The organism is Microcoleus sp. B3-A4, from assembly GCF_036705385.1.
Lineage (GTDB): Bacteria > Cyanobacteriota > Cyanobacteriia > Cyanobacteriales > Microcoleaceae > Microcoleus.
Genome location: NZ_JAUBUI010000031.1, coordinates 1 through 57,671, shown reverse-complemented (window position 1 = coordinate 57,671; position 57,671 = coordinate 1). Strand labels below are relative to the sequence as shown.

At 46.7% G+C, this 57,671-nt stretch carries 48 protein-coding genes and 1 pseudogene (1 of these 49 running past the window's edge); 28 read left to right on the top strand and 21 right to left on the bottom strand.

The features are described from left to right. Positions 1 to 1,169, bottom strand: partial view of a transposase gene (locus QUB33_RS14625; protein ID WP_333351339.1) — the 5' portion only. It extends 49 nt beyond the left edge of the window; 1,169 of the gene's 1,218 nt are visible here — the first part of the coding sequence; its start codon is at positions 1,167 to 1,169; the stop codon falls past the left edge of the window. A gap of 147 nt (positions 1,170 to 1,316) precedes the next feature. Between QUB33_RS14625 and QUB33_RS14620 the strand changes: the two genes are divergently transcribed. Beyond that, a complete protein-coding gene (locus tag QUB33_RS14620; RefSeq protein WP_190661051.1) occupies positions 1,317 to 1,781 on the top strand; it encodes an SRPBCC family protein in 465 nt (154 codons plus the stop codon). 147 nt (positions 1,782 to 1,928) lie between these two features. Here the strand turns inward: QUB33_RS14620 and QUB33_RS14615 are convergent, their stop codons facing one another. From QUB33_RS14615 to QUB33_RS14585, 7 genes are all read right to left on the bottom strand, one after another. Next, on the bottom strand, positions 1,929 to 2,615 hold the full coding sequence (locus QUB33_RS14615; RefSeq protein WP_333351338.1) for an alpha/beta hydrolase: 687 nt from the start codon (positions 2,613 to 2,615) through the stop codon (positions 1,929 to 1,931). Between the two features lie 308 nt (positions 2,616 to 2,923). Next, on the bottom strand, positions 2,924 to 3,748 hold the full coding sequence (locus QUB33_RS14610; RefSeq protein WP_333351337.1) for a transglutaminase family protein: 825 nt from the start codon (positions 3,746 to 3,748) through the stop codon (positions 2,924 to 2,926). Between the two features lie 325 nt (positions 3,749 to 4,073). Continuing rightward, the gene (gene mutL, locus QUB33_RS14605) at positions 4,074 to 5,951 is read right to left on the bottom strand and encodes a DNA mismatch repair endonuclease MutL (RefSeq protein WP_333351336.1); all 1,878 of its coding nucleotides are present in this window, start codon (positions 5,949 to 5,951) and stop codon (positions 4,074 to 4,076) included. A gap of 184 nt (positions 5,952 to 6,135) precedes the next feature. Then, a complete protein-coding gene (locus QUB33_RS14600; RefSeq protein ID WP_333351335.1) occupies positions 6,136 to 7,245 on the bottom strand; it encodes an ATP-binding protein in 1,110 nt (369 codons plus the stop codon). Positions 7,246 to 7,580: 335 nt separating this feature from the next. After that, entirely contained in the window at positions 7,581 to 8,837 is a 1,257-nt protein-coding gene (locus tag QUB33_RS14595) for a beta-ketoacyl synthase N-terminal-like domain-containing protein (RefSeq protein ID WP_333351334.1), read from the bottom strand. Positions 8,838 to 9,055: 218 nt separating this feature from the next. Beyond that, positions 9,056 to 9,841 carry a peptidylprolyl isomerase gene (locus QUB33_RS14590; protein ID WP_333351333.1) on the bottom strand — a complete coding sequence of 262 codons (786 nt, stop codon included), beginning with the start codon at positions 9,839 to 9,841 and terminating at the stop codon, positions 9,056 to 9,058. A 316-nt stretch (positions 9,842 to 10,157) separates the two neighbouring features. After that, positions 10,158 to 10,724 (bottom strand): photosystem I assembly protein Ycf4, encoded by a 567-nt coding sequence (locus QUB33_RS14585; protein ID WP_333351332.1) that lies wholly within the window; start codon positions 10,722 to 10,724, stop codon positions 10,158 to 10,160. A gap of 205 nt (positions 10,725 to 10,929) precedes the next feature. Here QUB33_RS14585 and psbD point away from each other — a divergent pair, with 205 nt between their 5' ends. The 3 genes from psbD (at position 10,930) to QUB33_RS14570 (ending at position 17,936) form a co-directional block, all read left to right on the top strand. Further along, the gene (gene psbD, locus QUB33_RS14580) at positions 10,930 to 11,988 is read left to right on the top strand and encodes a photosystem II D2 protein (photosystem q(a) protein) (protein ID WP_006635450.1); all 1,059 of its coding nucleotides are present in this window, start codon (positions 10,930 to 10,932) and stop codon (positions 11,986 to 11,988) included. A 157-nt stretch (positions 11,989 to 12,145) separates the two neighbouring features. After that, positions 12,146 to 13,525 carry a photosystem II reaction center protein CP43 gene (gene psbC, locus QUB33_RS14575; RefSeq protein WP_190663611.1) on the top strand — a complete coding sequence of 460 codons (1,380 nt, stop codon included), beginning with the start codon at positions 12,146 to 12,148 and terminating at the stop codon, positions 13,523 to 13,525. A gap of 553 nt (positions 13,526 to 14,078) precedes the next feature. Beyond that, on the top strand, positions 14,079 to 17,936 hold the full coding sequence (locus QUB33_RS14570) for a GAF domain-containing protein (protein WP_333351331.1): 3,858 nt from the start codon (positions 14,079 to 14,081) through the stop codon (positions 17,934 to 17,936). A 318-nt stretch (positions 17,937 to 18,254) separates the two neighbouring features. Here the strand turns inward: QUB33_RS14570 and QUB33_RS14565 are convergent, their stop codons facing one another. From QUB33_RS14565 to QUB33_RS14555, 3 genes and pseudogenes are all read right to left on the bottom strand, one after another. Further along, positions 18,255 to 24,269 (bottom strand): response regulator, encoded by a 6,015-nt coding sequence (locus tag QUB33_RS14565; protein WP_333351330.1) that lies wholly within the window; start codon positions 24,267 to 24,269, stop codon positions 18,255 to 18,257. Positions 24,270 to 24,521: 252 nt separating this feature from the next. Then, positions 24,522 to 25,526, bottom strand: a complete 1,005-nt coding sequence (locus tag QUB33_RS14560) for a PleD family two-component system response regulator (RefSeq protein WP_333351329.1) — start codon at positions 25,524 to 25,526, stop codon at positions 24,522 to 24,524. Positions 25,527 to 26,063: 537 nt separating this feature from the next. Then, a pseudogene (locus QUB33_RS14555) lies at positions 26,064 to 26,242 on the bottom strand (IS701 family transposase); the annotation flags it as partial. A gap of 334 nt (positions 26,243 to 26,576) precedes the next feature. Here QUB33_RS14555 and QUB33_RS14550 point away from each other — a divergent pair. The 6 genes from QUB33_RS14550 to folP all read left to right on the top strand — a co-directional run bounded on the left by QUB33_RS14550 (position 26,577) and on the right by folP (position 30,547). Further along, entirely contained in the window at positions 26,577 to 27,353 is a 777-nt protein-coding gene (locus QUB33_RS14550) for a hypothetical protein (RefSeq protein WP_333351328.1), read from the top strand. A gap of 100 nt (positions 27,354 to 27,453) precedes the next feature. Continuing rightward, a complete protein-coding gene (locus QUB33_RS14545) occupies positions 27,454 to 27,639 on the top strand; it encodes a PCP reductase family protein (protein ID WP_006633749.1) in 186 nt (61 codons plus the stop codon). 75 nt (positions 27,640 to 27,714) lie between these two features. Beyond that, positions 27,715 to 28,440 (top strand): triose-phosphate isomerase, encoded by a 726-nt coding sequence (gene tpiA, locus QUB33_RS14540; RefSeq protein WP_039887298.1) that lies wholly within the window; start codon positions 27,715 to 27,717, stop codon positions 28,438 to 28,440. Between the two features lie 28 nt (positions 28,441 to 28,468). After that, on the top strand, positions 28,469 to 28,597 hold the full coding sequence (locus QUB33_RS14535; RefSeq protein ID WP_333351327.1) for a hypothetical protein: 129 nt from the start codon (positions 28,469 to 28,471) through the stop codon (positions 28,595 to 28,597). 33 nt (positions 28,598 to 28,630) lie between these two features. Beyond that, positions 28,631 to 29,569 carry a formylglycine-generating enzyme family protein gene (locus QUB33_RS14530; protein ID WP_333351326.1) on the top strand — a complete coding sequence of 313 codons (939 nt, stop codon included), beginning with the start codon at positions 28,631 to 28,633 and terminating at the stop codon, positions 29,567 to 29,569. A 108-nt stretch (positions 29,570 to 29,677) separates the two neighbouring features. Next, the gene (gene folP, locus QUB33_RS14525) at positions 29,678 to 30,547 is read left to right on the top strand and encodes a dihydropteroate synthase (RefSeq protein WP_333351325.1); all 870 of its coding nucleotides are present in this window, start codon (positions 29,678 to 29,680) and stop codon (positions 30,545 to 30,547) included. Here folP and QUB33_RS14520 read toward each other — a convergent pair. Next, a complete protein-coding gene (locus tag QUB33_RS14520) occupies positions 30,538 to 31,380 on the bottom strand; it encodes a stomatin-like protein (RefSeq protein ID WP_333351324.1) in 843 nt (280 codons plus the stop codon). The genes folP and QUB33_RS14520 overlap by 10 nt on opposite strands. 192 nt (positions 31,381 to 31,572) lie before the next feature. Here QUB33_RS14520 and QUB33_RS14515 point away from each other — a divergent pair, with 192 nt between their 5' ends. After that, on the top strand, positions 31,573 to 32,343 hold the full coding sequence (locus QUB33_RS14515; RefSeq protein WP_333351323.1) for a tetratricopeptide repeat protein: 771 nt from the start codon (positions 31,573 to 31,575) through the stop codon (positions 32,341 to 32,343). 97 nt (positions 32,344 to 32,440) lie between these two features. Here the strand turns inward: QUB33_RS14515 and aroB are convergent, their stop codons facing one another. Then, on the bottom strand, positions 32,441 to 33,535 hold the full coding sequence (gene aroB / locus QUB33_RS14510) for a 3-dehydroquinate synthase (RefSeq protein ID WP_333351322.1): 1,095 nt from the start codon (positions 33,533 to 33,535) through the stop codon (positions 32,441 to 32,443). A gap of 77 nt (positions 33,536 to 33,612) precedes the next feature. Between aroB and petL the strand changes: the two genes are divergently transcribed. Further along, the gene (gene petL / locus QUB33_RS14505; RefSeq protein WP_006633742.1) at positions 33,613 to 33,714 is read left to right on the top strand and encodes a cytochrome b6-f complex subunit PetL; all 102 of its coding nucleotides are present in this window, start codon (positions 33,613 to 33,615) and stop codon (positions 33,712 to 33,714) included. 361 nt (positions 33,715 to 34,075) lie between these two features. On the opposite strand, the gene QUB33_RS14500 is transcribed toward petL, so the two are convergent. Next, positions 34,076 to 34,273: a KTSC domain-containing protein gene (locus tag QUB33_RS14500; protein WP_333351321.1), complete on the bottom strand. Its 198-nt coding sequence runs from the start codon at positions 34,271 to 34,273 to the stop codon at positions 34,076 to 34,078. Between the two features lie 188 nt (positions 34,274 to 34,461). On the opposite strand from QUB33_RS14500, the gene QUB33_RS14495 reads away from it, so the two are divergent. From QUB33_RS14495 to QUB33_RS14450, 10 genes are all read left to right on the top strand, one after another. Continuing rightward, positions 34,462 to 35,052 (top strand): chromophore lyase CpcT/CpeT, encoded by a 591-nt coding sequence (locus tag QUB33_RS14495; protein ID WP_333351320.1) that lies wholly within the window; start codon positions 34,462 to 34,464, stop codon positions 35,050 to 35,052. 110 nt (positions 35,053 to 35,162) lie between these two features. Continuing rightward, on the top strand, positions 35,163 to 36,311 hold the full coding sequence (locus QUB33_RS14490) for an NAD-dependent epimerase/dehydratase family protein (protein ID WP_333351319.1): 1,149 nt from the start codon (positions 35,163 to 35,165) through the stop codon (positions 36,309 to 36,311). Between the two features lie 216 nt (positions 36,312 to 36,527). Then, a complete protein-coding gene (locus tag QUB33_RS14485) occupies positions 36,528 to 36,794 on the top strand; it encodes a hypothetical protein (protein ID WP_333351318.1) in 267 nt (88 codons plus the stop codon). Further along, the gene (locus tag QUB33_RS14480) at positions 36,795 to 36,977 is read left to right on the top strand and encodes a hypothetical protein (RefSeq protein WP_333351317.1); all 183 of its coding nucleotides are present in this window, start codon (positions 36,795 to 36,797) and stop codon (positions 36,975 to 36,977) included. A 28-nt stretch (positions 36,978 to 37,005) separates the two neighbouring features. Next, positions 37,006 to 38,139, top strand: coding sequence for a glycosyltransferase family 1 protein (locus tag QUB33_RS14475; protein ID WP_333351316.1), 1,134 nt, complete (start codon positions 37,006 to 37,008; stop codon positions 38,137 to 38,139). 577 nt (positions 38,140 to 38,716) lie between these two features. After that, positions 38,717 to 41,365, top strand: a complete 2,649-nt coding sequence (locus tag QUB33_RS14470; RefSeq protein ID WP_333351315.1) for a GAF domain-containing protein — start codon at positions 38,717 to 38,719, stop codon at positions 41,363 to 41,365. Positions 41,366 to 41,516: 151 nt separating this feature from the next. Beyond that, positions 41,517 to 42,659, top strand: a complete 1,143-nt coding sequence (locus tag QUB33_RS14465; RefSeq protein ID WP_333351314.1) for a hybrid sensor histidine kinase/response regulator — start codon at positions 41,517 to 41,519, stop codon at positions 42,657 to 42,659. 151 nt (positions 42,660 to 42,810) lie between these two features. Further along, positions 42,811 to 43,641 (top strand): GUN4 domain-containing protein, encoded by an 831-nt coding sequence (locus tag QUB33_RS14460; protein ID WP_333351313.1) that lies wholly within the window; start codon positions 42,811 to 42,813, stop codon positions 43,639 to 43,641. Between the two features lie 711 nt (positions 43,642 to 44,352). After that, positions 44,353 to 44,943: a YdcF family protein gene (locus tag QUB33_RS14455; protein WP_333351312.1), complete on the top strand. Its 591-nt coding sequence runs from the start codon at positions 44,353 to 44,355 to the stop codon at positions 44,941 to 44,943. 165 nt (positions 44,944 to 45,108) lie between these two features. Continuing rightward, positions 45,109 to 45,654, top strand: coding sequence for a GAF domain-containing protein (locus QUB33_RS14450; protein ID WP_333351311.1), 546 nt, complete (start codon positions 45,109 to 45,111; stop codon positions 45,652 to 45,654). Between the two features lie 266 nt (positions 45,655 to 45,920). Here the strand turns inward: QUB33_RS14450 and QUB33_RS14445 are convergent, their stop codons facing one another. The 7 genes from QUB33_RS14445 to plsX all read right to left on the bottom strand — a co-directional run bounded on the left by QUB33_RS14445 (position 45,921) and on the right by plsX (position 52,900). Then, a complete protein-coding gene (locus QUB33_RS14445) occupies positions 45,921 to 46,454 on the bottom strand; it encodes a hypothetical protein (protein ID WP_333351310.1) in 534 nt (177 codons plus the stop codon). A gap of 154 nt (positions 46,455 to 46,608) precedes the next feature. Beyond that, the gene (locus tag QUB33_RS14440) at positions 46,609 to 47,247 is read right to left on the bottom strand and encodes a lysophospholipid acyltransferase family protein (protein WP_333351309.1); all 639 of its coding nucleotides are present in this window, start codon (positions 47,245 to 47,247) and stop codon (positions 46,609 to 46,611) included. A 242-nt stretch (positions 47,248 to 47,489) separates the two neighbouring features. After that, the gene (locus QUB33_RS14435) at positions 47,490 to 48,434 is read right to left on the bottom strand and encodes a phosphate ABC transporter substrate-binding protein (RefSeq protein ID WP_333351308.1); all 945 of its coding nucleotides are present in this window, start codon (positions 48,432 to 48,434) and stop codon (positions 47,490 to 47,492) included. Between the two features lie 10 nt (positions 48,435 to 48,444). Beyond that, positions 48,445 to 49,158: a PspA/IM30 family protein gene (locus tag QUB33_RS14430; RefSeq protein ID WP_333351307.1), complete on the bottom strand. Its 714-nt coding sequence runs from the start codon at positions 49,156 to 49,158 to the stop codon at positions 48,445 to 48,447. Positions 49,159 to 49,401: 243 nt separating this feature from the next. Continuing rightward, positions 49,402 to 50,283, bottom strand: a complete 882-nt coding sequence (fabD, locus tag QUB33_RS14425) for an ACP S-malonyltransferase (RefSeq protein WP_190733372.1) — start codon at positions 50,281 to 50,283, stop codon at positions 49,402 to 49,404. Positions 50,284 to 50,685: 402 nt separating this feature from the next. After that, positions 50,686 to 51,687, bottom strand: a complete 1,002-nt coding sequence (locus QUB33_RS14420) for a beta-ketoacyl-ACP synthase III (RefSeq protein WP_333351306.1) — start codon at positions 51,685 to 51,687, stop codon at positions 50,686 to 50,688. 163 nt (positions 51,688 to 51,850) lie between these two features. After that, positions 51,851 to 52,900, bottom strand: a complete 1,050-nt coding sequence (gene plsX / locus QUB33_RS14415; RefSeq protein WP_333064876.1) for a phosphate acyltransferase PlsX — start codon at positions 52,898 to 52,900, stop codon at positions 51,851 to 51,853. Positions 52,901 to 53,114: 214 nt separating this feature from the next. On the opposite strand from plsX, the gene QUB33_RS14410 reads away from it, so the two are divergent. The 6 genes from QUB33_RS14410 to QUB33_RS14385 all read left to right on the top strand — a co-directional run bounded on the left by QUB33_RS14410 (position 53,115) and on the right by QUB33_RS14385 (position 57,613). Further along, the gene (locus QUB33_RS14410; RefSeq protein WP_333351305.1) at positions 53,115 to 54,449 is read left to right on the top strand and encodes a D-alanyl-D-alanine carboxypeptidase; all 1,335 of its coding nucleotides are present in this window, start codon (positions 53,115 to 53,117) and stop codon (positions 54,447 to 54,449) included. Positions 54,450 to 54,530: 81 nt separating this feature from the next. Next, the gene (gene rpsP / locus QUB33_RS14405) at positions 54,531 to 54,815 is read left to right on the top strand and encodes a 30S ribosomal protein S16 (RefSeq protein WP_015175207.1); all 285 of its coding nucleotides are present in this window, start codon (positions 54,531 to 54,533) and stop codon (positions 54,813 to 54,815) included. Further along, positions 54,754 to 55,305, top strand: coding sequence for a KH domain-containing protein (locus QUB33_RS14400; RefSeq protein WP_333351304.1), 552 nt, complete (start codon positions 54,754 to 54,756; stop codon positions 55,303 to 55,305). Before rpsP ends, QUB33_RS14400 begins: the two co-directional genes overlap by 62 nt. Before the next feature lie 374 nt (positions 55,306 to 55,679). Beyond that, positions 55,680 to 56,633 (top strand): PhoH family protein, encoded by a 954-nt coding sequence (locus tag QUB33_RS14395; RefSeq protein ID WP_006633722.1) that lies wholly within the window; start codon positions 55,680 to 55,682, stop codon positions 56,631 to 56,633. 180 nt (positions 56,634 to 56,813) lie between these two features. After that, the gene (locus QUB33_RS14390) at positions 56,814 to 57,221 is read left to right on the top strand and encodes a ChuX/HutX family heme-like substrate-binding protein (RefSeq protein WP_333351303.1); all 408 of its coding nucleotides are present in this window, start codon (positions 56,814 to 56,816) and stop codon (positions 57,219 to 57,221) included. Positions 57,222 to 57,475: 254 nt separating this feature from the next. Beyond that, positions 57,476 to 57,613, top strand: a complete 138-nt coding sequence (locus QUB33_RS14385; RefSeq protein WP_333351302.1) for a hypothetical protein — start codon at positions 57,476 to 57,478, stop codon at positions 57,611 to 57,613. Positions 57,614 to 57,671 lie beyond the last annotated feature (58 nt).

The following is a 57,671-nucleotide window of genomic DNA, read 5'->3' as shown; positions in this document are numbered from 1 at the left end:
ATCGAATTAGGGATAAACCCATCTCCGACTGCTTTTCGGCCAATATTCAAAGAACCGTTTACATCGGCATTTATGAAGCGTCCAGTTTTGGTTCTGAACAATCCTCTTTTTACCCTACTGCCAATGTAGTCGGAATGTTGTTGAATTGGTTCCCTATCCAACGCTGAACATTTGGATGTGTAATTCTCCTCTACTAACACAACTTTAATTCCCGCAATCTGTCCTTTATACTGCAACATTTGCACGAATCGGCGATGGGGAATACAGGCAAAATTTTGATTATTAACCTTGCCAGTCTTAATCCCATCTTTGAAATCCTGGTTCCAGCCTATAACCAGCAATCCAATTTGATGATTGACGAGTTCTTTAATAATTGCGGAGCTCGTCGTGTGGAGGTAGTAATCCACTTTACAGTTACGCTTGTGCCACAATTTGGCGAGTTTTTTACTGTTTTTTTGCGCTGCGGGCAGCAATGATTTCAAGGCCGATGAAACTTGATTGCAGTATTGGTTGGTTGACTTAACAGCCCGTCCGTCGAAAATTGTCGGTACTAACCCAGGAACATTGTAGGTTAATGTTGCCAGATTGTTTAATCCTAAATCTATGGCAGCTACTCTCTGATTAACTTGTAAAGGCTGTTCTAACTTTTCATAGAGCACCTCGACAACATAACAACCTACTTTGGGAACAATCCGGATTTCCAGAATCGAGGTGACTTTTGAGGGCAACCAAATATTAGTCCCAGAGGGACGAGCATATCCTTTTTTTAACGCTCTTTTGCTGACAGCTTGACAATTAAATACAACTACATAGCGCCCGTCTTCTCTTTTTAGCGCTCTTGAACCTTTATAATGAGGGATTTTCGGGGCGGCTTTAAATTTAGTTGGGTCTTCCTGATAGTTCCGCACCGCCAGATAATAGCTAGTCCATGCTTTGAGGACTAAGCCGAGCGTGCTTTGTGCTACCTTTGCGGGCACTGCTTTGTAATCAGGACTTGTTTTGAGCGTGTGATAAACAGCCAGAGCGTTTGTTTGTTGGCTGGCGAAAAAGTTTTGACGGTAGATGTAGTTAGCGCTATTGTAAAGATTTTTGCACAACCAAGACAGTCGATCGGCTTCTCGATAAAACCTATGATTTGGTTTAATGACGTGCCTTTCGACTAACTGCATAATCGGTATATATACTTTAATTCAAGATGATACACTGTCTTTATGAGTGTGTCAATCTTTTAATTTCTGGAAAAATTGACGGTACAAGTAAAGAAAGGACTATAAAGTAAGCAAAGTTTTGTAATACCCTCGTTGTTGCAGGTTCTCATGTCAATTCGTCAAGTTTTCGAGCAATCCATTGAAATTCAGGCGGCTGCTACTCTGGTGGAGCGCTGTATAGTCGATCGAACTTTGATGCACAAGTGGCTTAATCCCCTGCTACGCTGCGAACCCGAGGGCGAATGGGATACTGCTGTAGGAAGTCGCAGCTTATTTATCATAAAAATTCCCGTTTTGCAACCCACTTTAGAGAGTGTTGTGTTGGAGCGACAACCCGGTTTAATTGTGTGGGGGTTTGACGGATTTTTCAAAGGATGCGATCGCTGGGAATGCCAGCCCCAAATCCAAGGAACTCTCTTGATTAACCGCTTTGAATTTCAAATTCCCAATCGTTTAATTAGATTTGGTTTCAATCGCTTTGCAGCCCCTTGGACGCAGAAAGATATGAAAGACCAACTCCGCCGACTCAAGCGGGTAGCCGAGCAACTATCTCAAAAAATGGGAAAAGGGTAATGGAGAAGGGGTAATTGGGAACTTGTTCGCTCGCGTAGCCGAAGTATTGGTAATTGGTAATAGCGGAAAACTAAGATCTCATAGGAAAAAAAGCACCAATTCCCAATCCCCAATTCCCAATTTCCAATTACCTGAAATTTCAGTTATTTACTTCGTACTTCCTGATGGACTGGGCTGACAAATCATTTGTCTGGCCGAATTCACCGCTTGACCGGCGGTATTTTGCAAAGCCGGGGAATTCTGATACAAAGCTTGCAAATCTTGCACGTCTTTAATCACTCGCTCGTAGATAGCTATAGCTTGATTGCCGTCAACTTCTAAAGCCGCAGGGCTATAATTTTGCATCACTTCAATCAGCGATATTTTGCCATCTTTGGAAGCTGCGACTAAAGCATCGCGCAGTGCGGGCACGCTTTGAAGCCGAGCAGTCGGCGCATAAGCAACCTCGCCCAATTGTTTGAAAACAATTTCCCCAAAATAAGTAGTTGCCAGCCGCGCTACTAATTGGGAATCTAAAGGCACTTCTCGCGTTAATATTTCGCGCACCGACTCGGGAGTTTGTTTCGCAAGACTCAGAACGCTTTGCAGTTGAGATGATGCTTTGCCAGTTTGTGCAAAGCTTTGCAAGTCGCTCATCGGTAATGTTACGTCAACAGCACCGTATTTTACGGTAACATTATCTAATGCAAAGGCTTTGCCACTGGTTAGGAATACTGCACTTGTTCCCAGCAAAAGCGCGAAACCTAATGATAAAGACTTTGACATTCTTTTGGTTAAATGGGCTGACAGCGGTTGCATTCGGTTGAGATAACCTTGTTGAAACTGAAAGTTCATGAGTTTGTGCCTCTTTACGTCAAAATACTTTTTCGATCGCTCGTCTGTGCGGGTATCTGTGCGGGTATCTGTTGAGAAAGTGGAATCGGAAGTTCCGTAAATGACCTATGATTTTACAGTCATGTCAAGCAAATTCAACCTATCAAAAGATAGGTGTTACTTGACAATTAATATGTTATACTTAATTATTTGCAAATTTTTAGATACCTTTGCAAAAATGATAAAAGCGAAATTTGGTCGTCGGGCAGCAGTTTATTGAGTGTCACTTGAATATGTCTTATAGTGTACGAGCGATACCAAATTGCAGTTCACATATCCCGATCGAGCCGCTCGACCAATTGGCGAATTCTACCAGCATCAGGAGCATTCGGAGCATTTCTCAGGTATAGTTCCAAATCGTGGCGCGCTTCCACCAAGCGTCCCAGTTGATAATAGAGAATTCCGCGATCGCGCCGTTCCCCCAGCGCATCGGGAAACAGCAGCAAAATCCGTTCGATCGCCAAGAGTACCCTCAAAGCATCTCCCTGTTGCAAGTAAATCGCCTTCAGATTTCCCAGCATTCGCCCCAAAAAATGTCGGCGACTTACCGGGGCGAGAAAACTCGGCTGCAACTCCATAGGTTGACCGTAAATTTGAGAAAGTCTAGCTTGACAATCTTCAGGAAACAATATCTCGCCCCCGTTAAACGCATCAACAAAAATACCAGCATCTTCAAAATCCGGTCTAATTAAAAAATGTCCTGGCATCCCAATTCCCACCATCGGAAAATCAATGCGCTGAGCAACCTCCAAATAAACCAACGATAAAGATATCGGAATGCCAGTACGCCGATCGATCACTTCATTCAAAAAGCTATTACGGGGGTCGTAATAATCAACATCATTGCCCGCAAACTGCAACTCCCCGTATAAATAGCCGTTAATAGTTTGAATAATCCGCAGCGGATAATTCTGTGTCGGCAGGCGTGACCGCACTTCATCTGCGATCGTGTCGAGAGCGTTGAGATACTCCTCTGGCTCTAAACTTGGGTATTCTTCCAAAGCCATGTAAAGGGCAGCTTTCGCCAGGTCGATCGAGCCATCTGGCTGATTTATTTCTCGATAAAATAGTTGTCGGGCGATCGGAAAATCCATATTTATTTTTAATTTATTTTTAATTTACTTTTTGTACCAACATCATGAACAGGCAAGAGGCCTGTTCCACAAGAAAGATTATTCTGTTAAACAGGCATTTTTTGTAGTATAATCAACCTTTTTATGGTAAAACAGAGAACTTTTTTTGTGAAACAGCCATCTGGTCTGTTGCCCAAAAGATATTAAAAAGAGTGAAGTATTTAAATTTTAATATATTCTAAGTTTTTTACTTTAAATCAGCCACTATTTTTAATAAAGCTTCACGATATATTTTTTTTGCATCGAGCCAGATTGAGGTGAACGCCCTCGGATGTCAAATGAACTTTCAAATCCCGTGACTTTTACCAATCACCCAACTGCGGCGAAAAATCCGAGCCAGAGTCGATTCTTCCAAAGCAAAATAGATAGGGCGGCCGTGAGGACAAGTGCGCGGATTGCGAGTTTGCTGCCATTCATCCAACAAATTTTGCATTTGGGAAAGATTCAAAGGAGTACCGTTACGCATAGCGCTGCGGCAAGCAGTCGCAACTTGAGCCGCTTGTAAATCTGCGACTTTACTGAGTTCAAAAAGCGCATCTGCACAGTCATCTCGATCGGCTAACAATTCAGGAACTTCGCGGGCAGCCCATAGCTGTTCCCCAAATGTTTCTACTTCCAAACCCAAGCGGGATAAATTCTCAATTTGCAGTGCAGATAATTGACTGAGAATTATTGGTTTTTCCAGACATTTTAGCTGCCAAACCGCACACAATTGCTCGTACAAAACTCGCTCGTGAGCTATGTGCTGTTCCACCAACCACATTCCGCTGGAATGTTCGGCAACAATGTAAGTATTGTGAACTTGAGCGATCGCCCTCAATTCCATCAATCCTATTTTATTAGCTTTTTCCTGTTCGCCGCCTTCCTCATTCTGCCTAGCCGAAATCCCGACACTGTAAGCACTTTTTTGTTCCGATGCCTTCAGCAATTTTCCCACTCGATCGGGAATTGGGACAGGCGGCAAAACTTCATCGTTCAAATGCAAAGCACGAGCAATTGCTGCGCTAACTTGGGCTTGCCAAAAACTTGGCTCGTGCAGATAAATTTCAACCTTAGCGGGGTGGCGGTTCCAGTCGATTTCCGAAGGGGAGATTTGCAGGTGGACAAAACATACGGGATAGCGATCGCGCGGACAAGTGCGGGCAAAGGCGCTGAGAATAGTTTGCTCTAATTCGGGCGATCGCACAACTCGCCGATTTACCCCAACTTTGACCCAATCCGGCCGCCGGCGGTGACACCGATCGGGCAAACCAATTACTAATTCCAAACGCTGGGAATTGGGGATTTGGAAATGGGAACTGGCAACTGGTAATTGGTAATTAGGCTTAACTGTAGCTCCAACAAGTTGAGTTTCTATCAATAAATTTGCTGCTTTCTGATTTTGAGGACTCGCCGGCAAATCTAACTTTAAATACTGCAAATCGCTCGCTCGCACACCGCGCACGAATTGAGGTAAAAGTTGTTCCGCTGTGCTACCTGGAGTTACGTGCAAACAAGGCGTATTTCCTTGACGCAACTGCCAATTAACGTGCGGGTGACAAATAGCAATTTGCTGAAGCGTTAATTGGATTGATCGCATTTGCTGTGCCGGCGACAAAAAACTGCGGCGCACAGGCCAATTGCCAAACAAATTATCAACAGTCACCACCGTACCAGGAGCGATCGCCGCTGTTTCCACCTCCACAGCAACGCCCGCGTTATTGTAAACTACCCGCCAGCCCGATCGAGCATTTTCACCTCCCCCCTTGTTAAAGGAAGATTTGGCGGGGATTTGCGCCGACTCTCGATTTTCCGAAAAATCCCCCAATCCCAAATCATTCGATCGGCTCAAAACCTCCAAACACCCCAACTGAGCTAAACTGTGCAAAGCTTCCCCACGAAATCCCAAAGTATCAATTTTGTAAAGGTCTGCTTCAGTGGTAATTTTGCTCGTACTGTGAGGCGAAGCCGCCTGCTGCAAATTTTCCAGATCCATTCCCGTACCATTATCTGCAACTTGCACCCGCCACTGTTCCGGCCAGACAGAAACAACGATGCGAGTTGCGCCAGCATCCAGAGAATTTTCAACTAATTCTCGTACCGCTGCGGCGATCGAGTCAATCACTTCGCCGGCGGCAATTAAATTGATAACTTCTGTGGGTAAGGTTTGAATAGTAACTGGCATCAGATTTTTAGCAGTTCGTTAATTCAATTCTAGTTGATTCTGCAAGTCGCTACACAGTATTAGGAATTACGCTCTTCAACCCGGTTTATTAGGGGGAAATATTGTTTTATCACAAGATATCTACTCAGGAACCAAATCTCTGGGGCTTAGTGATAAAGTTTTAAATATATATCTTCCTACCTACTTAAATTTGATCTGCTAAAGCCATTATTATTGGCAAGCGGATGTAAAAAGTTGTGCCTTTTCCGTCCTCGGACTCATAAGTAATTTTCCCTTTGTGAGCCTCAACTATCGACTTAACAATCGCCGTTCCCAACCCAGTACCAGTCCGCTTGCCATAAGTCACAAACGGTTCAAATAACTTTTCCTTAATTGTCGATGGAATGCCTGGGCCGTTATCGTAAATGCTAATTTCGGCCCACTCCTCACTTTGTTTCACCGCAATCTCCACCCGACCCCCTCTTCCACCAAAAGCCTCAACAGCATTCCCAACTAAATTTTGTAAAACGCGCAAAATCTTATTTTCATCCGCTTCCACTATTACTTCTGTCACCCGTATTGCTAAATCTACTTTTGCTGCTTCACAATAAACTCTGTTCAACTTTTCAAACTGCTGCAACGTTTGAATTAGATTAACTGGTTTTTTATGTAATACAGAATTACCGCGCGAAAATTCTAATACTTCTTCAGCCATCCCCAACATTCGATGAACCTGCAATTGAATAAGTTCGCACCACTCCTGAGTTTCCTCATCTTCGTGCATTTCTTTGAGCATTTCTGTGGAGAGTTTAATTCCAGTAAAAGGACTTTTGAAATCGTGAATAATTGTACTCACCATTTCTCCTACTAATACCATTTTTTGTTTGTGTACCAACTGGCTAACATATTGATCCGTGGTATCCCGTAAATTTTTAGTAATGAAACTAAACATTTGCAGTACCGAACTGCCTTTAGCAAACTGGAGAGTTGTTATGAGCTCTTCACGGCCTATTTTTGCCAAAGTCGAGCCTGCAACTGCCACAGCTCTAGCACTGCGCGGCTGTCCGTCTAAAACTCCGAGTTCGCCAAAATAATCGTTTGGCTTAGCGACAGCAACAGTTTGATATTTAGGATTTTCAAGCCGCTTGCTAAACTCGACTTTACCTTCTAAAACTAGATATAAAAAATCCGCTGTTTCTCCTTCTTCAAAAACCAGCGTTTCCTCAGCAAAACTCTCCAAAACAGCTATTTGGCAAAGGTGAGCAGCTTGCTCTGGTTCAAAATAAGACATAAATCGATGAGATGCCAGATCCATGTGAAAATACCTAAGGCTTAATTTAAACAGTTGCTTTTTTCTATTTTCGCCGATCGCCATCGGTGGCTAATCAAATACAATACTGCTTTAATCTGCCTCTCTTTTCTAGCCTCCTAGGCTTTGACGCAAGGATCGGCGTCGAGATGCAGAGCCAGACTAGGACAGCAGCACCAGCAATCTCACCAAAATTCTCAGTTAATTGACTAAAATACATAAATATTGTACTATTTTTGAGATTTAAATTGGATGTACGAGGGGTTCTCCGGCCACCTCAGAAGATTTTAACTGTAGAGAGATCGTGTAATTTAAATGTCGATCGACCGAGTTTACAAAAATTAACGCTCGCCCGATAAAACGATCGCAGCATTCTGCCCGCCAAAGCCAAAACTTAAACAAACCGCATTTCTGACAATAGCCGATCGCGCACAGCGAACAAAATCTAATTCAAACCCCGGTTTTGTCATTCCAACGCAAGGTGGCAACATCTGATATTTAATGCTCATCAAACAAAAAGCCGCGCCCAAAGCTCCCGAAGCTCCCAAAGTATGACCCGTAGCCCCCTTAGTCGAACTAACAGCAACTCCTCGGTGAAATAACTTCTCAATTAACAGTGCTTCGTGTCGGTCATTTAACTCAGTTGCAGTACCGTGAGCGTGAATAAAATCTATATCAATCGCCGTCAAATTGCTGCGTTTCAAGCATTGATTTACCGCCGCGATCGCACTTTCCCCCCCCAGCTTCGGCGCATTAGCATGGCAAGCATCATTTGTCAAGCCAAAACCGGAAATTTGACCGTAAATTTTAGCACCACGACGCCTTGCCAACTCGGCAGATTCTAATACAAATAAAGCCCCGCCTTCACCGAGAACAAAGCCTTCCCGATTTTCATCAAAGGGATAGCATCCATTGTTTGCCAAAGCACCCATCCGGCTAAATCCAGCCAGAGTCAGGGGTGTGATAGGCGCTTCGACAGCACCTGCGATCGCCCGCTGACACTCACCGGTGCGGATTAAATCAACAGCGCGGGCGATCGACCAAATACCCGTCGCACAAGCAGCCATCGGCGCCAGTACCGGCCCCGTCGAACCAATTGCCCTCGCCGCTGCGATCGCCCCCATGTGAGGCAAAAAATTCACAAATTGAGAATTGGGCATTGGGCATTGGGCATTGGGCATTGGGCATTGCGAATCGGTAATTGAGAATTCTCTATCCTCTTCCTTCTTCCCTCTTCCCTCTTCCCTCTTCCCTCTTCCTTCTTCCCTCTTCCTTCTTCCCTCTTCCTTCTTCCCTCTTCCTTCGCTTGCCAACAGTTCCAAATTTGCCTGGAAGCCTCGGCTAGAACCGATCGCAATCCCGCAATCGGGCAAAGGCAAAGTCAAATTAGCATCTTGCACAGCATCTATTAAAACCTGCCGAATTAAAGTTATTAAATCGACAGGTTTTGTGCCAATTAAAGCCAAAGGTCGCCGTTCAAGTTCTATAAAAGGTTGATGTTGCCGAATTCCTGATTCCCCAGACAACAATCTTTTCCAGCTACAATCCAAAGTGCCTAAAGCAGAAACCAGGCCAATTCCCGTAACAACAACATCCACATCTACCCTCAGATTCCCAAATTTTTAGTCATTAGTCATTAGTTATTAGTCATTAGTTATTTATGATTGGAACTAATTATTAACTACTAACCAACGACCACCGACTGATATCGTTTCCGGTTGCATCGGAATAATAAAATCGAGTCAACAGTCAACAGTCAACAATCATTTCGATCGTGCAACCGGAATTGATATGACGAGTGACGACTGACGACTGATTACTGAACAGGCTTAAAATTTTCCAAACCCTGAGTAACAGTAGCCTTCTCAATGCGATCGCCCGCTTCAATCTTATCAATCACATCCATGCCTTGTTTCACGTACCCAAAAACCGCATAGCTGCCGTCCAAAAACGGTACATCGGTCAAAGTAAAGTAAAACTGAGAAGAAGCCGAATCAGGACTCTGCGATCGAGCCATAGCAACAGCCCCGCGACTGTGCACCAATACGGGTTTCTCCTTAACCCCAGCTTCTTCTAGCGTTTGGCTGTAAGTCGGATTGGCAGCACCTTTAGGTTTAATTTCCAGAGGAATCCTGCGTTCGGTAGTAGTTTTCGGGTCAATAAAACCGCCCGTTCCCAGTCGCGCTGTAGGGAATTTAGGGTCTTTACCCTGAGGGTCGCCGCCCTGAACTACAAAAGGCTGAGGTTCCCGAACTACTCGGTGAAATACCAGCCCGTCGTAGACTCCTTTCTGAACCAAATCGACAAAATTGCCCGCAGTAATTGGCGCATTTGTGCCGTCGAGTTCGATCGTAATTGGAGCACCTTTCACCGTCATCACCACCGTTGCTTTTCCTTCCAATCGTGGCAAATTGCTAAATTGCGAACTCGCCGCTACAGCAGCAGGAGAAGGAGACGGAGACAAAGAAATATTTTCACCCGACGCCGGATTCGATGTCGCAGTCGAGTCTGCCACAGGGGAACTACCGCATCCTCCGACAAACAACGCGCCAATTATTAAAAGTGAGAACAACCACCGCTGAATTTTGATTTGCATTTGCATTTGTATTTTCACTTTGAGTCAATTACGGACTTTGCAACTAAAGATTTTAATTCAATAGTCCGAACTGTTTTTAGTTCCTAGTCTGAAACCCGCGATTTTGCTTTGGTAGCGAACTTGCCTTGGAGCCTTGAAACCCTTATTCTACGGTTGGCAATCCAAAACTATCCGAAGTATTGTTAATTGATAGATTCAAAAATTGGTAACGGGCTTACTCGCAGATCGATCTTTTTCACTTACCAGGTAGGTAAGGTGCGAGACCGGGCGCACCCTACGAGACATTACCAATCTAAAATCTAAAATCGCAAATCGAAAATCCCTAAAGTCCTTCTAGGGGAACTTGCAAAAATCGAGCCAATTCGGCCGCTTGATTTTCCACTTCCGACAAAGCAATCGGCTGTCCGACTCTAGTCAGGGGAAACTGACGGCGGTCTTTGAGCTTAAGATAAATACTGCGGCGGGGACTGAGACCTTCTTTAATGTCTACCCGCACAGATTGCACGTCCGATGTCTTGCAAGTAAAATCAAGCTTGCGGTTTTTGCCGGGAAAACCCCAGCGAAAGATCCGAATGTTACCAGTTTGTCGATCGAACTCGCTGTAACCGCCACCGACATCCCAGAGAATAGTCAGCCACAGGTAGAGCGCCAACAGCACGCCACAGACACCGTAGAAACCCATCGCAATGCCTTGGGGGATGAAAACAAGGTGAGTCGGGTCAGCAAAAGGCAGGAGGTTAACGTGCAAGTAGCTGGAAATGCCCGACAGCAGGAAACCAGTCCCTCCAATGCTGACCACCGTCGCCCACCAGTAATTGCTGAAGCGGCGGGAGCCCAAAACCGGGTAGCGCAGGACAGAATCGATCGAGGTCATTGTTTTTGCAGTCATAAAATTAAACAGCCTTTAAGCCAAATCTTAATTCAATTAGCCCACCGAGCGTCACGCTTCGCTGACGCGATCGCGTCAGCGACCGATCGGGATTGTGTATCAACACCTGCTAATTATGTTGAAAAATTCTGAACTTCTAATATATAGTTATGTTAACTTTAATTAGAAACCTTGGTCTTTTAACAAGCAAAAGGATTTTACCGCAATGACAATCGCAGTCGGACGCGCCCAGACCGAAAGAGGCATCTTTGATGTCCTCGACGACTGGCTCAAACGCGATCGCTTCGTCTTCGTAGGCTGGTCTGGCATCCTGCTATTCCCCTGCGCCTACCTAGCCATCGGTGGCTGGTTAACAGGCACCACCTTCGTCACATCCTGGTACACCCACGGTTTGGCAAGTTCCTACCTCGAAGGAGCCAACTTCCTCACCGTAGCAGTCTCCACCCCAGCCAACAGCCTCGGACACTCCCTGCTGTTCCTGTGGGGCCCCGAAGCACAGTGGGACTTCACCCGCTGGTTCCAACTCGGCGGGCTGTGGACATTCGTAGCCCTCCACGGCGCTTTCGCACTGATCGGCTTTTGCCTGCGTCAGATTGAAATCGCCCGTTTGGTAGGCATCCGTCCCTACAACGCCCTAGCATTCACCGGCCCCATCGCCGTGTTTGTTTCGGTGTTCCTGCTTTACCCCTTGGGTCAATCAGGCTGGTTCTTCGCCCCCAGTTTCGGCGTCGCAGCAATTTTCCGCTTTTTGTTATTCCTGCAAGGCTTCCACAACTGGACGCTCAACCCCTTCCACATGATGGGCGTTGCAGGCATCTTGGGCGGCGCGCTGTTGTGCGCCATCCACGGTGCAACCGTAGAAAACACCTTGTTTGAAGACGGCGAAGGCTCAAACACCTTCCGCGCCTTCAACCCAACTCAGTCAGAAGAAACCTACTCGATGGTTACAGCTAACCGCTTTTGGTCGCAAATCTTCGGAATTGCCTTCTCCAACAAGCGCTGGTTGCACTTCTTCATGCTGTTCGTACCTGTCACAGGCTTGTGGATGAGCTCCATTGGCATCGTCGGTTTAGCATTAAACCTGCGCGCCTATGACTTCGTATCACAAGAATTGCGCGCTGCTGAAGATCCTGAGTTTGAAACGTTCTACACTAAGAACATTCTGCTTAACGAAGGCATTCGTGCTTGGATGGCTCCGACCGACCAACCTCACGAAAACTACATCTTCCCTGAAGAAGTTCTGCCTCGCGGTAACGCACTTTAAAAAAATCAGGATTTGGATTTCAGATTAATTTAAGTTTTTTAAACTAATATGAAATCCACATCCCTATTCCCTGGGGCAGGTGCGGTACTCCCGTGCCCTACTAGGGAAACAAAAAAACCCAAAATCCAAAATCTAAAATCGTTGGAGGTTCTACCGCGTGGTAACGCTCTCTAATTCCTACGCAAGCGGTCGCGACCAAGAATCCTCCGGGTTCGCTTGGTGGTCTGGCAACGCTCGTTTAATCAATCTGTCTGGCAAACTGCTGGGCGCACACGTCGCTCACTCTGGTTTGATCGTTTTCTGGGCCGGAGCAATGACTTTGTTTGAAGTCGCTCACTTTATCCCAGAAAAGCCCATGTACGAACAGGGCTTAATTTTGATGCCCCACATCGCTACTTTGGGTTGGGGCGTCGGCCCCGGCGGTGAAGTTACGGATATCTTCCCGTTCTTCGTCGTTGGCGTTCTTCACTTGATTTCATCTGCTGTTCTCGGTTTGGGCGGCATTTATCACGCCGTTCGCGGTCCGGAAATTCTCGAAGAATACTCTTCGTTCTTCGGCTACGACTGGAAAGACAAGAATCAGATGACCAATATCATCGGCTACCACCTGATTCTGTTGGGATGCGGCGCTCTGCTGCTCGTAGCTAAAGCCATGTTCTTCGGCGGTGTCTATGATACTTGGGCTCCAGGCGGCGGCGACGTGCGGGTCATTACTAACCCCACTCTGAATCCGGCTGTGATTTTTGGCTACTTGACTCGCTCTCCTTTTGGTGGCGAAGGCTGGATTGTCAGCGTCAACAACATGGAAGATATCATCGGCGGTCACATCTGGGTTGGCCTGATTTGTATCGCTGGCGGTGTTTGGCACATTTTGACCAAGCCTTTCGGCTGGGCTCGCCGCGCCTTAATCTGGTCTGGCGAAGCTTACCTGTCTTACAGCTTGGGCGCTTTGTCCCTGATGGGCTTCATCGCTTGCTGCTTTGTCTGGTTCAACAACACTGCTTACCCCAGCGAATTCTACGGCCCGACGGGCCCGGAAGCTTCTCAAGCGCAAGCTTTGACCTTCCTGATCCGCGACCAACGCTTGGGTGCTAACGTCGGTTCTGCACAAGGCCCCACCGGTCTGGGTAAATACCTGATGCGCTCTCCTACTGGCGAAATCATTTTCGGCGGTGAAACGATGCGTTTCTGGGATTTCCAAGGCCCTTGGTTGGAACCCTTGCGCGGTACTAACGGTTTGGACTTGAACAAAATCAAGAATGACATTCAGCCTTGGCAAGCTCGCCGCGCGGCTGAATACATGACTCACGCTCCTCTGGGTTCTTTGAACTCTGTGGGCGGTGTGGCGACTGAAGTTAACTCGTTTAACTTCACTTCTCCTCGTTCTTGGCTGTCCTGTTTCCACTTTGTGATGGGTTTCTTCTTCTTGGTCGGCCACTTGTGGCACGCTGGTCGCGCTCGCGCGGCTGTCGCTGGCTTTGAGAAGGGTATCGATCGCGAAAATGAACCAGTGCTGTCTATGCCTAATTTGGACTAATCGATCGAATTTATTTCTGATTTGATTGTCTAATCGAAAAAAGCTCCTGCTTAACGGCGGGAGCTTTTTTTTGCTCCCATATCTGGAAAAAGCTGCAGATTGTCGATCGACCATTCTCCGATCCCGCTAGCAGCAGATCCAATCCTAGACGTAGAAACCCGGTTTCTGAGTTAACCTTTTGAATTCCATGCTGTTTCTTTACGTCAGCTCGTTCCTCAGCGAGCTTTTGCATCCAGGACTGAGATATTTCGGTGCGAACTTCATCGGTGGCGGTAAATGACTCTGCAAGTCTTGAAACTTGACAAGTTTAATCCGTTGGGGTAAAGAGCTTGCAAGGCAGGCTCTACAAAGTTTATATTTAAAGTACAAAAGTTTTAATTCCACACAATGGAAAGTTGCAATTTTAAGGCCGATCGCTACAGGTGAAAAACTAATCGACGATCGCCATCAGGATATTTATATTTTATTAAATGGCTGTGCTTGCCGAATTTTTTAACAGGCACAAAACTTTTGGGCGGCTTACTGTTATTGCTAGGAAAGCAAAAGATTAATAATGGACTCATTAAAGATCGAAAATCTCCAGGTGAGGTTCGATCGAGCAAATTTGCTCGAACGCATCGCCAACCGCATTCGCCGCTCTCTAGAACTACCCGAAATTCTGAGCGCAACAGCAGCAGAAGTTCAATCCTTCTTGGGAACAGACAGAGTAAAAATCTACAAATTTCATAGCGACGGCAGCGGTGAAGTGATTGCCGAATCAATTAACGGCAACCGCTTGCCATCCCTATTGGGACTGCATTTTCCAGCCGACGATATTCCCCCTCACGCCCGCGAACTGTTCGCGCAAGTACACGTGCGATCGATCGTCGATATAGATTCCGGGCAGCTAGGTCAAAGTCCGCGCCGCGAGGCGGTTTCCGGCGAACTGCTGCCCGACGAAATGCGCTTTCGTGCGGTTGACCCCTGCCACGCTGAATACTTGACTGCACTCGGCGTCAAGGCTTGCTTGGTAGTACCAATTTTTCACGGCGAAGAATTCTGGGGGTTGTTGGTATCTCACCACTCCGAGTCCCGGAGTCTGGCAGAAAACGAACTCCAAGGCGTTCAGATGGTGGCAGATCAGCTCGGCGTCGCCATAGCCCAATCAACCCTCCTCGCCCAAACAAGGGCGAAAGCTCAGCGGGAAGCTGCCGTCAACCGCGTCGCCACAGCCCTTAACTCCCAGCCGGCGATTGAACTCCAAACAGCTTTGACAGAATCAGTAGCAGCACTAGACGCAGCCGGCGGCAGGCTGTGTATTTTCGCCACGCCATTCATTTCCGACAGCAGCAAGGTTACGAATCTAGTTCCTTATTTGGATAACTCCACTGGCGAACTCACAGTCTACACTTGCGGCTCAGGGCCGAAGATGGGAATTTTGGCAAAATACCCGCAGGTGGAGCAATACAGCGTTTGGTACGAATATTTTAAATCCGGCGAGCAACAGCTTTGGGCAATTCCCGACTTGTACCAAATTAGCAGTTTGAGAAGCCTGCAACCTGCATTTCGATCGACAAAAATTCGCAGCATTTTAATCGTACCGCTCAGAACCCGCCAGCAAATATTCGGTTACTTGACCATTTTTCGAGAAGAATTTGACACCGAAACTCTCTGGGCGAGACAGTTTGATAGCGACGAGCGGCTCGCCCAATCTCGGATATCTTTTGAAGCGTGGAAAGAGTCAAAAACAGCCCAAATTCGCGAATGGAAAACTGAAGAAATTGAATTGCTCCAAATTCTTGGCACCCACTTTTCTAATGCTATTAACCACTACCAACTCGATCAACAAATAGAAGAACTTAACACAAATTTAGAAAATCAAGTTCAAAAGCGCACTGCTCAACTACAGCAGTTAACCCAACAGCAGCGAGTGCTGTTTGAAGTGGTGGCAAAAATGCGAAAATCCCTCGACTTGAACACGATTTTTAGCACGATGTGCCAGGAAGTGCGGCGGGCTTTAAATGCCGATCGAGTTGCGGTTTACCGCTTCGATCCCGCGTCGGAATTTAACGACGGTGAATTCGTTGCCGAAGATGTTTTGCCAGATTTTGTGTCAGCAATGGCAGTCAAAGTGCACGATCGCTGTTTTGGAGAAAACTACGCCAATCTCTACTCTCAGGGGCGAGTTCACTCAATCTCCGACATCAGACAGGCCGGACTGCAAGATTGTTATGAGCAAGTATTGGAGCAATTTCAGGTCAAAGCTACTTTAGTTGCACCGATTATGAAAGGCAACGACCTTTGGGGGTTGCTGTGCGTACACCAATGTTCGGCCCCCCGCAACTGGGAATCTTCCGAAATTAAGTTTGCTACCCAAATTTCCGCTCAGCTAAGCATCGCCTTAGAACAAGCAGATTTGCTCGCTCAAACTCAGCAGCAAGCAGTTGAGCTGCAGCGGGCAGCAGAGCAGGAGCGAATACTGTTTGAGGTAGTTGCTAAGATTCGGCAATCTCTCGACTTAGATACAATTTTTAGCACGACAACTACAGAATTGCGGCGGATTTTAAAAGCAGATAGAGTTGGCATTTATCGCTTCGATACAAGTTCAAAGTTTAATGAAGGCGAATTTATTACCGAAGATGTTTTGCCAGATTTTCCTTCAGCAATGGATGTAAAAATTCGCGATCGTTGTTTTGGAGAGAACTATGCAAATAAATACAGCCAGGGACGCATTCAAGTGCTGCCAGATATCGAAAGTGCGGGACTCTCCGACTGCCACGCTGCTATTTTAGCTCAATTTCAAATTAGATCTCAGGTGATTATGCCGCTGATGAAAGGCAGCGAACTTTGGGGCTTGCTGTGCGTGCACCAGTGCGGCAGTTCCCGCAATTGGAACAGTTCGGAAATCAAGTTTTCTACGCAAGTAGGATCTCAGTTGAGCGTAGCATTAGAACAAGCAGATTTGCTTGCTAAAACGCGCCAGCAAACGATCGATTTGCAGGGGGCAGCCGAGCAACAACGGATACTGTTTGATGTGGTGGCTAAGATTCGAGAATCTCTCGATATCAACGCAATTTTTAAAACTGCAACCCAAGAAGTTTGTCAGTTTATGCAAGTTGATAGAATTGCTGTGTATAAATTTAATCCTGATTGGAGTGGCTATTATGTGGCCGAGTTTGTGAAAGATGGCTGGATAAAATTGGTAGGGGAAGGTATCAGTACGGTTTGGCAAGATACTTATTTGCAGGAAAACCGAGGCGGCAGATATGTCAATAATGAAACTCTAGCCGTTGACGATATCTATCAAGTTGGTCACTCGCAGTGTGTTGTCGGTATTTTAGAGCAATTTCAGGTGAAGGCTTATGCAATCGCGCCGATTTTTGTAGGACAAGAACTTTGGGGTTTGCTCACAGCCTATCAACATTCTGGACCCCGCTGTTGGGAAAGTTCAGAAGTTAACTTTTTAGCTCAGATTGGCAATCAGTTAGGCGTAGCTATCCAACAAGCCGATTTGCTAGCTCAAACTAGACGCCAAGCAGAACAAATCGCTCAAAGTTTAAAAGATTTGCAGCACACTCAAGCTCAATTGATTCAAACTGAAAAAATGTCTGGTTTGGGGCAACTGGTAGCCGGGATTGCTCACGAAATTAACAATCCGGTTAATTTTATTTACGGCAATCTCAATCACGCTAGTGAATATACTGCTAGCTTAGTGAGTTTGCTGGAAGTTTACCAGCAGCAATATCCCGATTCTAGTCCTGAAATAGACAAATTGAGTGAAGATATTGACGTGGAGTTTCTGCTAGAAGATTTGCCAAAATTGCTATCGTCAATGAAGGTGGGAGCAGATCGCATCCGTCAAATAGTTCTGTCTTTAAGGAATTTCTCTCGTCTTGACGAAAGTCAAATGAAGGCGGTTGATATTCACGAAGGGATTGACAGCACGCTGTTAATTTTACAGCACAGGCTGAAATCTAATGCGGACTGTGCAAACATTGTGCTAGTGAAAGAATACGGCACTTTGCCTTTGGTTGAGTGTTATGTTGGACAGTTGAATCAGGTGTTTATGAATGTAATTGGGAATGCGATCGATGCTTTAGATTCGCACAAGTTGCTCGCTGACCAATCGGTGGCTCCTCAAATTAAAATCTCTACTTCTGTCGGGAAACTTAATGACACTATTCCTAGCGCGGTGATTCGGATTTCTGACAACGGCACGGGAATTTCGGAATCAATGAGAAAACGCATATTTGACCCTTTTTTCACCACTAAGTCTGTGGGGAAAGGTACAGGATTGGGACTGTCAATTAGTTACCAAATTGTGGTAGAAAAACACGGTGGCGTTTTAAAATGCAATTCGGAATTGGGGAAAGGTACTGAGTTTGCAATCGAGATTCCGCTTCGACAGCAGCCACCAGTCATTACTGATTAGTCATTATTGTAAAATCCAGCCAAGAGTCAACAGTCAACAATCACGGACGCTGCAACCAGAATTGATATAATTAATCTGCGTTAATCTGTATTAGTCTGCCCTTATCTGCGGTAAAAAAAAGAGAATGTATTAACCGCAGATGACAAGGGATTGACGCTGATTCACGCAGATGAAAAGAAGAGAAATATGAAAAATTTCGATGCTAACAGATTTGGAATCAGGCTCGATCGTGCGTATGCGATCGCACAGCCGTCTTGCGGCATCGCGTGTGACAGTTGCCTAAGTCCTGATGCCAAAAGATGCCTATTGAATTGACTTTCATAGATTAGTTTCGCTCTTTTGTAGTTCTTGTTGGAGAGTATTCTTGACACGATCGTACTCAACCTCGATTTGATCCAAAAGGGTTGAGGCTCGATCGAGTTCACCCGAGGTACTCATAACTTCTAGCGCGGCACAAAGCTGGGCCAGAGGAGCCGCGCTTAGGTTCGCACTGCTGCCTTTGAGGGTATGAGCGGCTCGGTTTAGGCTTTGAGTATCCGCTTGGGCGAGCGCTAATTTCATAGCTTGTAGCAACTTGAGAGATTCCTCCAAGTAGCAGTTCGCCAGCAAGCTCAAAATCTGGGTTGAATCTTCATCGATGCTGCTACAGAAGGCTTGCAGTTCTGTGAGGTTAACCGCTGGCACATCAATTTCTGGCTTGCTGCTATCTGATTCCTGCTTTTGGGCTTGCTGCGGTTCCTGGTTGGGTGGACACTGACTCAGCGCTTGGATGAGAGCCTCTACTCGAATCGGTTTACTGATATAGTCATTCATGCCAGCATCAAGACAAACCTGGCGATCGCCCTGCATAGCATTTGCCGTCATTGCAATAATCCAGGGACGAGCATGAGCGGGCCACTCCTCACAAATACGACGGCTGGCTTCTAGTCCATCCATCTCTGGCATTTGTACATCCATCAGCACTACATCATAAGGCTGGCGGTGCAGGGCTTCCAAGACTTCTAATCCATTGGCAGCAATATCAGCCCGGTATCCGATACGCTCTAACAGCAGCAGTGCCACCTTCTGATTCACCAGATGATCCTCTGCTAACAGAATTCGCAGTGGGAGTCTCTGGGCCAGTTTCATATCATCCTGAACCGATCTAGGGAGCTGCTGTTGAACTTTTGTCGGTTGAGCTTGTAGCACATGGATCAGTATTTGATAGAGGTGGGATTGTTTGATGGGTTTGCTTAAAAAAGCCGCAAAGTGAGTGGAGAGCGCTGAAGAACTCGCTTCTGGTATGCCCATTGAAGTCAGCAACACTAGGGGTAAACGGCGGCACTTAGGATGCTGGTGGATGGCTGAGGCGAGTGTGAGGCCGTCCATCTGTGGCATTTGCATATCTAAAATAGCGACATCAAAGGTTTCTCCACTCTGAAGCCAGTTGAGCGCTTCCACAGCCGATTGGGCAGCGCGACTCTGCATCCCCCAAGTCTCTGATTGCAACGTCAGAATTTGTCGGTTAGTGGGCTGGTCGTCCACGATTAATAAACGCTTGCCAGATAGTTCTGGTAGCATTTCCATCGGTTCCGCTAACTCAGTAGCAATAGAGGATGCCACTATCGTGAAGTAGAAGGTAGAACCCATTGTGACTCGATTAAGCTTAGCGGCTTGCCATTTTGGTGAAGGGGTTCCTCCGAGGTGGCCTCGGCTTTCAACCCAAATCGTGCCGTTCATCGTTTCAGTAAGTCGCTTACTAATCACCAGACCTAAACCAGTCCCTCCATACTGCCGAGTCGTCGAAGCATCTACTTGACTAAAAGACTTGAACAGTCGATCGAGCCGGTTGGCTGGAATACCAATGCCTGTGTCTTGAATGGAAAACTGAATTTCATACAAGCTTTCTGACAAGTTCCCTGGCTCAGAAATCGTTTTGTCAGAATCAACTAGAGAGGCCTCCACGGAAATGGTAACTTCCCCAGTTTCAGTAAACTTAATCGCATTGTTGAGCAAGTTAACTAGAATCTGACGCAGACGGGTGACATCACCCAAAATGAAATTAGGAGTCTGAGGCTGGATCAGGTAGCCCAAGTCAATCTTCTTCTCATCTGCTTTAACTGCAAGTTGGTCGATCGCACCTTCTATGCAATCTCTCAAGCTCAAGGGATGCTTTTCTAGCTCCAGTTTGCCCGACTCAATTTTGGAGAAGTCCAGGATGTCGTTGATGATGCTCAGGAGCGTATCCCCACTATTGCGAATCGTCTCGATAAAGTCTCGCTGTTGAGCCTTGAGTTCTGTATCGAGCAGCAGTCCCGTCATGCCAATAACCGCATTCATGGGAGTGCGAATTTCATGACTCATCATCGCCAGAAACTCACTTTTCGCTCGGTTCGCAGCTTCTGCTTCTCGTCTAGTTTGCTCCAGGGCAAAGTTTTTCAGAGTTAATTCTTCTCGTTGTCGAGTTTCTTGCTCTAGTAATTTGGCTTGAGCAAGGGCAATTCCTACTTGAGTCGCGACGGATTCTAGCAACTCCACTCGATCGGTGGTCCAATGACGGTCGCGATCGCACTGGTGTAAACAAATGGCACCATTCGGTTCTCCTTGGTAAGAGGTCCGCACTGCTAATGTCGATCTCAATTTGAGACTGGTACAAATAGAATGAGCACAGGTGAGCAATGATTCGCAATAGACATCCGGGGAGGCGATCGCTTCATCCCCAGCCATCAACTGTTTTGTATAAGCAGGACTCGCGGCCAGGATGTCATGCTCCCCGCTGGGGGCAGAGCCTGGTGCTAGATACTCTGCAACGACAGGAAACTGAGGCTGTGGATTGTCCAGGTATGTGCGAATTAAGCAGCGACTGACCCCAAAAGCTTGCCCAATCTGAATAGCAGCAGTTTCAAATATCTGCTGAGCATTGAGGCTTTGACGAATTTCTTGGGTAATTTGCTTCAGCAGTAGGGCTTTTTGCAACTGTCGCTGTAGTGCTTCTTCTGCCTGCTTGCGATCGCTAATATCCTTCATGAAGCAGTGATGCCCCACAAAGACATTTTGCTCGTCATAAGCAGAGACCATCACCACTTGTTTATAGAACATAGAGCCATTTTTTCGCATCCCCCTGGCTTCCACTTCGAGTCTGCCATCTCTCAACATCTGTTGATAAGCAGCCACCATCCTGCCAACATCTTCAGGATGAACGGTTCTTTGCCATTCCATCCCTAGCATTTCCTCTGGCTGATATCCGCAGATGGTGGCATAAGTTTCGTTAACGAAGATATAGCATCCTTGAGGGTCGAGCCGAGAAATGCCTGCTACGGCATTTTCTAGCGCTCCACTCATTTGTTGCAGTTCCGCTTCAGCGCGTTTGCGACCGCTAATTTCAATTAGAATGCAACCCACTGCTATAGGCTGCTCTGCATTTTTGAAAATGGGAAAGTGAGAAACGAGCCAGTAGCGCTTGGCACCATTTTGGCTGGATATTTCTGAGCTTATTTCCAAGCTGATGGAAGGTTGTCCTGTCGTTAAAACCTGTTGTAACAGTGCATTTATACCAGGAGCAAATTCTCCCAACATCTCATCAGTTGTCTTACCTAAGTTAGCCTCTACAGAGTGGCCATTAATTTCAGCTAGTGCCTCATTGATTTGTAAAAATCGAAACTGCCGATCGTGGATACATAGCCCCACTCCTGCCAGAGAAGCTCCTTTAAAGAAAGCATTCAATAATTGCTCTCTGGCTTGAATTTCCTGCTCTAACTTTTTGCGCTCGGTAATATCGCTGTGAGAACCAGTCATACGGACAACTCTGCCCGCTTCATCCGAAAGCGCTTGCCCTCGAGTCAGAATCCACTTGTAGCTCCCATCCTTACAAAGAACTCGATGTTCTGTAATATAAAAGGAAGTTTTGCCCTCAAAGTGATCTTGAATTACTTGCATCACCCAACCGAGATCGTCGGGATGCACTCGCTTGCTCCATTCATCCAGGCAATTGGGAATTTCATGGTCTTCGTAGCCCAACATTTCTTTCCAGCGAGCCGAGAAGAATACTTCATTGGTGTTGACGTTCCAATCCCATACCCCATCATTACTACCGCGTAGGGCGAGTTCCCACCGCTCTTCACTCGCTTGCAGAGCGACTTCTGCCTCATGCCGTTCAATTTCACTACCAATCCATTGAGCCATCAGCTTCAGTAATTCGACATGGGCAGATTTAAAGCTGCCTGCACGGGGAAATTTGCTAGAAAAGCTGAGGGTACTGTAGACTTTGCCTGCAACTAAAACTCGTGTTCCAATATAAGCTTCTATGCCAAAGGCAAGATAGGCAGGATGGTAACGCCATTTTGAGGTGCCTGTATGTTGGATGGTTAGGGGTTCATTTGTGTCTAAAGCTTCACAGCACAAAGTTTGCCTAATATCAAGGGCATCACCTGGTTTCAGGACTCGATCGGGCGATCGCGCCACCATCACCTCATAACGATTATCTTGCACGCGAGCCAAGATGCCACATTCAAGCCCAAAATTCTGACATCCCATGTCAATCAACGCTTGGATGCGCTGCTCAAAGTTGAGATTTTGGCTAGCAGTGACTTGATATAAAGCTCGTATTGCGGCCTCTCTTGTTCTTAGTTCAGCTTCGGCTTGTTTACGTCTCTTAATTTCAGCTTTCAGAGATCGATTGATTTTGGATAGTCTTTGCGTTCGTTCTTGAACCCGCTGTTCTAATGTAGCGTTGACGTGTTTAATTTCGCTAAATTTTTGATTTAGCGCGATCGCCATCCATTGAAAATTGCTAGCAAGCTCATTGATTTCAGTAACAGAGCTATCTTTCCATTCAAATGTTTCTTCTGAAAGCTTGTTGGGTAAGTCAGTGGTCGCACGAGCTAAATAGGATAACGGCTCGATCAGTCGTTCGCTAATCACCGTTGCAAACAAAAATGCCAACATTGTGATGACGAGTAGAATAATCAGGTCGGTCTTGTAGCGATTTTGTAAATTTTCTACATAGGGAGCTGCTGGAATTTCTAAGCGTAATCTCCATTTCAAGTCTGGGTCAATCGTAAATTCCTGTATATATAAAGAGTTTTTCCAACGGATCATCGGATAGTTGACATTACTAGGTACCCACTGCTGCAAGGTTCCCTCTAAGGTGCGAGTGATGCCATCTTTTGACTCCTGAACACTGGTCAAAAGCTTTTGGTCGGATTGATTACTCCCAATGACTAGGTTGTTTTGATCGAGCAATGTAACCCGTAGTTGCTGATTGTTTTGCTGAAAAATGTATAGAGCTTGGATCTGGCTCAATGCTAATGAACCGTGGATCAGCCCAAGGAAATGACCTTGAACTTGCAGGGGAACATTCAATCCTACATGAGGTTCGTCAATTAATAAGTCGTTGTGGATAGGAGTCATCCAAGGTCTCAACCGCTCTTGAGCCTGGGTAATTAGAGATTTATGTTCGGTGCTTTGTTCAATCAACCGCCGACGTGTTTGATTTAAAGGAAGAGAAGCTGCTAAAACTGTGCCAGATGAATCGGCTACATAAATGTTGTCGAAATCTGGAAACCACTGCTCGATCGTGCTAATGTCTTGTTGCAGTTGATCGGATGATTGAATTGCTTGATTAACAGCAGTGGCAGCTTCAGGGATAAGCGATTTTTCCGCTAATGTATTCAATGCTAAGAGATGTCGCTGATGCCATCTAGATAGATCGCTCCTGAGATTTTTCCCGTTTGTCTGTAACTCAGTTTGCACAGTCGTCTGAATTTGAGCGACCAAGTATCTACCATCAATAACTAATAGGAGCACTCCTGGAATAAAGACAACAGCAACCAACAGATGAAAAATAGTTTGTTTTAATGAGAGGGCATGGATCTTCTTTGAACGACCAACCTGTATATCAACGGGTGCATAAACAATGATAAAGCTGGCAACTAAGGCATTAAAAATGCCATTTACTGCTTGTTTGCACATAACTAGCAGGACTTGATCGGCCTCCATGTGGATCATTTGACGGTAGAAAAGCCAAACAAGAGGCATTCCAATTAAAAACCAGTAAAGCCCATCAAATAAAAGGAGATTCCGATGTTTACGCTTGCAAAAAAAACCTACAAACAGAGCCTCAATGACCAAAATAATGGTGGCGTATGGATGATGCCAAAGTAGATAAGTATAGCTGCCTGCTATTAGACTGGCAAAACCTCCCCAGCCCCAGCCGAAATAGTAAGTAATAATCAGTATTGCAATACTGCCAAAGAGGAAATCAACCCCAAAGAAAAGAGACAAACTGAAATAGTTGCCTAGAAAACCCGCACCAGTGAGAAGGGCGATCGCACCTAACCATCTTTTATCACGCACTTAGCTAGGCCCTCCCATAAACTTTGATAATCGCTAGTTGCTAAATATGACCTGATTCCGATAAAAAAAGCGCTATAGAGCGGATCTGTTATTTACCTGACAGTTTCCCTGAAGATCGCACCCCCGATTATTTAAGCTTTAATACTAAAACCCAGGCTTACTGATGCAGGACTTGATATTTCGCTCAACTTTTAAGAAAAAATTATTCCCAATTACGGGAGGCATAGTTTTTACTCTTATGATTTAATGAGTTCACTCATTAACTGTATGAGTCTTGGTACAAAAAGTATTACGACCTTGGTCTTTGGCTAGATAAAGTGCTGCATCGGCAGCAGTAATTAAAGTTTCTGGCAGGCTCTCTTGGGTGGGAATCACAGTGGTAACACCGAAGCTGAGCGTAATGCAATGATTCGGAGAACTCTTATGGACTATTGCTAAATCTTGGATGCAAGCCTGCATTTTTTTAACAATGTGTACGGCTCCCTCAAGCTCTGTGTCTGGCAAAATCACTACAAATTCTTCACCTCCATAACGTGCGACTAAATCTCCAGCTCGATTGATACTGCGATTGAGAGCTGCGGCAACTTGCTGTAGACATACATCCCCTGCTTGGTGTCCATAAGTATCGTTGTAAGGCTTGAAGAAATCGATATCACACAAAATTAGTGACAAAGGAGTTTGCTGCCTCGTCATGCGTCGCCACTCGTGATCTAGGTGTTCGTCAAACTGACGGCGATTGGCAATCTGAGTCAAACCGTCTATTGAGGCTAGGTATTTTAATTGTCGATTGGCGGCCTCTAGCTGCTTGTAAATTAGGGTTTGTTGCTGTTGTAAGTGGAATTGCTGAATCAACCGCCGCACTCTCTGTCCCAGAACAGCCCAGTGAATCGGCTTAGTGATATAGTCAGCCGCTCCTGCTGCAAACGCTCGATCGACAGATTCTTTGTCTTCCAAGCTAGTAATCATCAAAATAGGTGGGCGATCGCTCTCAGGCACTTCAGATATTTTTTGACAACAAGCAAAACCATCCATAGTAGGCATCACTGCATCTAGCAGGATCAGGTCTGGATCTACTTCCTTATAAGCTGCTAGCCCTGTCAACCCATCACTAGCTTCCACCACTCGGTATTTTTCCTTCTGTAAATACAGTCGAAGTTGCAAACGAATCAAGGCATCGTCATCCACTATGAGAATTAGAGAGGACGGTTCCGTAGATGGGCTAGTCGAAATGGCTGACTCTTCTAATGATTGATACATACGTCATGGTGTATCTTAAGCTGTGGAAACATTCTAGCCTAGCATATTTTGATCTTGGGAGGGAAAGTTAAATTGTGGCAAATATATCAGAAATAATACACCAGCTAAGCTTCCGCAACAACATCCTAGGCAGCGTCGGGTTTGTTAAACCAACAGCCACAGTCTACTTAAAATTTCTCGCTTTTTTTCGGAGATATAAAGCCTGGTAAGCCGCGCTAATTTATGTAGGTATGTAATTATTTTTGGGGGCGTTAAACAGTTTTTACAACGCCGAGCGAGCTTTAACGGACGATCGCCCGTTATTCCTCGAACAATCGCCCGTTCTCCCGCGATCGCCGATCGGATAATATGCTATATTTCTCAACTTAATTCCGGCTTTTTCAGGTGCATCAAATTCCTACCTCATCTTTGAGCGATCGCCCGCTTTATTTTTGGGGAATACATCTGATGGTCACACGAGCGCGTATAGCTTCGCCCTTGGTTGAGCGTTTGTTCGCACTAGGAAGCTCTGACTGCAAAATGGCGTAAGCTTTGTTAAGAAATATCTACAGCGTTCTGCGCGAGCTGGGATAGGTTTTTTCTCTCCTTTTTCCCAATAATCCCCCCAGATAGTGTCTAAACTCCTGTCTTTGGGCTTGAGTGGGGAACACATCGTCAAAGCGTTGGCACCATCTTTCAAAGTATGGGAGCATGGATGTCCAAACTGTTTCTCTCATCAAATTCCCTCAGCCAAGAGATTAGCCTAAAAACCTTACCCTATATATTTTAGCTCTATTTATCGCTCAATTTTTGGCTAAAATCCCGCTATTAAAAACAGAAGCTATACTATAATCACTTGGAAACAGTAAGTTAAGTTAATGGAGGTCACTTACTATGGAAGTAGCACTGTCTGATGTTTCTCAAAGCTTTCAAAAAACGAAAGAATTTTTTACAGAAAAAGTCGTAAAAGCAGTTAATTCGGTTTCACAAGCAACCGCACAAGCTAAATCTTCTCTCTCCGAATCTGCGAATCAGGCAAAAGAAGCTCTCACTCAAACTACGAATTCTGCCGTGAATGCTGTTAATCAAGCTACGAATAATGCTTTAGGTACTGTAGCGGATCAAACCGAAAAAGCGAGGATTTCTATATCTGAAGTCGCGAATCAAGCCGTTAGTCGCGTCAGTGAAACTACCAACAAAGCTGTTGATGCAGTTTCTCACTCGGCGGCAACTGCTAAAGAAACTATTAATCAAACTACTAACTCGGCCGTCAATACTCTGAATCAAAGCACTAGCCAAGCTGTAGAGAGTGTAACTCAAGCTCCAGAAAAGGCTAAGGCTTCATTAGAAGATAGCGTTCAAAAGGCAGGAATTATGGGCGATGCCACTTCCAATGCCCTTCAAAGTGGTATCGATGGTATGTTTAAAACTTGGATGGATTCGCACCCTGTAGTCTTCTGGTTGGTGAGTCACCCGTGGATATCTTTAGTAATGGTGGTGCTATTTCTATTGATTATCAGGAGTTTATTACAGGCTTTAGGTAACTTTTTTGCAAAAGGATTGTTATTTGTTCTGCAAATCCCATTAAAATTTATGCAAGGGGTTTTGAGTCTCAGCTCTAAATCTGTAAGTAATCTGGGTGGAGTGGTTGTAAACTCATTGGTTTCAAAGAATCCCAAAGACAAAAATAATTCAGCTTTACAATTGAGGGGAGTTGAATCAAACAGTTTAGAGTCTCAGGAACGAATTGCTAATATTTTGATAAGGTTGGAGGCAATTCGACAAGAGCAGAATCAGCTTTTACAAGAAGCCTCGGCTATTTTAAGCAACAAAATTAAGGCAGAGTGAGAAGGTGTGGCCCGATCGCAATTCATGGTAAATTTAATACATCCAGGCTTTCCATCAAAGCCAGATCCATGAAGGCTTGTAGTCGATCGCTCAATACGCCATGCCCGATTCCGAATTTTCCGACGATTTAAAATGGACGCCAGAAGCCAAGGCGAAGCTGAAAAATATTCCCTATTTTGTCCGGGGACAAGCTCGCGTCCGCATCGAGCAGTTGGCCCGCGAAGCCGAAACCGAAGTCGTCACCGTTGACTTAGTTGAGCAAGCTCGCATTGAGTTTGGGCAATAAGGGCTCGAAATGTACGCTAAAGCTTTAAACTATAAGTTGCCTGATTTTGATGTTCACAGAGCTACTGAGTCACCCGTGCGGAAAATAGTTATTGCTGGCAACTGGAAAATGTACAAAACTAGGGCTGAATCCCTAGAGTTTCTTCAAGGATTTATGTCCTGCCTGACCGAAACCCCAGAGGAACGGGAAGTCGTGCTTTGCGTTCCCTTTACCTCCTTGGCTGTCCTCTCGAAAAATTTGCACGGCAGCCGGATCAGACTCGGTGCTCAAAACGTCCACTGGCAAGAGTCAGGAGCTTTTACTGGGGAAATTTCCGGGCCAATGCTCAGTGAACTTGGTGTGCGTTATGTCATCATCGGCCACAGTGAGCGGCGCCAATATTTTGGGGAAACTGACGAAACGGTGAATTTGCGGCTGAAAGCTGCTCAGAAATACGATTTAATTCCGATTCTGTGCGTTGGGGAAACCAAGCAGCAGCGAGATGCAGGCGAAACAGAAGCTCACATTTTTTCTCAATTGGAAAAAGATTTGGTTGGTGTTGACCAAAATAAGTTGGTAATTGCTTACGAGCCGATTTGGGCGATCGGCACTGGCGATACTTGCGAAACAAAGGAAGCTAACCGAGTTATTGGTTTGATTCGCAGTAAATTGACTAATCCTGACGTGCCAATTCAGTACGGCGGCTCCGTCAAACCGGAGAATATTGATGAAGTCATGGCTCAGCCGGAGATTGACGGGGTTTTGGTTGGCGGTGCTAGTTTGGAAGCTGCGAGTTTTGCTCGAATTGTCAATTATCAGTAATAGGTAATTGCTAATAGGTAATTGCTAAGTGGTGGTTGTACCGGGACTTTTGATGTTGAGAAATGACAATCTCTACCAGTTAGCCGAAAATCTTCCTGTACCAGTTGATGATGGGGCAACTAACCACCTTTTGGGATTGCAACTTCCTTCAATTTAGTTAGAAAGTTTGCTTCCTCCTCACCCAACGGCCATGAAAGAGCTTCATAATGCAGCGCAATGGGCTACGGCAAGCAAGGCTCGACAAGACGAGATTGTCAATGCCCTTGTTTGGCAACTCAATGGCTTTGAAGTGGCTGAGGCGAAAACCTATGCTTCAGAGCAGCCCATCCGTATCTTCTCTATACGCGAAAAAGCAACAGGTATTGTGTTTCTCCTGATACCTGGTGGCACCTTCATGATGGGATTTGATGAGACCCAGAAGCAGGCACTGGTCGAGCTTCGCAGACAACTAATAGAAGACGATGAACAAGATGTAGTAGATATTATTAATGACAGCTTCATCAACAGTAACTTTTGGCATCCTGTTCATCCAGTACACCTTGCTCCCTTTCTCTTGGCGCGTTTTCCCTTGCGCTGGAGCGAAGCCAATAAGTTGATTTCCGTTGACGAGAGCAACTTCTTATACAGAGATTATTTGAACGGGTCGCCCATGCCTAATGCAGAGGTAGCATATCTATCTATCGAGGAAGTAGAAGCTTTGTTACAAGCCTCTGGACACGTTCTTCCCTCTGAATCGCAGTGGGAATATGCTTGCCGTGCAGGAAGTACAACACTGTTTTTCTGGGGGAACGATTTGTCAAACCTTTACTTAGTAGAAAATTTCAACAATAAAGTTGCCAACGATGCCGCCAGCAACCGCTTTGGCTTGGTGAACATGGGATTTCACGGCGACATCTGTGCAGACATTTGGCACGACAACTATGAAGGCGCTCCCTCAGATGGCTCACCTTGGCTTAGTGGGAATAGTAGTAATGGCGAGCGCGTTGTGCGGGGTGGTGCAGCAGTTATCTATCCTTGGCAGGGATGCTATGAATGGCTGAGTATGCTTTCTGCCGTTCGCTCTGGCTCCGGTGCTTGCGAAGAACTTGGTGTCAATGTGCGTCTGGCACATCTGCTGCCCATGCTCTAACTGATCGGAATAATAATTTGGATGATGTCAGTGCGAGCTTAAGAGCTCGCTACCCAAATCGCGAGGGGGAAGCTCGCACTACATAATTCCAATGCCAACGGGTTTGATATGAAAAATAACATCAAAAAAATTACAATTAGAAATAAAGTTTTCGAGTGGGGAAAACGCACTTATTTAATGGGCGTTTTGAATGTTACCCCTGACAGTTTTAGCGACGGTGGAGATTTCGATACCATAGAATCGGCTTTAGCGCAAGCGGAAAATATGGTAAAATCGGGGGTAGATATTATTGATATTGGCGGTCAATCTACTCGGCCTGGTGCAGTGGAAATATCCTCTTTAGAGGAGATCGATCGCGTTATACCTCTCGTACAAATACTGCGACAAAAAGCCGATATTTTTGGCTCAGTTCCTATTTCGGTCGATACTACCAGAGCGCAGGTTGCCCAAGCTGCGGTTGAGGCGGGAGCTGATATAATTAACGATATTTCGGGAGCTACTTTTGACTCAGAAATGCTGTCAACCGTGGCTAAGTTAAAAGTGCCAATAATTTTAATGCACCTTCGGGGAACTCCCCAGACGATGCAAAAACTCACAGATTATCGGGATTTAATTGGGGAAATTAGGGAATTTTTAGAGAGTCGAATTGCGGCGGCAGTTGCTGCGGGGATTGACAAATCTCACATAATTCTCGACCCTGGTATTGGCTTTGCCAAGACTTACAGTCAAAACTTAGAAATCCTGCGAGATCTGCGAAAGTTCAGTCTTTTAAACTGTCCCATTCTAGTCGGAGTATCGCGAAAAAGCTTCATCGGTCACATTTTGAATCAGCCAGAAGCGAAACAAAGAATTTGGGGGACAGCGGCGGCTTGTACAGGTGCGATCGCAAATTCGGCAGATATCTTGCGCGTTCACGATGTAAGAGAAATGCGCGATGTCTCTCAGGTAGCCGACGCCATCTTCCGATATCAGTCTTGAGAAGTTGGAGTATCCATAAGTTTCATTTCCCCGCCGCCGCCAGCTTCCGAAGGGACATCAGGGATAGACTCCATCAAATTGTTGAGGGCCTCTGACATATTTCTCGGGTCCATAAACAGAATTTTGGCATTGTCGCTTTCGCCCAATTTTTGTTGAGCCTCTAAGTATTTTTCGGTTACTAAGTAATTCAAAACTTGCGTGCTATTCGGATGGGAGTCTAAAGCCTCAACTAAGAGCCTCATGTACTCCTTAGTGCCGATCGCCTTATTGACCATTGCTTGCCACTCGCTCTTGGTAGCGCGCTCCAATTCCATAGCTTCTTGCACCCTTTTAGGAGGTGTAATGCTTTGAATTTCTACCCGAATTACTTTGACGCCCCACGTTTCAGTAGCTTCGTCCAACTTCTTGAGTAACTTTTTATTCATGTCATCTCGGGAAGCCAAGATGTCTTGCATTGGCAATCGACCAATTTCAGCGCGAAACGTCGTTAAAACTAAGTTGGCGATCGCATTTTCAATTTGATCGATTCCATAATAAGCTTTCTGTAAATTCACAACCCGCCAATACACAACGGCATCGACTTCGAGAGCCACATTATCTCCCGTGATTGCTGACTGAGGTTTAATGTCTAAAACTCTTTCACGGCTTGTGTCCACGCAGACGACTTTTTCAACCAGGGGACTGATAAAGTGGAATCCTGGCTTTAGGGTGCGCTTGTATTGACCCAAACGTTCCACTAAAGCTTCGTCGCCACCGCTGACTATTTTGACGCTTGAGTTAACAGCGTAGCCGAGGATGAGCGCAAAGAGCATGGTAAGAATAGACTGCCCCATTTCTATTTTCCTGCTAAGGTTGACTGAGAATCGATCGGAATTCTACTCTAATTTAACTCAAACTCGGCCACACAGTGTTAAAATATCTCGACTGTTAATAACTAACTATTTCATCGGGTGGGCCCCGATCTGCTCCGACTCTCACGGCGCTAGTGAAACCCAGGATATCAACAACACGTTTCCACAAAAGACATGAAAAACGATCGAGAGTTTCGCTTGTTCAAACCTTTGAGGTGGATTGCCCCAAGCATTTTGGTGGGTGCAGGAATCTGGAATGCCGCAGCAGCCCAACCGGCCTGGGCCGATCCAATCGCCCTGCAACTTTCGCAAAACTTGCAGTCGCAGAACTTGCAGCCACCGCGCCGAGGCCCTGCTGTTCGGGAAGTTATGTCCTACGAGATGAAGGGAGACGAACTCAGGATTTGCAAGCAGGAAGGCAACTCTGAGAAAAAGTGCCAAGTTGTAGGTAAAGGCTACACGGTGGGCTTGAGAACTGCCAACGACCTTTACGGTCAAGGGAATCTTGTCAATGCCGAAGCTTTGTACCGGCAACTAATCGCTCGCTATCCCAAACAAGCGGATGCTTATTACAAGTTGGGAACTATGCTGTCGGGGCAAGGTAAAATGAGCGACGCGATCGTTCAATTCCAAAAAGCAATTGAAGTCAACCCACAGCACGCCAAAGCTCACAACGATTTAGGCGTGGCAATGGCAAGTCAGGGGCAGTTGCCAGAGGCAATTGTTCAGTGGAGACAAGCCGTTAAAATTAACGATCGATATCCCGATGCTTTAAACAATTTAGGAGTCGGTTTGTACCAACAAGGAGGCCAGGAAAACCAAGCCGAGGCCGTAGCCAGCCTCACAAAAGCTAAGGAGTTATTTATCAAGCAAGGCAGAACTCAAGCGGCTAACAGAGTCGATAAAATTTTGGAGGAAATTAATTCGCGGTCGAGCGGTTCCTAAACTCAACCGCCGATCGCCGATTGAAAGAAAAAACATCTTTGGCGAGCGGCGTTAATCAGCGTTCAGCAGCGGTTAAACAACCCCGAAAAACGAGCATTTAAAGCATTTCCTTCAAAACTTGTAAAATCAAATCCCCATCCACCCGATCGCTCACAGCCGCCTCACCCAATCGCACCGGCAGCACAAACCGCACCTTGCCATCCTGCACCTTTTTATCGAGTTGCAATGTATGCAAAATTTCCTCAATATCCACACCCGCCGGCAATTTGGCAGGTAAACCCGCTTTTTCAATCAAAGCAGACTGGCGGCGATCGCACTCAGCGTCCCACATTCCCAACTCCACAGCCAATCGGCTTGACGCAGCCATGCCGATTGCCACTCCTTCCCCGTGATTGATCGCCTTGTAATTGGTCAAACTTTCCACAGCATGACCGATTGTGTGTCCGTAATTTAAAATCGCCCGCAAACCCGATTCCTTCTCGTCTTTGCTTACCACCTCAGCCTTAGCTTGGCAAGACCTGCTCAAAATTTCTGCCAACAAATCCGCCTTCACGTAGCGCATTTGATCCAAACGCTTGCACTTTTCCAACTTTTCAAACAATTCAACATCCCAAATCACCCCGTACTTAATCACTTCCGCCATCGCCGAACGAAACTCCCTCGCCGGCAGAGTTTTGAGTACATCCGGGTCAATCAAAACCAAGCGCGGCTGGTGAAACGCCCCGATTAAATTCTTCCCTAAAGGATGATTTACCCCCGTTTTGCCGCCAATAGAAGCATCAACCATCGCCAGCAGCGAAGTCGGAACCTGCACGACATTAATTCCCCGCAGCCAAGTCGCCGCAGCAAAACCCGTCATATCGCCCACCACCCCGCCGCCCAAAGCCACCATTGTCGAGGAACGTTCTAAACGGTTTGCCAAAGCCGCACCGTAAATTTTCTGCACCGAATTTAAAGTTTTGTACTGTTCTCCCGGTGGTAAAATGCAGCTACTGACTTCCAGACCGGCCGATTCGAGGGCTGCTGTTGCTCTTTCGCCGTACTGCCGAAAAATCGACTGATTCGACACCAGCAGCACTTTTTTGCCCAAACTTAGATCGCCCATCAGACTGCCGAGTTCGTCTAAGCCGCCCGATCGCACGCAAACATTGTAAGATTGTGGCCCCAAGTCAACTTTAATTATCGATTGCATATTTATCTAATTTAGATATTAGATTTTAGATTATAGTTCTTATAGGTCTTTTTATTGATTGTTTTGGAGAAATTGCAATGACTCTTAGCGGAGCAATAACTTATTTTGGGATTTTTGGCGGCATGATCGGCTTAGCAACAGTGCTGATGTTTGGTCTGCGGGCTGTCAAACTCATCTAATTTGCTAATTTAGATGTCTGAACCAGAGTATTTAATCTCTGGCAAAAGCATCAATGGGGCGAAGTATTTGCGCCAAAAATCTCTGATTTAATCTGTGGATTGACCGCGCAAATACTTTGTTTCATAGAACTGGATGCTACCCTTGGCTAATTTAATATTAAATCCAAAGTAATTTGGTTAATGCTTCAATCTAAAATCTAAAAGCTAAAATCTAAAATCGCTCGATTTCAAAATGCTCTAGAAGATGAAGAAAATGATTAATTAGAGGCAGCTTATCAGCAATACCTTGAGAATAACGCTAAATCTGAGGTTTATTCGCATTGAAAATGAGAAATATCGCAAGCATAGATTAATTCCGTACTTATCGTCGCCGTTTCTTTAGTTGTTCATAGGGAAAACAATCAATCACGTCAGATAGCATATAACTACCTTTAGAATCTGATTCCATCACTTCCAAGTAGACAGTCTTAGGAACTTCAAAGTATCGATAGGTTTTGCCACTATTGAAAACAACCTCCAGGGTAGACGTAGTTTCGTCATAACCCACAGCTTCGATCATGCTAGATTCAACTGCTTGTAATTTCATGATTTCCCGATAATTAAGCCCCCCTGGAAAAAACAGAATACCCAGATTCCCGACTTATTTAAGAAGTCAGGGATCTCAAGTGCGATCGCGCCTTATTTCCCCTAAAATAACTTTTACTAGACCGCCAATCTAAAATCTAAAATCCAACATCTAAAATCGAAATGACTCATTCCACCGATATCGTCACCCTCGCCCGCTGGATGGCCGCCGATTTCAGCAACCAAGCCCAAGCCTTTGAAAACCCGCCATTCTTCGCCCACATCCGCGTCTGCATGAGGCCTTTGCCGGTCGAAGTTCTGGATGGGATCAGCTTGTACCTAGAACAAGCTTACGATATTGAACTGCACGTACCGTACCGAGTCCGAGTTTTGAAATTAGTCCCGGTGGACGATCGAATAGACATCGAAAATTATGCCATAGAAAACGAAGAACAATTCTACGGCGCTGCCCGCGACCCGCAACGGCTGCAAGAAATCAAAAAAGCACAACTGACACTTCTCCCGGGCTGTAGCTTTATTACGCAGTGGACGGGGCACAGCTTCAAAGGGTCTGTCGAACCCGGAAAAGGCTGCATGGTGGTCAGAAAGGGCAAAAAAACCTATTTAGACAGCGAATTCGAGATAGACCAAGACAAATTTATTAGCCACGATCGCGGACGTGACCCAGAAACCGACGCTCACGTCTGGGGAGCCCAGGCCGGCCCCTTTGAATTCACCCGCCGGGCCAGTTTCGCCGACGAAATTCAGGTTTAATCTAAAAAAACAGACTCCTTCCTGGGCAAACACGCTTGATTAAAGGTTCAGAATGTACCATTACCTGGTACATTAACCCAGTATTGGCAAGCAAGATTCACCGTTGATTTATGAAAGTCCTGGTTATTGGTGGCGATGGCTATTGCGGTTGGGCAACCGCACTCTACCTTTCTAACAAGGGTTACGAAGTTGGCATCCTCGACAGCTTCGTGCGGCGGCACTGGGATCTGGAACTGTGCAGCGACACCCTCACTCCCATCGCACCGATTCAGCAACGACTCCAGCGATGGCAAGATTTAACGAACAAGTCGATCGACTTGTTCGTCGGTGACATCACCAACTACGATTTTCTCAGCAAAAGCATGAGAAAATTTGCACCAGAGGCGATCGTCCATTTCGGCGAACAGCGTTCGGCACCTTTCTCGATGATCGATCGCGAACACGCAGTCCTCACCCAAGTCAATAACGTTGTCGGGACACTCAACCTGCTGTACGCCATCCGCGAAGACTTCCCCGAGTGTCACCTAGTGAAATTGGGGACAATGGGCGAATACGGCACCCCGAATATTGACATTGAAGAAGGCTACATCACGATCGAACACAACGGCCGCAAGGATACACTACCCTATCCCAAACAACCAGGCAGTTTCTACCACCTGTCAAAAGTCCACGACTCCCACAACATCCATTTTGCTTGCAAAATCTGGGGTTTAAGAGCCACCGACTTAAATCAGGGCGTAGTCTACGGCGTGCTCACAGATGAAACCGGCATGGACGAACTGTTGATCAACCGTTTGGACTACGACGGAGTATTCGGTACAGCATTGAACAGATTTTGCATCCAAGCTGCGATCGGTCATCCTCTGACAGTTTACGGAACTGGCGGACAAACCCGCAGCTTCTTAGACATTCGGGATACCGTGCGGTGCGTGGAATTGGCGATCGCCAACCCCGCCGAAGCCGGACAATTCCGCGTCTTCAACCAATTCACCGAACAATTCAGCGTCGGCGACTTAGCCTCCTTGGTGCAAAAAGCAGGCATGGCAATGGGATTAAAAGTAGAAATCAACAACATCGAAAATCCCAGAGTCGAGAAAGAAGAACATTATTTCAATGCCAAAAACACCAATTTGCTAGACCTCGGTTTACAACCGCACTATCTCTCAGATTCCCTGCTCGATTCTCTGCTGAATTTTGCTACAAAATATCAGCACCGTGTCGATAAAAACCAGATTTTGCCGAAGGTTTCTTGGAAGTAAGTTCTGGTATCTACCTGCGGGGTAAGAGATTTTTTAACGAACCGCGAAGGCGCGAAGGGCGCGAAGTAAAAGAAAAGAAGGGAAGAGAGGAGAAATATTTGCAAGTTCAGCAGGGATTTCTTTTTAGATTAATTTTTTCATATCTATCTTTTTGATCTTTTGCTCTGTGTTCTCTGCGTCCTCTGCGCTTAGTTGCAAAATGGCATAAGGTTTTTAATGCTGGCTTTTTGGGAAGAAAGCCGTGAAAAGTCAAATTCTCGTTCTGTTGCTTTTGGTGGTTCTGCCTGGATTGTCAGCGAGTGCAGTTTGTGCTTATTATTTAATAGCCGAAGGGGTTGCAGTAACGGCGAGTTATCAACATTAGCGCCGAGCGAGTTAGGGAAGCCCAATCTGCCACTGAAACAGCAATATTATAAATTGCCAGAACAGCACAGGAAATTCACAGAATTAATTGCTTTGCCGAAAGTGGGGGATGGCTTTTAGGTGGGAGAATTTTATCAATTGGCATTCCGGGAATTTGCATCTTATTCCAAAAACCTCTGGCTCGAAATTAGCGGTAGTGAAAGAGAAAGAAGAAGTGTAGAAAAGCAGCCGATCGCACGCCATGACTTAGCTCCCCGCGAGACAGTGTATCCTGTTACCGATGACCTTGGCCGCAGGCTATGATTATCGGCTCCCTAAGTAACTTATTTTTATGAAAATTGCTCTGTTCACTGAAACATTTCTGCCGAAAATAGACGGCATTGTGACGCGCCTGATTCACACTGTAGATCACTTGCAGCGGGCGGGCGAACAAGTTCTGATATTTTCTCCAGATTACGGGATTAAAGAATACAAAGGCGCCCGAGTTTACGGTGTGGAGGGTTTGCCTTTGCCGATGTACCCGGAACTGAAAATGGCACTTCCTTCTCCGGCTGTCGGTCGCCAATTAGAGCAGTTTAAACCGGATATTATTCACGTTGTCAATCCCGCAATTTTGGGATTGGGGGGTATATATTACGGCAAAAAATTCAACATTCCGATTTTGGCTTCTTACCACACGCATTTGCCCAAATACTTGCACCACTACGGTTTCGGAGTCCTCGAACCTTTATTGTGGGAACTGCTCAAAGGAGCGCACAACCAAGCAGAATTGAATCTCTGTACTTCCACAGCAATGGTGGAGGAATTGAGAACCCACGGCATTGAGCGAGTAGATTTGTGGCAGCGGGGCGTAGATACTGAAATGTTTGTCCCGGAATTGGCAAGTCCAGAAATGCGATCGCGCCTTTCTCAAAATAACCCAGACAGTCCCCTGCTGCTGTACGTCGGCCGCCTCGGTGCAGAAAAAGAAATCGAACGCATCAAACCAGTCCTCGCAGCGATTCCCGACGCCCGCCTCGCCTTAGTGGGAGACGGCCCGCACCGGCAAACCCTGGAACAATATTTTGCCGGTACACAAACCAATTTTGTCGGCTACCTCAAGGGGCAAGAACTCGCAACAGCTTACGCATCGGCCGACGCCTTCATTTTTCCCTCCCGCACCGAAACCCTGGGCTTAGTGCTCCTAGAAGCAATGGCTGCGGGAACGCCCGTAGTCGCGGCGCGCAGCGGCGGAATTCCCGATATCGTCACCGACGGCGTTAACGGATATTTATTTGATCCCGCCGACGAAGAAGGAGCACTCGCCGCCACCAAGCGTCTGTTTGCCAATCCCGAAGAACGGGAAACCCTGCGCCACAACGCTCGCCGAGAAGCCGAACGCTGGGGTTGGGCCGCCGCCGCTGCACAACTGCAGCGCTACTATCAATCAGTGGTATTTGCCGAGTCCATGCCCAGAGCGGCCTAAATGTCAGGATCTGTAGCACCTTTAAACATCACCGCCAGCTTAGCTTCGCTGTTCGATCGTCAGTTGGTAGTGAGCAGGGATGTTTTCAAAGACCGATCGAACTTTTTTGATCCATAAATTACCGTCGTTATCCTGCTGTTGCGTTTACCATTAAACTATGAGTAAGCTCTGTAGGAATGCCTTGCGCGCTGCTTTCATAGCGCCCTTTACCTGACCGGATACGGTCGCCGAGTGCGCTAAAACAGTCACACCGCGCGCTGGGGCCGAGCACAGAGCGTCAAATCCACACTGCACTCTCGATCGAACTAAAGCCTGTCACCTAATTTTCAGGCCTTCAGTTTTGCGAACTCAAGTTCAGCTTGAATTGACGAACCCTCATCAGTATCGAGGTTGTAAAAAAGATCGATCGAGCATACATAACAAGCAAACTGAAGTTGCGTGCGACACTTTTGAACTCACGATAAAGCGACAAGCGAGTGCCGATGCGCTTGCAAACAAATTCAAGAGTTTGCACTGCCGCCGAATCTAGCGCCGCTCAACCTGCAGTCAGTTTACCCCTCTGAGCAAGCAGTTAATCATGACATTCTCCAATACTGGTAGCGTTCTGGCTACACTGACTCAAGTCAATTTTATGGGGGCATTGACCTCCCGCGTTAAGAGCCTGCCAGTTCCTGAATTAGTGTGCCTGCTCGACTTTATCACGGCTGAATTTCAGCAATTTATCCGGGCGATGGACCTGATTAACAATGAAGCACTCGAAAGTCTCTTAGAGCAACTTTTAGATGCCTTCACTGTCAAAATTGGTCAAATTCTGCAAGCAGACCGGACAACAATTTTTTTGGTTGACTGCAACAAAAAACAACTGTGGCACAAAACAGTCGATCCGCTTGGCGAACATTTAGAAGTTCGTTTGCCTATGGATGCAGGCATTTTAGGCTACGTAGCAACAACCGGAAAATCGATCAATGTCGCCGAAGCTCGATCGCACGAGCATTTTAATTCCGAAGTAGACGAACCACCGGGCTACCAGATCGAGACCATGCTCTGTATGCCAATTTTTAGCAGCAAGAGCCAACACGAACCCGTAGCGGTGGTCAGACTCTTAAATAAAGCTGGCAATGTCCCTTTTAGCGAAGAAGACGAACAGCAGTTCCAGGCTTTTGCAGATTCGATCGGGATTATTCTCGAAAGCTGTCAGTCTTTCTACGTCGTGGCCCGCAACCAGCGAGGGGTTGCTGCACTTTTGAGAGCCACCACCACTTTGGGTCAAAGTCTTGACTTGGAAACAACTTTGCGCTCTGTCATGGATCAAGCTCGCGACTTGATGCAAGCCGATCGCAGCACGCTATTTTTGTTAAATCGGGAAACTAACGAACTCTGGACAAAAGTCGCCAAGGCTGACGGCAAAACGATGGTAGATCTCCGCATTGCTGCTAATAAGGGAATTGCTGGCTACGTGGCTTCGACCGGTCAACCTCTGAATATTACAGATGCTTACGACGATCCCCGCTTTGACCCCTCTACAGACCAGCAAACGGGATACCGCACTCGGACTGTCTTGTGTATGCCGGTGCACAACGCTAAAGGTGAGCTTATCGGGGTGACTCAGCTAATTAATAAGAACCAAGGTACTTTCACCCCTTCCGACGAAGAGTTTTTGCGAGCGTTTAATTCCCAAGCGGGAATGGCGTTGCAAAATTCTCAACTGTTTCAGAACGTGATGGTGGAAAAACAGTATCAGAAAGATATGCTGCAAAGTCTTTCTGATGCAGTGATTTCCACGGATTTGAAGGGGCGAGTTGTGACGATCAACGAAGCAGCCTTAGAATTGTTGGGCTGTCCGGTCAATCAAGCTAAAAGCAAACACAATCCCCAGATTTGGGAAGATAAACTGGTGAATCGCTATGTTTGGGAAGTTGTGCCGATCGACAATTTGCAATTTCGACTAGAAGACAGTCTCAGAAATGCTGCCAGACATTACGTTCCCGAACAAAGTTTAACTGTGGGACTGTTGGTCGAAAAAACGTTAAATTCCCAACAAAAAGAAGAAGAAGAAAGTTATATTTTGGCCGTGCCCGATCGCGCCGATCCGAATTTATATTACGCTTGGGGCGAAAACAGCGCGTGGACTGAGGAAGTAGCGCTGGCAGAATTAGCTAATGCCCAATCTCTATTTGCGCTGCGAAATTCTGCCCTGTATCACCCTTATTGTCCGCTGCCCATCCCCGCCTCTAGAATTAAAGTAATTGAACGTAGTTTGAATTTGACTGTCAACCCGCTGATCAATCCAGAGGGTGGCGTGCGCGGCGGTTTAGTGGTACTCGAAGACATCAGCCGCGAAAAGCGGATGAAAAATACGATGTACCGCTACCTGACTCCTGGGGTCGTAGATAAAGTGATGGCCTTGGGTGAAGGCGCCATGATGGTGGGCGAACGCAAAGAAGTGACTATTTTATTTTCCGACATTCGCGGCTACACCACGCTGACGGAAAATCTGGGAGCGTCCCAGGTGGTATCCCTGCTAAACGAATATTTTGAGACGATGGTGGAGGCGGTTTTCCACTACGAAGGCACTTTAGACAAGTTTATCGGCGATGCTTTAATGGCGGTGTTCGGCGCGCCCCTGCCGCTGAATCCCCCGGAAAGTCACGGTTGGATGGCGGTTCAGTCGGCTTTAGATATGCGCCGGCGTTTGAAAGAGTTTAATGATTCTCGCCCCGGCGAAGTTCCGTTTCGCTTCGGCATTGGGATTAGTTCCGGAGAGGTGGTTTCGGGAAATATTGGTTCCCAAAAGCGGATGGATTACACGGTAATCGGGGATGCGGTAAATTTGAGTTCGCGATTGGAACAGCTTACGAAGGAGTACGGTTGCGATATAATTTTGAGCGAATTTACATACAGTTTGTGCCGCGAAGGGATTTGGGTGCGAGAGTTAGACAAGGTGCGGGTTAAGGGCCAAAATCAGCCAGTGGGTATTTACGAGTTGCTGCAAAATAGTTCTGAACCCATTGATGGGGAAACCCTTCGGTTTTTGGAACTTTACAGTAACGGTAGGGATGCTTATATTGCTAGAAATTTTCAGAAAGCTATTAGTTATTTTGAAGCAGCTTTAGCAATGCGACCCAGCGATCGACCTGTGGAAGTTCACCTCGACCGATCCCTGAGCTATTTGGAAGTACCCCCGCCCGATGATTGGGACGGCGTGCATACGATGACAACCAAGTAGTAAATTATATTACATCCGAGTGCTCAAAAGTAAAAAGATTTGGTAAAGGGGTGAAATCTTCCTTATGACAGAGTTAACAAGTGTAAAAATGTGAAAACATAAATCGGATGCCATATTAAAGTTTAGTATTTATTTCCAGGCTAGCAATTAAATGAGTTATTTATCTGTTCCGAATGCCACAAAAGCCGATCGGATTCTGGTGGTAGACGACGCACCAGATAATGTTTTGTTGGTTCAAACAATCCTAGAAGAAGAAGGTTACGAAATTAGCACGGCAGAAAACGGCTTTTCTGCCTTGAGTCAAATTGACAAGTCAGCCCCGGATTTGGTACTGCTAGACGTGATGATGCCGGGAATGGACGGTTACGAAGTCACTAAACGAATCCGAGAAAATAAGGAATTGCCCTTTATGCCGATTTTGCTGATCACTGCTCACGACAGTGCCAGCGTAGTGCAGGGATTGGACATGGGAGCAGACGATTTTATCCGCAAACCAGTCGAAATGGATGAACTGCTGGCGAGGGTACGATCGCTCCTGCGGCTTAAACACAGCGTAGACGAGCGCAATTCGATCGCCCTCCAGCGCGAAGATTTTGTCTCCCGACTCGCTCACGACTTGCGGACGCCCCTCGTAGCAGCCGATCGAATGTTAACTTTAATGCAGCAGGGAGCTTTGGGAGAAATTTCGCTTCCCATGCGCGACGCTTTCGGGACGATGGTTCGCAGCAACAAAAACCTGATCGCGATGGTAAATATGCTGCTGGAAGTCTACCGCTACGAAGCAGGCCGCAAATCCCTAAGTTTCGCTCCAGTGGACTTGCGCCAGCTTATTACAGAAGTAGCTGAAGAACTAGCTCCCCTAGCGGATGCTAAAGGTGTGTCGATAAATTTAGACTTGACAGAAAGTGCAGAAAGTGCACCGATTGCGAAGTATCCGGGCGATCGTCTGGAGTTGCACCGCTTGCTGACAAATCTCATCGGAAATGCGATTAAATTCACCGACAATGGCTCAATAGATGTCAGCTTAAAAGCTGCCAATTCACCTGCTTATACGAGCTTCAAAAACCAACCGCTGGCATGGGTAATCATAGAAATCAAAGACACCGGCGCCGGCATTTCTCCCACCGAACAAGCAAAGTTATTTGAAAGGTTTAGCTCGGGAACTCACAAGAAATCCAGCACAGGTTTGGGACTACACCTGTGCCGCCAAATAGTCGAAGCTCACCGCGGCACGATCGAGGTAAAATCAGATTTGGGCAAAGGCAGTTTGTTTACTATTCGCTTGCCTTGTTAGAGGGGTATAATTAACTCTAACTTTGGGGCGCGAAAAGCGCACATTACTACAGATAAACTGTAATTGTAGGCGGCAAAGTGCGTACCTAATCGAATTATGGTTAATTTATCCCGATGTCATGTAATTACTTGGCAACCGAATTTATGGCAATATGTCTAACTGTCCAGTGTGCGGTGCTGAATACATAGAAGAAAAAGCAGAGTTTTGCTCGATTTGCGGTTGGGATTTGACTCCCTACCCGCAACGTGCTAAGCCTTCCAAAACTTATTTAAAAAAAGAACAAGTTAGATTGCAGTGGGCAAAACAAATGTGGGAATTGACCCGCAATCAACAAAATTGGTCAGCTAAATTTGAGCAGTTGCAGAGTGAATTTCAGGAAGGGGCGATCGCCCGCACATACATTCAATCTCAGTTAGAATGGGTTCTGTACCGCCTCGAACAACTAAACCCCGAATTGATTGTCAGCACTCTACTGCGACTGGAAGACAAAATCGGCGCCATACCTGACTCAACTCCGGCTATCTCCGAAGTGGGGATGGACTACCGCCAACTGACAAAGCTATTAGAAACCGGAAAATGGCGCAAAGCTGATGAACACACTTGGGAAATCTTGCTGAAAATCGCTGTCAGGGAAGACGAAGGCTGGCTGAGTGCAGCCGATATTGACAGTTTTCCTCCTACAGACCTTCGCACGATCGACCAACTTTGGCAACAATACAGCAGCGGGCGGTTCGGGTTGAGCGTGCAGCAGCAGATTTGGGAAAGTACCGAGGCAAATTATACTGAATTTTGCGATCGCGTCGGCTGGCGAGTCAAGGAAAATTGGAAATATTACAGCGAGCTCTCCTTCAACGAAGATGCTCCCCCCGGACATCTCCCCGTCACCGCATGGAGACAGCGCGCCTGTTACGGTGCTGGTAAACTCACTGCAGCAGAAAACTTTGCCCGCATCGCTGCGAAACTGGCAACTGGCGATCGGTAATCCTCCACAATAAAAAAATCAAAATCGACATTAACTGCTATAATCAAAACGGTTCCGCAACTGGGGCTGTGGCTCAGATGGATAGAGCAAGCGCCTCCTGAAGAATCGGGCACCCTGCGAGGAAACTCTAGGAGTGAATGTGGTCAAATTTGGTGAAACCTAAAGAGTTCATGGGTTCCTATGACTCTAAGGCAATACCAAGCCAAGCCTGAGTTCAGGGCGATTAAACAATCGCCTATATTGAAATCAGGAAGGTTTAGAGACTAGACGGTCACCACCTAAAAGCTGCAAGCATATGGTGAAGGTATAGTCCAGAGAGTGGGGAAACTCACACAAATCTGAAGCGCTAGGTCGCCGGTTCGAACCCGGCCAGTCCCGTTAAAAATCAAGAAAAATTAAAAGCAGGAGGGATAAGGCTAAGTTTTACCCCTCTTTTTTGCATATCCGCTAAGGAATTGGCTGCCAGACAACTATAGCAACCGCCAAGCGGTTGCTATAAAATCTGAAATCTAAAATCTAAAATCACCTGTTTAAGCTCCCCCACAAGCGTAGAGTCAATCTAAAATCTAAAATCTAAAATCTAAAATCTAAAATCTATGATCCCCCGACCCTTTTTTAATTTTTAATTTTTAATTCCTGTTAGTGGGCTATACGTGCGGTATTTTTTGTTATGGTTTTTTTGTGAGTTACATAAAATTTTTATAGGTTTAGATGTGGTTAAGAATCAATTCAAACACTCAGCGTTACAAGCGTTTGAACACTTCACGCAGTTTTTGGTTCGTAGTAGGGCTTTTGATGGCGTGTTGGTTTGGCTATCAGGAGGTTAAGAGCGAATTTCAGAGACCCCAAGCTTTGTTAGTTCTAGGTGGGGCTACGGAGCGAGAGGTGTTTGCCGCCAAATTTGCTCGGACTCATCCTGAATTGCCGATTTGGGTGTCGTCTGGGAGCAATCCGGAGTTCGCGGAATGGGTCTTTTCAGAAGCGGGAATTGAGTCCGATCGCCTGCACTTAGACTACAGAGCGGTGGATACGGTAACAAATTTTACCACCCTGGTAGATGAATTGAAAGCTCAAGGGATTGAGAGCGTGTATCTGATCACTTCTGACGATCATATGCGGCGAGCTCAGATTATCGGCGAAATCGTGCTCGGCAGTCGAGGCATTAGCTTTAAGCCGGTGGCAGTTCCGTCTGGGCGAACCCCCGAACCGGTGGAAAAAGCTGTTCGCGACGGCGCTAGGGCTATTCTTTGGCTGACAACCGGTTATACGGGTGCTGACTTCAGCCAAGCCCGAATTGAATAAACACAGGAAAGCATGGAGCAATTGTTAATTTTTTGCCATTCGCTCAGGTTTTAAAACTTGTCTTCTATAGCTATTTAAGGGACGGGGAAAATGCTGATGATAAATGCGTAACACAAGAGAACGAGTAGTTTAAAATCAGTATAAGAACTTTAAGAGCCAAAGTTAATGACCGAGCAAATTCTGCCGCAACTTCTGGATAAAATTTTGAGTGACACCAAAACACCGGATGCTGTTTTTTCGGCTTTGGTGCCGGCTTTAGGCGAGGTATTAAATTGCGATCGCGTCTTCCTCTACCTCCGCCATCCTGAAACGCAAAGGGGCAGAGTACCTTACTGCTGGCGTCGCAACTCAAACTATCCCGAGGTTTGGGACGCGGAATGGAAAAAAGAACCAGAATCTTTAGGGGAAGAAGACCCTTTGTTTGCAGCAGCTTTACGAACTGAACCGTCGATTTTTGTTGAGGATGTTGAAACAGCAAATCCTGAAGTTGTCAACAAAAATTTTGAGGCAAAAGAGTTCGGACATCGAGCTTTGATTCACGCTCACCTTTGTGCTGACGGCTTATTGTGGGGGGTTTTGCAGCCTTGTATGTTCGATCGCCCCAGAGTTTGGACTGACTTCGATCGCCAAGTTATCGCAGCAGTTACAGAAAAAATTTCGCCTTTAGCTGTCGCTTATGTCACCGCCTCAGCATCAAAAGATGAGCGATAACAATCAATAATTGACTTGTAGGGAGGGGGTGGGCAATGAATGAATGTAAATTTAAGACTAAAACCACCTCTAGAGCGTGGTTTTAGCCTAATCTCAATGCCCTTCCCGGGGGACAAAAGAGCATTTCCGGTTCCCCCCTTTTTAAGTTAGGGGGGATCTATGCGCTAATTTTCACACAAAAGTCGGGTACTAAATGTGAGCTGGTTGTGAGCACAAAGGGTGGGGTGTACATCGCCCTACAGATAGAGCTGGTACACAATTCCTGTTTAAAAAACGCCCCAATTTTGAATGCCCCGACTGCTGAAAACCCCTTGAGCCCGACTAATATCATCCTCAGCGCCATCTACTACCACCAAATAATCTCCCGCCCGCAGGCGATCCGTGTAAGTTCTAGCTGTTTCTTCGGGAATTCCCAAGTCAGTCAAGGCCTTCACCACTCCACCGAAAGCCGCAGCCGCGACGCCAGTGCTTGCTACGCTAGCCACCAGTGAGGCGCCCAAAGTACCCGCTGCAATTATCGGCCCGATTCCGGGAATAGCTAAACTTCCCAGACCCACTAGCACGGTGGTTAAAGCACTATTTGTCAGAGTGTCTGCTACCACTCCTGCTCCTGTGTCTAGATTTTTATCGCCCACCTGAGCGATCGTTTCAGTCTCGCCTACAGACTCGCCTGCCTCCCTAGCAACAACCGAAACTTTATCCATTGGAAACCCGGAAGATTTCAATTCTGTCAGAGCTTGCTCGGCATCTTCGCGGTTAGAAAATAATCCCAACGCGCGGGTTTGATTGCTTGTTACCATATCTTTCTTCTTATCTCCTGTCCAATTAAACTCAAATTCAAGCCTAATTATTGCGCTTGTTTTCAATCACTTATATTGATATTTTTCGATGTTTATCTTCAGCATTCATCTATCTGTAGATATAACCTGAAAAACAGCAACAAAAGTTATAAAATTAGCGCCCCAAATCGTGCATCGCATTAATCTCGATCGCACATCTTTGAGTCAGCGCTTGCAACTCCTCGCGATCCGACGAACCGGGCGCTTCAATTAGCTTGCCAATTCGCACCGTCAGCGGCACCGGACGCGGCATTCCCGAACCTTTCGACGAAATCGCGTGAGTTCCCCACAAACTAACAGGTAACAGCGGCGCTTTAGCCTTAGCAGCTATTAGCGCAGCACCTAATTTCGGTTCAGTAATTCTGCCATCTGGCGTGCGAGTTCCCTGCAAAAATACACCCGTCGCCCAGCCATTTTCCAAAGAGTGGATAGCCGATCGAATTGCACTGCGATCGGCACTTTCCCGCTTCACTGGATAAGCACCGTAAAGCGTAATTGCTTGCTTCAAAATAGGAACTTTAAATAACTCTTCCTTTGCCATAAATGCGACAGGTCGCCTCATGCAATTCGACAAAATCGGCGGATCAAAATCGCTGGCGTGATTGCTGACAACTACCACCGGCCCTTCTGCTGGAACATTTTCTGCACCGTAGATGCGGCCTCGAAAGTACAGGTGCAGCATCGGGCTGACAATTGACCATTTGAATAAATAGTAGAGAAGTAAACTTTCGACCGGTTCGCGACTTTTGCTCACAGAAAAACCTTAGATTTTAAATTACATCGCATATTAGCCTATCAGATCGAGTCCGTTTGAGATTATTCGGCGGTTGAAGCCGCTGCTTGTCAAACGAAGTCCGCCTGCGCGGACTGAAGAATGTAGTCCGCGCAGGCGCACTTTGCTTGTGTAGCGCCAGAATTTATTCTGGCGGACTATTTGCTTGTGTAGCGCCAGAATTTATTCTGGCGAATTCCTGAATGTCAAAACTCTGCAAAGGCTCAATTTCCAGCCAGCATGGCTTTCTGTCCTTCCGAAGAAGTCGCGTAGCCCAAGAAATCCTTAACTGCTTGGCTAGGAGGATTTTTGTAAGCGTAGTACAACTGCCGCTTGTAAGGATAGTTACCAGCATCCGGCGTCGCACCGTTGACCGGAACAACGCGCACAGTTTTCTGATTGGCTACTTGAGCGAAAGTCGCATAGCCAATGCCGTTGTTGCCTAAAGCTTGCAGCAGGGGAGTTGTCGCATCTCGATCGAGCTTAGTGATATTGGGCCCCGTGCCAAAATTAGCGCCCGAGAGCACTTGTTCTTTAAACGTTTGGTGAGTGCCGCTAACTTCGGGTCGATTTATCACTTTAATCGGGCCCGCCGGGCCGCCGACTTTCGACCAGTCTTGAGCATTTCCCTTGAAGATATCTTGAACTTGAGCCGAGGTTAAACCTCCTTTAAACGGGTTGTTAATGCCGACTACAAGAGCGATCGTATCTAGGGCAACAGGCACCGCTGCTAAACCCTGACCTTGTTCTTGAGCCGTCAAAGGTCGCGATACCGCTGCAATATCGGCTGTTCCCCCCGCCAAATCCTGAATTCCTTTTTCAGAACCATTCGCTTTGGTATCGACTGTCGTGCCGGAAAACTTGCCTTGAAAGCCGTTCTTGAGGTTCTGATTGATTGTCACCATGCTGGTAGAACCGTCAATTCTCACGGTCGTACCCGCAGCTACGGAAGCTGGAAGCGAAAAAGAAGTAGCTGCAACAGGCGAAGCACCGCCGACTACTGGCGCGAGAGGAGGCAGATTGGCTCCACCACCGCCTGATGGTGTGGGAGTGGGTGTATTATTAGCATCCTGTGCTGCTGGTTTGTTCAGAAAAAAGAACCAGCCACCACCGGCTAGCAAGAGAAATAACAGGATAAAAACTATGGGGGGAGGCCCGCTCTTAGCCATAAAATTCTCCTTAGCTGGGAAGTTCTTTGTTGTTGGAGCCGTCTAACATTTTTAGCCTGCGATTAACTTCATCGTCTAAGGTCATATTTTCTAATTCGGCCTGAAGTCTTTCTTGCGGGTTTTCAGATAGTTCTGCTAAAGCTTGCTGTTCGAGGTTCCGGCCGTGGACGGCGTTTTTGGCTTGCTCAAATTGCGATCGAGCTGAATCGATACTGAGGTCGTTGTTGACTTTGGATATGGATCGGAGGGCTTCGTTAATCTCAGCCATATCTTTCATATTTTGCATATCAGTTTTGTAGGCTTCCAGCTTCATCCGCTCTCGATTTAGCTTGTCTTTGGAAGCCTTGACGTACTGTTCGGCTTGTTTTACTTGAGCTTCTAACTGCGGCAGAATTTGTTCTGTCTGAATTACTTTCGACATTGCCAAGCGGGCTGCTTCTTCGTTGCCGTTGCGCTGGGCTGTGATGGCTTGGCGCTCTACGGTTTGCATTTCTCTAACTTTTTCTTCATATTTCGTTTTGGCGCGCTGGTAGGCTGCAACTTGGGTGGAGACTGCTGCTGCTAGCTTTTGCACGGATTCTTGCATCGATCGCAGCGACTCTTCGGCTACCGCCACCGACACCTGGCCGCCGGATTCTACGGGCAGTCCCCACATCCAATTCCAGGCACCTACTATGGTTCTGCCTGCCTTGTCGCCCATCAACCAGTAAAGGACTTTTTTCATATAAATACCAGATAAGCTTGGTTTTTACGCCTAGTTTACATCAGGATTTGTCGATCGCCCCCTCAGGTCGATCGATTTCTAGATTTTTGATTAATATTTTCTAACTGTCTGGATCGTCTATCCCCAATTTGCACAACAGGCAATATTCGGATTTGCCTGTTGTGCTATTTGTTTTTGGGCAATCTTCAGGCCTGTTAAGTCTCAATTTTACGGCCTGGGATTTCATCACAGGTTAAAAATAGATTAAGCGGGCAAATCTGCAAAACTGCTAACATTTACCAGCGCTAAATCCGGACAAGTCCGTTTGATCAAACCTGTCAGAACTTTGCCGGGGCCAATTTCCACTACGCGATCGATTCCTTGTTGTGGCAATTGCAGAGAAATTTCTCGCCACCGCACGCCTTTGGTCATCTGCTGAGTCAACCGCTGCTTTAAAGTGGCTGCGCTGGTAGTGGCTGACGGTTCTGCGTTCGAGAGCACCAGCATTTTAGCGTCGGAAAACCTTGCAGACTTTAACGCTAGTTGAAACTCTGCCGCCACCCCGGCCATCAGGGGAGAGTGAAACGCGCCAGAAACATTCAATTTAACGGCGCGTTTGACTTTGATTTTGGCAAGCAAATCTTCTACTGCTGCGGGCGTTCCAGAAATCACGACTTGTGCTTCGCTATTGTCGTTTGCCAGCACTACGTCTCGGCTGTATTGAATTTGCAGTTCTAGTTCCTGCCTGTCGAACCCGATCAAAGCCACCATTTGACCGCCGGAGGCAGTGTCCATGAGTTCGGCGCGGCGTTTGACTAAGCGCAATCCGGTTTCAAAGTCAAAGACGCCTGCTGCGTAGAGGGCAACGTATTCTCCTAAACTGTGACCGGCGACTACCGCTGGCCGATCGCTTTTTTCTCGCATTAAGTCGGTCAAAATACTTTCTACTACGAACAAGCAAGGCTGAGTGTAGAGAGTCCGAGATAGTTTTGCTTCTTCTTTTTGGCAAACTTCCGAGACAGACCAACCTAAAATTTCTTTAGCGAGCTCAAATTTGGCTTTGGCTGTTGGCAAGTTTAATAAGTCTGCACCCATCCCGATCGCCTGGGAACCTTGTCCGGGAAATACCCATGCTGTTTTAGTCATTTTTCCGGTAATCTGCTAATTGGTGGTTGCTAATTGGTGATTGCAAAAATTCTTTCTTTCCCGCTTTTAAGTTCGCTCGCTTGTATCCGCTATCTTTCGGTTAACGAACTATCTACTCGCGACTCATAATTATAACATCTAACTGCGATTTTTACCAGGTTTATTTTTTTTTGCTACTTGAATGTGATTAATAGGCGTAGCACAATTTTCAACCTTCAAGCCGGGGAAAGTCGATCGAAGAATAGAGGATTTTTCCTTTCAGCACGCGCTTCTCAATAACTGTTTTCCGGGTGGTGCAGCGCTGCGAACCTTGCCCTATGTATTGCGTGTTAAAGGATTTGTATTTTACTCGATCGAATTCCCGACAATAACCGGAGCAAGTTTACAGCCGGCCGCCAAAGATTACCTTCCCCATTTAAAAATCGCCGCCCCCCAAGTCAAACCTGCACCGAAACCAGCCGCAGCAATAGTATCGCCCGGTTTAACTTTACCCAGACGCACGGCTTCGTCTAAGGCAATGGGAATTGAAGCCGCTGAGGTATTGCCGTACTTTGCCAAATTGCTGATTACTTTTTCGGGGGGAATCTTTAGCCTTTGGGCAACTGCATCGAGAATCCGCTGATTGGCTTGGTGCAACAGCAGCCACTCAATTTCTGCAGCGTTAATATTAGCCCGAAACATAGCTTTTTCTATGACTTCCGGCACTTTTTTTACGGCAAAGCGATAGATTTCTTGACCGTTCATTGTGATGGGATGAAATCCGCCAACTGCGACGCTGACGCCCTCAATTAATTCTTTTGACTCGGCTTTGTAAGCCAAATTGAGAGACGAATTTTGCGTGCCGTCGCTGCGAATTTCAAATCCCAATAAGGAATCGACTTCTGAAGCTTGTAATACCACAGCACCTGCACCGTCTCCAAAGAGAATGCAAGTACCCCGATCCGACCAATTCACCCACCGAGATAAAATATCGGCTCCGATCAGCAAAACATTTTGATAAACCCCTGTCCGAATGAACTGCGAGGCTGTAACTAAACCAAAAACAAAGCCCGAACAAGCTGCTGTCAAATCAAAAGCCACTGCTTTTGTCGCGCCCAACTGATATTGAATTTTACTGGCAGTGCCAAACAAATCGTCAGGAGTTGAGGTGGCCAAAATAATCAAATCGATATCTGTCGGCGAAATTCCTGCCATTGCGATCGCCTGAAGCGATGCCTCCGAGGCTAAATCGCACAAAGAAGTGCGATCGTCTGCCAGCCTGCGGGAGCGAATGCCCGTCCGCGCCCCAATCCACTCGTCAGAAGTTTCTACTATCTGACTCAAACCGTTATTATCCAGCGAAACCTGCGGTGTACAAGAACCGCTACCCGTGACGGCAATGCCGAACCCTGATTGCTGCAACATTCCTCTCCATTTACTCGCTGTTCGATCGAGAAATTAAAAATTAAAAACTACTAATTAAAATTATTTTTTAAACTGCTGAAATTACTTTTTTTAAGCAAAACAGTTGGTTTAAGCTGACATTTTTAATTTTACATTTTTAATTTTTAATTCCTACTTACTGCCTCTAATTCACAGCTTCTTGTTCCATAGCGCTTTGGTGATTGGACGATCGAATTCGCTCCAGCACTTGGTTGTCAATAGCCTCCTTCGCCAAACGAATGGCATTAAAAATCGAGCCAGCTTGAGACGAACCGTGGCTGATAATGCAAACTCCAGCAACGCCCAATAGCAAACCGCCGCCGTGTTCAACGTGGTCTACCCGCTGCTTAAATCCTTGCAAGCTTTTTTGCAGCAGAGGATCGTTAATTTGATGTTGGAGTCCTTTGACTAATTCTTCCTTCAGCACTTGCACGACGACTTCGCCCACCGCTTCGGCAAACTTCAACAACACGTTGCCGACAAATCCGTCGCAGACAATCACGTCGAATTTCCCCGACAGCACGTCGCGGCCTTCGGCATTGCCCACAAAAGGAATGTTCGGATTGTCCACCAATAACTGGTGGGTTCGCACGGCTGCGTCGTTGCCTTTAGAAGGTTCTTCGCCAATGTTGAGCAGGCCGATTTTAGGTTCGGCGACGCCCAGCACGCACTGGCTGTAAATAGTTCCCATAAGAGCGAACTGCTCCAAAAATTTGGGGCGGCAGTCCACATTAGCGCCGACATCGAGAATGAGTACAGAGCTGCCCGGTACCATTGTCGGTAAAACCGCACCGATCGCAGGGCGATCGATTCCGGGGAGCCGGCCCAACCTCAGCAGGGCAGCAGCCATTGCCGCGCCGGAGTGACCGGCGGACACCACAGCATCAGCTTGCTGCTGCTTTACCAAGTTCATCGCTACGTTAATCGAAGCGTTGGGCTTGCGTTTGAGGGCACTCAAAGGTTCTTCGTGCATTTCCACCGCTCCTTCAGAAGGAACGATTTCTAGCTGACCTGTAGAGACGCGGCCGATCGCGTCTTGTTGCCGGAGCGAGTCTTCTATTTGCTGCGGGTCGCCCACGAGCAAAATCTCTACGCCTAATTCTTCTTGTGCCTTAAGCGCTCCAGCTACAACTTCGGCGGGGGCATGATCCCCGCCCATAGCGTCTATTGCAATTCTTGCGCGTGTCGATCCCATTGACCAATGTTTGAGAAACACTAAAAATTCTACCAGGAAGTCAGGAGCGTGAATCCAGAAGTCTGAATAAAGAACTAAAATCCGCTCGCAACGGCGATCGGACAATTCTCATTTCCGACTACTCTGATAGAACTTGTTTTGTCACTACTTTACTATTTTTGACTGCAAATTGAAAAAATCAATGCAATAGTTTACATGACTTTAGGAGTAAAAAATGCTGGATTTATTTAGCTCAGGGATCGTGTCTCTGTGGCTGGACATGGCTGGGGTACGCAGTGTCGGGCCTAATGCTGCGTCAGTGCTGGCTTGGCGGGGAGGGATACCCGGGTTAGTGGTGGCCGAAGATTTGGCTTTTGGAGGAATAGATGCGGCAAATCCAGACTTGCCAGCAGAAGCGACGGTGCGGGAATATTTAAAAGAGTTGAAAGAGAAGAACCTGATTGATGGGAATCAGGGAATTTGGGTGCAAGCGGGAATGGTGCCACTGGTAAGTCAGCAGGGCAAGACGCTGATGCCTGGGGCTTCGCTGACTAAGATTGCTACTTCTCTGGCGTCCCTGGAGACTTGGGGCCCGGATTATCAGTTTGAAACGCGGTTCCGAGCAACGGGGCCGATTAGCAATGGTGTGTTGCAGGGAGATTTGGTGGTCAGCGGCGGGGGCGATCCGCTGTTTGTGTGGGAGGAGGCGATCGCCGTTGGCAATGCTCTCAATCAAATGGGGATCGAGCGCGTGGCGGGGAATTTGGTGGTGACAGGCAATTTCCGCATGAATTACCAGTCCGATCCTTTGGTGGCAGGGGACATATTGCGGCAAGCCCTCGACGGGAGCAGTTGGCCACAGGATGTGGTGGCAATGTATTCTAAGATGGCTCCGGGAACTAGAAAGCCGCAAGTAACTGTTGCCGGCAGCGTCATTGCTGAGAAATTTGTGAGTTCGGGGCATTTGCTGCTGAAACGCCGATCGCTTCCTTTAGCCGAAATTCTCAAGCAGATGAACGTCCACAGCGATAATGAAATAGCTCAGATGCTGGCCGACGATTTGGGCGGGGCAAAGATAGTGCAGCAGCAAGCGACTTGGGCTGCGGGGGTGCCGGAGGAGGAACTTCAATTAGTTAACGGTTCGGGATTGGGAGTGGAAAATCAGATGTCTCCGAGGGCGGCTTGTGGGATGATGCAGGCGATCGGGCGCAACCTTCAGACTACTGGGCTGACTATTGCTGACTTGTTTCCGGTGTCCGGGCGCGATCGAGGAACTTTGGAACACCGACACATTCCGCCATCGGCTGTGGTGAAAACTGGTACTTTGGACACGGTGATTGCTTTGGCTGGAGCCATACCCACGCGCGATCGGGGTTTAGTTTGGTTTGCAATTATTAATCGCGGCACCGATTGGGACTCTTTGAGAGCGCAGCAGGATATATTTTTGCAAAAATTGGTGCAGCAGTGGGGAACAGCATCGATTTTGCCACTAGCAATTACACCGCACATTGACGGCGCCAGACCTGCCTTGGGGGCAGCAAATCGTAGCGATATTTTGGTCGGAGGTTAAGAAATACGGGTTGAGTTGGGGTTCGGGGAAGGAGCGCTGACAAAATAGCTTAGAATTGGAACAAGACTATTGTGCAAGAAGATGATCAAACTGCGATTGAAGAGATACGGGAAAAAACGCGAGACAAGCTACCGGATTGTAGCGATGAACAGTTCTACTCGCCGCGACGGCCGTCCCCTAGAAGAGCTCGGCTATTACAACCCCAGAAATAATGAAACCAGGCTGGATGTTCCAGCGATTGTCAAGCGCCTGCAAGAAGGCGCTCAGCCAACTGACACCGTGCGTGACATCCTGAGAAAAGCCCATGTATTTGAACAAGTCGGAGCCGGAGCCAACGTTGAATCCAGCACAGCAACAGCCAGCTAGTCCCAACTATGCTGGACTGGTTAAGTTTTTAATAGGGCCTTTTTTAGAGACCCCAGGCTCTTTGCGGGTTGATTGCGAACTGCACCCCCGCCAATCGCGGGTCTGGGTTAGGCTTGCTTTTGAAGATCCCGACAAAGGCCGGGTTTACGGTAGGGGCGGACGCAATATTCAGGCAATTAGAACTACGCTCGAAGCGGTGGCGCAGACGGCGGGTCAGTCCCTCTACTTAGATATATACGATGGTGAAGCGGGCGATCGCGGATCTGGCCCGCCCAGGGGCGATCGCGATCGCCCAGATCGCGACCGCCCAGATCGCGACCGCCCAGATCGCGACCGCCCAGATCGTGGCTCGCGGGAGCCGCGAGGCGACTTCCGACCCCGGACGCCTCCTCCCTCGCCGAGTCCCTTAGCTAGCAGAACTCCGAGAGAACAACCTCGCCGTACTAACACACCTACGTTTAGAACGAGCAGAAATACTCCCGGTTATTAACTAACTGCATAGCCCAGAAAAAATTTTAGATTTTAGATGGCCTGTTGTAGACTTTGTATTACAAGCCCCGTTTGGTTTGAAATTGCCGGTTTAGCGATCGGAAACAAATGTAAAATTTTAAATTTCAAATGTCAGCGGCATCAGGTTAATCTAAAATCTAAAATTTCAAATCTAAAATCTAAAATTGCCTGACTTAATAGAAGGGAGATTTGATTTGTGCCTCAAGCACCAAACTCATTTGGGAGCTAAATATAAAAGACGCCTTAGATACTAGGTTTTACCTAGTAACGGGCGTCTTTTTGTTCGCAAATAGTGACTGGTTTAACGTTGATTTGTTAAGTTTTAATTGCTTATTTGGAGGAGCTTATGTTGGCATGAATGAAAAACTAACCATAGAGTTACCGAGCGCTCAAAGCGCAATGTCGCTGGCCGGTAATCAAGAAGAAAACCTGAAAATGATCTCTAAACAAACCGGTGCTACCCTGGTAATGCGAGGGCAAGAACTGCTGATTTCCGGCACAAAAAGTCAAGTAGAATTGTGTCATAAATTAGTGCGATCGCTCTCCGACTATTGGAAATCCGGCAAAAATATTACCGGAGTTGAAATCCAGACGGCGCGCCAAGCTTTGGATACCAACCGCCAAGGCGATTTACAAGACTTGCAGCGAGACGTTCTCGCCAGAACCCGCCGCGGCGAAGAAATTAGAGCCAAAACCTTCAAGCAGCGGCAATACGTCCAAGCAGTACGCACGCATGACCTGACATTTTGCATTGGCCCCGCTGGTACTGGCAAAACATTTCTAGCAGCTATTTTCGCCGTGCAAGCGCTGTTAAGCAAGCAATACGAACGGCTAATTTTAACAAGACCAGCCGTCGAAGCTGGCGAAAAATTAGGGTTTTTGCCGGGAGATTTGCAGCAAAAAGTCGATCCATATTTGCGCCCGCTTTACGACGCCCTGCAAGAAATGATCGACCCTGAAAAAATGGCCGATTTAATGGAAAGAGGCTTGATCGAAGTAGCTCCTTTAGCTTATATGCGCGGGCGCACTCTCAGCAATGCTTTCGTCATTTTGGACGAAGCTCAAAATACGACGCCAGCTCAGATGAAAATGGTGTTGACTCGTCTGGGCTTTCGATCGAGAATGGTCGTAACGGGTGATATCACTCAAACAGATTTGCCGCCCAACCAACAGTCGGGATTGTCAGTTGCCCAAAATATTCTGCGTAACGTTGAGGGCATTGCTTTCTGTGAATTTTCTCAGGCGGATGTGGTACGACATCCGCTAGTGCAGCGGATTGTCGCTGCTTACGAACTGCACGAAACATGAAGGAAGAAGGAATAAGGAAGGCTTTAGTTATCTACGAGAGAAGGAAGGCTCTAGTTATCTATGAGAGAAGAAAGAAGGAAGAATTATCCTTTTTTCTCTAATTCCTTTTCCTAATTCCCAACTACCATTTTCTTCTTATCGATTTAATCCCAAATCCACCATCCACAATCCAAAATTGATATGACTGCGACTCTGAAAGAATTCTTGGAAGCTTGCGAACAATTGGGAACGCTGCGTTTAATCGTGACTAGCAGCGCGGCTGTGCTGGAAGTGCGCGGTTCAATTCACAAGCTGTTTTATGCGGAGTTGCCGAAGGGTAAGTATGCCAATATGCACGCCGAAATATTTGAGTTTCACCTGAACATGGACAAAATCAAACAGGTGAAGTTTGAAACTGGCGAGGCGAAAAGAGGCAATTTTACTACTTATGCTATCCGTTTTCTGGACGAACAAAATGAGGCTGCTTTGAGCGCGTTTTTGCAGTGGGGAAAGCCCGGGGAATACGAACCAGGACAGGTGGAAAATTGGCACGAATTGAAGGAAAAATACGGGGAGGTTTGGGAACCAGCACCTGTTGATGCGCTTTAAAAAATAGCCTTTTCCACCTTTGAATTGCATATTGGGGGCGGGCCGGATGCCCAACCCCTACTCCCCACAAGCAGAACATTTATTTTTGTGCAACACACATCTTGCCTGTTTATGAAAATGGTATAAAATATGAGGTTTAACTGATTTGTTGTCCAATTTTTGAATTAATGAACCGCAGAGGGCGCAGAGAACGCAGAGAAGAGATAAAGAAGAGAAAGAGAGACAGAAGGTTAGTTGTTTGAATGTAATGTGGTATGAAGGTAATTTGGGGTTTTTGTCTGGTTTTGGCGGTACTGCTGTGGGGTGGCGTTGCGAGAGCGGGGGTTTTGGGCGATCGCATATCAAGTTTTCCCAATTGGGAACGCAAGCCTCCTAAGCTGATACGCAGCTAGATTGTATAATATAAATATAGAATAAGCGCTCATTAGTTATAATGTATGCCAGCCAAAA

Excerpts from the sequence above, each read along its gene's own strand:
- QUB33_RS14620 (WP_190661051.1), top strand. The coding sequence starts at position 1,317 with ATGTCAATTCGTCAAGTTTTCGAGCAATCCATTGAAATTCAGGCGGCT.
- QUB33_RS14615 (WP_333351338.1), bottom strand. The coding sequence starts at position 2,615 with ATGAACTTTCAGTTTCAACAAGGTTATCTCAACCGAATGCAACCGCTG.
- QUB33_RS14610 (WP_333351337.1), bottom strand. The coding sequence starts at position 3,748 with ATGGATTTTCCGATCGCCCGACAACTATTTTATCGAGAAATAAATCAG.
- mutL (WP_333351336.1), bottom strand. The coding sequence starts at position 5,951 with ATGCCAGTTACTATTCAAACCTTACCCACAGAAGTTATCAATTTAATT.
- QUB33_RS14600 (WP_333351335.1), bottom strand. The coding sequence starts at position 7,245 with ATGGATCTGGCATCTCATCGATTTATGTCTTATTTTGAACCAGAGCAA.
- QUB33_RS14590 (WP_333351333.1), bottom strand. The coding sequence starts at position 9,841 with ATGCAAATGCAAATCAAAATTCAGCGGTGGTTGTTCTCACTTTTAATA.
- QUB33_RS14585 (WP_333351332.1), bottom strand. The coding sequence starts at position 10,724 with ATGACTGCAAAAACAATGACCTCGATCGATTCTGTCCTGCGCTACCCG.
- psbD (WP_006635450.1), top strand. The coding sequence starts at position 10,930 with ATGACAATCGCAGTCGGACGCGCCCAGACCGAAAGAGGCATCTTTGAT.
- QUB33_RS14570 (WP_333351331.1), top strand. The coding sequence starts at position 14,079 with ATGGACTCATTAAAGATCGAAAATCTCCAGGTGAGGTTCGATCGAGCA.
- QUB33_RS14560 (WP_333351329.1), bottom strand. The coding sequence starts at position 25,526 with ATGTATCAATCATTAGAAGAGTCAGCCATTTCGACTAGCCCATCTACG.
- QUB33_RS14545 (WP_006633749.1), top strand. The coding sequence starts at position 27,454 with ATGCCCGATTCCGAATTTTCCGACGATTTAAAATGGACGCCAGAAGCC.
- QUB33_RS14530 (WP_333351326.1), top strand. The coding sequence starts at position 28,631 with ATGAAAGAGCTTCATAATGCAGCGCAATGGGCTACGGCAAGCAAGGCT.
- folP (WP_333351325.1), top strand. The coding sequence starts at position 29,678 with ATGAAAAATAACATCAAAAAAATTACAATTAGAAATAAAGTTTTCGAG.
- QUB33_RS14520 (WP_333351324.1), bottom strand. The coding sequence starts at position 31,380 with ATGGGGCAGTCTATTCTTACCATGCTCTTTGCGCTCATCCTCGGCTAC.
- QUB33_RS14515 (WP_333351323.1), top strand. The coding sequence starts at position 31,573 with ATGAAAAACGATCGAGAGTTTCGCTTGTTCAAACCTTTGAGGTGGATT.
- aroB (WP_333351322.1), bottom strand. The coding sequence starts at position 33,535 with ATGCAATCGATAATTAAAGTTGACTTGGGGCCACAATCTTACAATGTT.
- petL (WP_006633742.1), top strand. The coding sequence starts at position 33,613 with ATGACTCTTAGCGGAGCAATAACTTATTTTGGGATTTTTGGCGGCATG.
- QUB33_RS14500 (WP_333351321.1), bottom strand. The coding sequence starts at position 34,273 with ATGATCGAAGCTGTGGGTTATGACGAAACTACGTCTACCCTGGAGGTT.
- QUB33_RS14495 (WP_333351320.1), top strand. The coding sequence starts at position 34,462 with ATGACTCATTCCACCGATATCGTCACCCTCGCCCGCTGGATGGCCGCC.
- QUB33_RS14490 (WP_333351319.1), top strand. The coding sequence starts at position 35,163 with ATGAAAGTCCTGGTTATTGGTGGCGATGGCTATTGCGGTTGGGCAACC.
- QUB33_RS14485 (WP_333351318.1), top strand. The coding sequence starts at position 36,528 with ATGCTGGCTTTTTGGGAAGAAAGCCGTGAAAAGTCAAATTCTCGTTCT.
- QUB33_RS14475 (WP_333351316.1), top strand. The coding sequence starts at position 37,006 with ATGAAAATTGCTCTGTTCACTGAAACATTTCTGCCGAAAATAGACGGC.
- QUB33_RS14470 (WP_333351315.1), top strand. The coding sequence starts at position 38,717 with ATGACATTCTCCAATACTGGTAGCGTTCTGGCTACACTGACTCAAGTC.
- QUB33_RS14465 (WP_333351314.1), top strand. The coding sequence starts at position 41,517 with ATGAGTTATTTATCTGTTCCGAATGCCACAAAAGCCGATCGGATTCTG.
- QUB33_RS14460 (WP_333351313.1), top strand. The coding sequence starts at position 42,811 with ATGTCTAACTGTCCAGTGTGCGGTGCTGAATACATAGAAGAAAAAGCA.
- QUB33_RS14455 (WP_333351312.1), top strand. The coding sequence starts at position 44,353 with ATGTGGTTAAGAATCAATTCAAACACTCAGCGTTACAAGCGTTTGAAC.
- QUB33_RS14450 (WP_333351311.1), top strand. The coding sequence starts at position 45,109 with ATGACCGAGCAAATTCTGCCGCAACTTCTGGATAAAATTTTGAGTGAC.
- QUB33_RS14445 (WP_333351310.1), bottom strand. The coding sequence starts at position 46,454 with ATGGTAACAAGCAATCAAACCCGCGCGTTGGGATTATTTTCTAACCGC.
- QUB33_RS14435 (WP_333351308.1), bottom strand. The coding sequence starts at position 48,434 with ATGGCTAAGAGCGGGCCTCCCCCCATAGTTTTTATCCTGTTATTTCTC.
- QUB33_RS14430 (WP_333351307.1), bottom strand. The coding sequence starts at position 49,158 with ATGAAAAAAGTCCTTTACTGGTTGATGGGCGACAAGGCAGGCAGAACC.
- fabD (WP_190733372.1), bottom strand. The coding sequence starts at position 50,283 with ATGACTAAAACAGCATGGGTATTTCCCGGACAAGGTTCCCAGGCGATC.
- QUB33_RS14420 (WP_333351306.1), bottom strand. The coding sequence starts at position 51,687 with ATGTTGCAGCAATCAGGGTTCGGCATTGCCGTCACGGGTAGCGGTTCT.
- plsX (WP_333064876.1), bottom strand. The coding sequence starts at position 52,900 with ATGGGATCGACACGCGCAAGAATTGCAATAGACGCTATGGGCGGGGAT.
- QUB33_RS14410 (WP_333351305.1), top strand. The coding sequence starts at position 53,115 with ATGCTGGATTTATTTAGCTCAGGGATCGTGTCTCTGTGGCTGGACATG.
- rpsP (WP_015175207.1), top strand. The coding sequence starts at position 54,531 with ATGATCAAACTGCGATTGAAGAGATACGGGAAAAAACGCGAGACAAGC.
- QUB33_RS14400 (WP_333351304.1), top strand. The coding sequence starts at position 54,754 with ATGTATTTGAACAAGTCGGAGCCGGAGCCAACGTTGAATCCAGCACAG.
- QUB33_RS14395 (WP_006633722.1), top strand. The coding sequence starts at position 55,680 with ATGAATGAAAAACTAACCATAGAGTTACCGAGCGCTCAAAGCGCAATG.
- QUB33_RS14390 (WP_333351303.1), top strand. The coding sequence starts at position 56,814 with ATGACTGCGACTCTGAAAGAATTCTTGGAAGCTTGCGAACAATTGGGA.
- QUB33_RS14385 (WP_333351302.1), top strand. The coding sequence starts at position 57,476 with ATGAAGGTAATTTGGGGTTTTTGTCTGGTTTTGGCGGTACTGCTGTGG.